52 protein-coding genes and 1 pseudogene (1 of these 53 cut by a window edge) are annotated in these 57,321 nt (G+C 71.9%); 40 read left to right on the top strand and 13 right to left on the bottom strand.

All coding sequences use genetic code 11. The features are described from left to right. Positions 1-43 precede the first annotated feature (43 nt). The 4 genes from leuC to IE260_RS32265 all read left to right on the top strand — a co-directional run bounded on the left by leuC (position 44) and on the right by IE260_RS32265 (position 3,356). Positions 44-1,474, top strand: coding sequence for a 3-isopropylmalate dehydratase large subunit (gene leuC, locus IE260_RS32280; RefSeq protein WP_189878361.1), 1,431 nt, complete (start codon positions 44-46; stop codon positions 1,472-1,474). A gap of 6 nt (positions 1,475-1,480) precedes the next feature. Further along, positions 1,481-2,074, top strand: coding sequence for a 3-isopropylmalate dehydratase small subunit (leuD, locus tag IE260_RS32275; protein ID WP_189878359.1), 594 nt, complete (start codon positions 1,481-1,483; stop codon positions 2,072-2,074). Between the two features lie 276 nt (positions 2,075-2,350). Continuing rightward, positions 2,351-2,581, top strand: coding sequence for an SCO5555 family protein (locus IE260_RS32270; protein ID WP_189878357.1), 231 nt, complete (start codon positions 2,351-2,353; stop codon positions 2,579-2,581). A 136-nt stretch (positions 2,582-2,717) separates the two neighbouring features. Then, the gene (locus IE260_RS32265) at positions 2,718-3,356 is read left to right on the top strand and encodes an HU family DNA-binding protein (RefSeq protein ID WP_189878355.1); all 639 of its coding nucleotides are present in this window, start codon (positions 2,718-2,720) and stop codon (positions 3,354-3,356) included. A gap of 77 nt (positions 3,357-3,433) precedes the next feature. On the opposite strand, the gene IE260_RS32260 is transcribed toward IE260_RS32265, so the two are convergent. After that, positions 3,434-3,637 (bottom strand): hypothetical protein, encoded by a 204-nt coding sequence (locus IE260_RS32260; RefSeq protein WP_189878353.1) that lies wholly within the window; start codon positions 3,635-3,637, stop codon positions 3,434-3,436. Between the two features lie 95 nt (positions 3,638-3,732). Then, positions 3,733-4,401 (bottom strand): 2-phospho-L-lactate guanylyltransferase, encoded by a 669-nt coding sequence (cofC, locus tag IE260_RS32255; RefSeq protein ID WP_189878351.1) that lies wholly within the window; start codon positions 4,399-4,401, stop codon positions 3,733-3,735. Positions 4,402-4,544: 143 nt separating this feature from the next. Here cofC and IE260_RS32250 point away from each other — a divergent pair, with 143 nt between their 5' ends. From IE260_RS32250 to IE260_RS32240, 3 genes are all read left to right on the top strand, one after another. Beyond that, positions 4,545-5,336: a lysophospholipid acyltransferase family protein gene (locus tag IE260_RS32250; protein ID WP_189878349.1), complete on the top strand. Its 792-nt coding sequence runs from the start codon at positions 4,545-4,547 to the stop codon at positions 5,334-5,336. Between the two features lie 2 nt (positions 5,337-5,338). Next, positions 5,339-6,352, top strand: coding sequence for an NAD(P)H-dependent glycerol-3-phosphate dehydrogenase (locus IE260_RS32245; protein ID WP_189878347.1), 1,014 nt, complete (start codon positions 5,339-5,341; stop codon positions 6,350-6,352). Between the two features lie 182 nt (positions 6,353-6,534). Beyond that, the gene (locus IE260_RS32240; RefSeq protein WP_189878346.1) at positions 6,535-7,692 is read left to right on the top strand and encodes a D-alanine--D-alanine ligase family protein; all 1,158 of its coding nucleotides are present in this window, start codon (positions 6,535-6,537) and stop codon (positions 7,690-7,692) included. A 19-nt stretch (positions 7,693-7,711) separates the two neighbouring features. On the opposite strand, the gene IE260_RS32235 is transcribed toward IE260_RS32240, so the two are convergent. Both IE260_RS32235 and IE260_RS32230 read right to left on the bottom strand, forming a co-directional pair. Beyond that, on the bottom strand, positions 7,712-8,194 hold the full coding sequence (locus IE260_RS32235; protein ID WP_189878344.1) for a DUF3515 domain-containing protein: 483 nt from the start codon (positions 8,192-8,194) through the stop codon (positions 7,712-7,714). A 20-nt stretch (positions 8,195-8,214) separates the two neighbouring features. Then, on the bottom strand, positions 8,215-8,448 hold the full coding sequence (locus IE260_RS32230; RefSeq protein WP_189878342.1) for an Lrp/AsnC family transcriptional regulator: 234 nt from the start codon (positions 8,446-8,448) through the stop codon (positions 8,215-8,217). A gap of 229 nt (positions 8,449-8,677) precedes the next feature. Here IE260_RS32230 and IE260_RS32225 point away from each other — a divergent pair, with 229 nt between their 5' ends. Both IE260_RS32225 and thiD read left to right on the top strand, forming a co-directional pair. After that, positions 8,678-9,646: a thiamine-phosphate kinase gene (locus tag IE260_RS32225; protein ID WP_189878339.1), complete on the top strand. Its 969-nt coding sequence runs from the start codon at positions 8,678-8,680 to the stop codon at positions 9,644-9,646. Further along, positions 9,643-10,455 (top strand): bifunctional hydroxymethylpyrimidine kinase/phosphomethylpyrimidine kinase, encoded by an 813-nt coding sequence (gene thiD / locus IE260_RS32220; RefSeq protein ID WP_189878337.1) that lies wholly within the window; start codon positions 9,643-9,645, stop codon positions 10,453-10,455. Before IE260_RS32225 ends, thiD begins: the two co-directional genes overlap by 4 nt. Here thiD and IE260_RS32215 read toward each other — a convergent pair. The 3 genes from IE260_RS32215 to rpmB all read right to left on the bottom strand — a co-directional run bounded on the left by IE260_RS32215 (position 10,430) and on the right by rpmB (position 15,090). Then, positions 10,430-11,632, bottom strand: a complete 1,203-nt coding sequence (locus IE260_RS32215) for an FAD-dependent monooxygenase (RefSeq protein WP_189878335.1) — start codon at positions 11,630-11,632, stop codon at positions 10,430-10,432. The two genes, thiD and IE260_RS32215, sit on opposite strands and share 26 nt — an antisense overlap. Positions 11,633-11,678: 46 nt before the next feature. Beyond that, positions 11,679-14,744: an AfsR/SARP family transcriptional regulator gene (locus tag IE260_RS32210; RefSeq protein ID WP_189878333.1), complete on the bottom strand. Its 3,066-nt coding sequence runs from the start codon at positions 14,742-14,744 to the stop codon at positions 11,679-11,681. Positions 14,745-14,904: 160 nt separating this feature from the next. Continuing rightward, positions 14,905-15,090 carry a 50S ribosomal protein L28 gene (gene rpmB, locus IE260_RS32205; protein WP_003993230.1) on the bottom strand — a complete coding sequence of 62 codons (186 nt, stop codon included), beginning with the start codon at positions 15,088-15,090 and terminating at the stop codon, positions 14,905-14,907. Positions 15,091-15,358: 268 nt separating this feature from the next. Between rpmB and fakA the strand changes: the two genes are divergently transcribed. The 9 genes from fakA (at position 15,359) to mutM (ending at position 24,638) form a co-directional block, all read left to right on the top strand. After that, entirely contained in the window at positions 15,359-17,077 is a 1,719-nt protein-coding gene (gene fakA / locus IE260_RS32200; protein ID WP_189878331.1) for a DAK2 domain-containing protein, read from the top strand. A gap of 228 nt (positions 17,078-17,305) precedes the next feature. Then, positions 17,306-19,510, top strand: coding sequence for an ATP-dependent DNA helicase RecG (recG, locus tag IE260_RS32195; protein ID WP_189878330.1), 2,205 nt, complete (start codon positions 17,306-17,308; stop codon positions 19,508-19,510). Positions 19,511-19,557: 47 nt separating this feature from the next. Then, a complete protein-coding gene (gene rsmD / locus IE260_RS32190; RefSeq protein WP_189878328.1) occupies positions 19,558-20,145 on the top strand; it encodes a 16S rRNA (guanine(966)-N(2))-methyltransferase RsmD in 588 nt (195 codons plus the stop codon). Positions 20,146-20,171: 26 nt separating this feature from the next. Beyond that, positions 20,172-20,651, top strand: a complete 480-nt coding sequence (gene coaD, locus IE260_RS32185) for a pantetheine-phosphate adenylyltransferase (RefSeq protein WP_189878393.1) — start codon at positions 20,172-20,174, stop codon at positions 20,649-20,651. 143 nt (positions 20,652-20,794) lie between these two features. Then, entirely contained in the window at positions 20,795-21,883 is a 1,089-nt protein-coding gene (locus IE260_RS32180; RefSeq protein WP_189878326.1) for a F0F1 ATP synthase subunit B family protein, read from the top strand. Positions 21,884-22,014: 131 nt separating this feature from the next. Next, entirely contained in the window at positions 22,015-22,659 is a 645-nt protein-coding gene (locus IE260_RS32175) for a YceD family protein (RefSeq protein ID WP_189878324.1), read from the top strand. 2 nt (positions 22,660-22,661) lie between these two features. Further along, on the top strand, positions 22,662-22,835 hold the full coding sequence (rpmF, locus tag IE260_RS32170) for a 50S ribosomal protein L32 (protein WP_003951102.1): 174 nt from the start codon (positions 22,662-22,664) through the stop codon (positions 22,833-22,835). A 7-nt stretch (positions 22,836-22,842) separates the two neighbouring features. Further along, positions 22,843-23,679 (top strand): ribonuclease III, encoded by an 837-nt coding sequence (gene rnc, locus IE260_RS32165; protein WP_189878322.1) that lies wholly within the window; start codon positions 22,843-22,845, stop codon positions 23,677-23,679. A 98-nt stretch (positions 23,680-23,777) separates the two neighbouring features. Continuing rightward, positions 23,778-24,638: a bifunctional DNA-formamidopyrimidine glycosylase/DNA-(apurinic or apyrimidinic site) lyase gene (mutM, locus tag IE260_RS32160; RefSeq protein WP_189878320.1), complete on the top strand. Its 861-nt coding sequence runs from the start codon at positions 23,778-23,780 to the stop codon at positions 24,636-24,638. Here mutM and IE260_RS32155 read toward each other — a convergent pair. Continuing rightward, positions 24,628-25,026: a winged helix-turn-helix transcriptional regulator gene (locus IE260_RS32155; protein WP_189878318.1), complete on the bottom strand. Its 399-nt coding sequence runs from the start codon at positions 25,024-25,026 to the stop codon at positions 24,628-24,630. The genes mutM and IE260_RS32155 overlap by 11 nt on opposite strands. 74 nt (positions 25,027-25,100) lie before the next feature. Then, entirely contained in the window at positions 25,101-26,255 is a 1,155-nt protein-coding gene (locus tag IE260_RS32150; protein ID WP_189878315.1) for a CAP domain-containing protein, read from the bottom strand. A 161-nt stretch (positions 26,256-26,416) separates the two neighbouring features. Between IE260_RS32150 and IE260_RS32145 the strand changes: the two genes are divergently transcribed. The 4 genes from IE260_RS32145 to IE260_RS32130 all read left to right on the top strand — a co-directional run bounded on the left by IE260_RS32145 (position 26,417) and on the right by IE260_RS32130 (position 32,701). Beyond that, the gene (locus tag IE260_RS32145) at positions 26,417-26,698 is read left to right on the top strand and encodes an acylphosphatase (RefSeq protein WP_189878313.1); all 282 of its coding nucleotides are present in this window, start codon (positions 26,417-26,419) and stop codon (positions 26,696-26,698) included. Between the two features lie 379 nt (positions 26,699-27,077). Further along, positions 27,078-27,281 (top strand): hypothetical protein, encoded by a 204-nt coding sequence (locus IE260_RS32140; protein WP_189878311.1) that lies wholly within the window; start codon positions 27,078-27,080, stop codon positions 27,279-27,281. A 253-nt stretch (positions 27,282-27,534) separates the two neighbouring features. Further along, on the top strand, positions 27,535-31,089 hold the full coding sequence (smc, locus tag IE260_RS32135; protein WP_189878309.1) for a chromosome segregation protein SMC: 3,555 nt from the start codon (positions 27,535-27,537) through the stop codon (positions 31,087-31,089). Positions 31,090-31,282: 193 nt separating this feature from the next. Next, on the top strand, positions 31,283-32,701 hold the full coding sequence (locus IE260_RS32130) for a sugar porter family MFS transporter (RefSeq protein WP_189878307.1): 1,419 nt from the start codon (positions 31,283-31,285) through the stop codon (positions 32,699-32,701). 728 nt (positions 32,702-33,429) lie between these two features. Here the strand turns inward: IE260_RS32130 and IE260_RS32125 are convergent. Continuing rightward, entirely contained in the window at positions 33,430-34,881 is a 1,452-nt protein-coding gene (locus tag IE260_RS32125; protein ID WP_189878305.1) for a cytosine permease, read from the bottom strand. A gap of 174 nt (positions 34,882-35,055) precedes the next feature. Between IE260_RS32125 and ftsY the strand changes: the two genes are divergently transcribed. After that, entirely contained in the window at positions 35,056-36,264 is a 1,209-nt protein-coding gene (gene ftsY, locus IE260_RS32120) for a signal recognition particle-docking protein FtsY (RefSeq protein WP_189878390.1), read from the top strand. A gap of 526 nt (positions 36,265-36,790) precedes the next feature. On the opposite strand, the gene IE260_RS32115 is transcribed toward ftsY, so the two are convergent. Next, entirely contained in the window at positions 36,791-37,456 is a 666-nt protein-coding gene (locus IE260_RS32115) for a bifunctional DNA primase/polymerase (RefSeq protein WP_189878303.1), read from the bottom strand. Positions 37,457-37,902: 446 nt separating this feature from the next. Between IE260_RS32115 and nsdA the strand changes: the two genes are divergently transcribed. The 6 genes from nsdA to ftsH all read left to right on the top strand — a co-directional run bounded on the left by nsdA (position 37,903) and on the right by ftsH (position 47,666). Continuing rightward, positions 37,903-39,396, top strand: a complete 1,494-nt coding sequence (gene nsdA, locus IE260_RS32110) for a transcriptional repressor NsdA (RefSeq protein WP_189878301.1) — start codon at positions 37,903-37,905, stop codon at positions 39,394-39,396. 317 nt (positions 39,397-39,713) lie between these two features. Then, on the top strand, positions 39,714-41,054 hold the full coding sequence (locus IE260_RS32105; protein WP_189878300.1) for an ammonium transporter: 1,341 nt from the start codon (positions 39,714-39,716) through the stop codon (positions 41,052-41,054). Next, complete coding sequence (locus IE260_RS32100) at positions 41,051-41,389, top strand: P-II family nitrogen regulator (RefSeq protein WP_189878298.1); 339 nt, start codon at positions 41,051-41,053, stop codon at positions 41,387-41,389. The genes IE260_RS32105 and IE260_RS32100 overlap by 4 nt, the downstream gene beginning before the upstream one ends. Before the next feature lie 24 nt (positions 41,390-41,413). Then, complete coding sequence (locus tag IE260_RS32095; protein ID WP_189878296.1) at positions 41,414-43,861, top strand: [protein-PII] uridylyltransferase; 2,448 nt, start codon at positions 41,414-41,416, stop codon at positions 43,859-43,861. 208 nt (positions 43,862-44,069) lie between these two features. Continuing rightward, on the top strand, positions 44,070-45,620 hold the full coding sequence (ffh, locus tag IE260_RS32090; RefSeq protein ID WP_189878294.1) for a signal recognition particle protein: 1,551 nt from the start codon (positions 44,070-44,072) through the stop codon (positions 45,618-45,620). A gap of 99 nt (positions 45,621-45,719) precedes the next feature. Further along, complete coding sequence (ftsH, locus tag IE260_RS32085; RefSeq protein WP_189878292.1) at positions 45,720-47,666, top strand: ATP-dependent zinc metalloprotease FtsH; 1,947 nt, start codon at positions 45,720-45,722, stop codon at positions 47,664-47,666. A gap of 18 nt (positions 47,667-47,684) precedes the next feature. Here the strand turns inward: ftsH and IE260_RS32080 are convergent, their stop codons facing one another. Together IE260_RS32080 and IE260_RS32075 are read right to left on the bottom strand one after the other, a co-directional pair. Next, entirely contained in the window at positions 47,685-48,281 is a 597-nt protein-coding gene (locus IE260_RS32080; protein WP_189878284.1) for a hypothetical protein, read from the bottom strand. 138 nt (positions 48,282-48,419) lie between these two features. Further along, positions 48,420-49,274: a class I SAM-dependent methyltransferase gene (locus IE260_RS32075; protein ID WP_189878282.1), complete on the bottom strand. Its 855-nt coding sequence runs from the start codon at positions 49,272-49,274 to the stop codon at positions 48,420-48,422. A gap of 729 nt (positions 49,275-50,003) precedes the next feature. On the opposite strand from IE260_RS32075, the gene IE260_RS32070 reads away from it, so the two are divergent. The 11 genes and pseudogenes from IE260_RS32070 to IE260_RS32020 form a co-directional block, all read left to right on the top strand. Next, the gene (locus IE260_RS32070; protein ID WP_189878280.1) at positions 50,004-50,600 is read left to right on the top strand and encodes a hypothetical protein; all 597 of its coding nucleotides are present in this window, start codon (positions 50,004-50,006) and stop codon (positions 50,598-50,600) included. Between the two features lie 290 nt (positions 50,601-50,890). Continuing rightward, positions 50,891-51,310 carry a 30S ribosomal protein S16 gene (gene rpsP / locus IE260_RS32065; protein ID WP_161164628.1) on the top strand — a complete coding sequence of 140 codons (420 nt, stop codon included), beginning with the start codon at positions 50,891-50,893 and terminating at the stop codon, positions 51,308-51,310. A gap of 2 nt (positions 51,311-51,312) precedes the next feature. Further along, positions 51,313-51,552 (top strand): RNA-binding protein, encoded by a 240-nt coding sequence (locus IE260_RS32060; protein WP_003973401.1) that lies wholly within the window; start codon positions 51,313-51,315, stop codon positions 51,550-51,552. Positions 51,553-51,651: 99 nt separating this feature from the next. Further along, positions 51,652-52,203, top strand: a complete 552-nt coding sequence (rimM, locus tag IE260_RS32055; RefSeq protein WP_189878277.1) for a ribosome maturation factor RimM — start codon at positions 51,652-51,654, stop codon at positions 52,201-52,203. Beyond that, positions 52,200-53,033: a tRNA (guanosine(37)-N1)-methyltransferase TrmD gene (trmD, locus tag IE260_RS32050; RefSeq protein ID WP_189878276.1), complete on the top strand. Its 834-nt coding sequence runs from the start codon at positions 52,200-52,202 to the stop codon at positions 53,031-53,033. Before rimM ends, trmD begins: the two co-directional genes overlap by 4 nt. 135 nt (positions 53,034-53,168) lie before the next feature. Further along, entirely contained in the window at positions 53,169-53,519 is a 351-nt protein-coding gene (gene rplS / locus IE260_RS32045) for a 50S ribosomal protein L19 (RefSeq protein ID WP_189878273.1), read from the top strand. Positions 53,520-53,564: 45 nt separating this feature from the next. Continuing rightward, positions 53,565-54,305, top strand: a complete 741-nt coding sequence (lepB, locus tag IE260_RS32040) for a signal peptidase I (protein WP_189878271.1) — start codon at positions 53,565-53,567, stop codon at positions 54,303-54,305. Further along, positions 54,298-55,365: pseudogene (gene lepB / locus IE260_RS32035) on the top strand (signal peptidase I); the annotation flags it as partial. The gene lepB (IE260_RS32040) and the pseudogene lepB (IE260_RS32035), both read left to right, overlap by 8 nt. Beyond that, positions 55,271-56,245, top strand: a complete 975-nt coding sequence (lepB, locus tag IE260_RS32030) for a signal peptidase I (protein ID WP_229881500.1) — start codon at positions 55,271-55,273, stop codon at positions 56,243-56,245. The pseudogene lepB (IE260_RS32035) and the gene lepB (IE260_RS32030), both read left to right, overlap by 95 nt. A 90-nt stretch (positions 56,246-56,335) precedes the next feature. Beyond that, positions 56,336-57,112 (top strand): signal peptidase I, encoded by a 777-nt coding sequence (gene lepB / locus IE260_RS32025; RefSeq protein WP_189878264.1) that lies wholly within the window; start codon positions 56,336-56,338, stop codon positions 57,110-57,112. Continuing rightward, positions 57,102-57,321 carry the beginning of an NUDIX hydrolase gene (locus IE260_RS32020; protein WP_189878262.1) on the top strand. The gene runs 305 nt beyond the window's last position, so the window shows 220 of its 525 coding nt (coding positions 1-220); the start codon lies at positions 57,102-57,104; the stop codon falls past the right edge of the window. Before lepB (IE260_RS32025) ends, IE260_RS32020 begins: the two co-directional genes overlap by 11 nt.

Below are 57,321 nucleotides of genomic sequence, written 5' to 3'. Positions count from 1 at the left end.
CTCTAGTTGGGTCGGCGCACGTTCGCCGACCGGAGGGAAAGCGATGGGTAGGACACTCGCGGAGAAGGTCTGGGACGACCACGTCGTCCGGCGCGCCGAGGGCGAGCCCGACCTCCTCTTCATCGATCTGCACCTGCTGCACGAGGTGACCAGCCCGCAGGCCTTCGACGGCCTCCGCAAGAGCGGCCGCCCCGTGCGCCGGCTCGACCTGACCATCGCCACCGAGGACCACAACACCCCGACGCTCGACATCGACAAGCCCATCGCGGACCCGGTCTCCCGGGCCCAGCTGGAGACGCTGCGCAAGAACTGCGCCGAGTTCGGCGTCCGGCTGCACCCGCTGGGCGACGTCGAGCAGGGCGTCGTGCACGTCGTCGGCCCGCAGCTGGGTCTGACCCAGCCGGGCACCACCGTGGTCTGCGGCGACTCGCACACCTCCACGCACGGAGCCTTCGGCGCGCTGGCGTTCGGCATCGGCACCTCCCAGGTCGAGCACGTGCTGGCCACCCAGACGCTGCCCATGGCCCGCCCGAAGACCATGGCGATCACTGTCAACGGCGAACTGCCCGAGGGCGTCACGGCCAAGGACCTGATCCTCGCGATCATCGCGAAGATCGGCACCGGTGGCGGTCAGGGCTACATCCTGGAGTACCGGGGCGAGGCCATCGAGAAGCTCTCGATGGAGGCCCGGATGACCATCTGCAACATGTCCATCGAGGCCGGCGCCCGCGCGGGCATGATCGCCCCCGACGAGACCACGTTCGCCTACCTCGAGGGCCGCCCGCACGCCCCCGAGGGCGCGGACTGGGACGCGGCGGTGGAGTACTGGAAGACGCTGCGCACCGACGACGACGCCGAGTTCGACGCCGAGGTCGTGATCGAGGCCGCCGAACTGTCGCCGTTCGTCACCTGGGGCACCAACCCCGGCCAGGGCGCGCCGCTTTCGGCCGCCGTCCCCGACCCGGCTTCGTACGAGGACGCTTCGGAGCGCTTCGCCGCCGAAAAGGCCCTGGAATACATGGGGTTGGAGGCCGGGCAGCCGCTGCGCTCCATCAAGGTGGACACCGTCTTCGTAGGCTCCTGCACCAACGGCCGCATCGAGGACCTGCGTGCCGCCGCGGACATCCTCCGGAGCCGCAAAGTCGCCGACGGCGTACGGATGCTGGTCGTCCCGGGCTCCGCGCGGGTCGGTCTGCAGGCCGTCTCCGAGGGCCTGGACGTGGTCTTCAAGGAGGCCGGCGCCGAGTGGCGGCACGCGGGCTGCTCGATGTGCCTGGGCATGAACCCCGACCAGCTGGCTCCGGGCGAGCGCTCCGCCTCCACCTCCAACCGCAACTTCGAGGGCCGGCAGGGCAAGGGCGGCCGGACCCACCTGGTGTCTCCGCAGGTCGCGGCCGCGACGGCGGTCCTGGGGCACCTGGCCTCCCCGGCCGACCTGTCCGCCGCCGACGTTCCCACGCCCGCTGGAGTCTGATCAGTCATGGAAGCATTCACCACGCACACCGGCCGGGCCGTCCCGCTGCGCCGCAGCAACGTCGACACCGACCAGATCATCCCCGCCCACTGGCTCAAGAAGGTGACCCGGGACGGGTTCGAGGACGGGTTGTTCGAGGCCTGGCGCAAGGACGCGTCCTTCGTCCTCAACCAGCCGGAGCGGCAGGGCGCCACGGTCCTGGTCGCCGGCCCCGACTTCGGCACGGGCTCCTCGCGCGAGCACGCCGTCTGGGCGCTGCAGAACTACGGCTTCAAGGCCGTGATCTCCTCCCGGTTCGCCGACATCTTCCGCGGCAACTCGCTGAAGAACGGCCTGCTCACGGTGGTTCTCGACCAGAAGATCGTGGACGCGCTGTGGGAGCTCACGGAGAAGGACCCCGAGGCCGAGATCACCGTCGACCTCGAGGCCCGCGAGGTGCGCGCCGAGGGCATCACCGCCCCCTTCGAGCTGGACGAGAACTCCCGCTGGCGGCTGCTCAACGGGCTGGACGACATCTCGATCACCCTCCAGAACGAGGCCGACATCGCCGCTTACGAGGCCAAGCGCCCGGCCTTCAAGCCGCAGACCCTCCAGGTCTGATCCCGAGGCCCGCTCCGGGCCCGGTCAAGGTCGACTTTCGGCCACCGCAACACCCCCGCCGTACCCCCGATCGGACCGATCGGGGGTACGGCCGTGTCCGGGCCCGGTCGCGTGTCCGCGTGGCCGCCGGGACCCTCAACTTCCCACGTTACGGCCGTGGTTGCCGGGGTAAATGAATCCTGCGGGCGCGTCCGCCGAAGGCGCTCGGACGGCCGTTTGAGGCGGCAGTTACCCCCTGCGCAGGCGACAACTCGCCCCAGATGGCACAATCTGTGCATGGAACACGACGGCCAACTCGAGCTCTATACGGCGGTCGCGGTCCGGCTCAAGGAAGCGCACACAAGAGTGCGCGCACTGCAAGTCCCGGAGGGCGTACGGATGGCGCTGACCCGGAAGCTGCTGGTCATTACGGCCGCGGCCAAGCACGATCTCGCCGATGCGGCACGGCGTCTGGAGCGGTTCATCGCGGACCTCGACGAGGGTCGATTCCCCGACGAGGAACGCTGAACAGGCCGAGGCTGTCGAGTCTGGTGCGGCACAAGGGTGATTAGCCCGTTTCGTGTTTGATTTGCGGTATATATCTGCCTAACGTGCGAAAAAGCTTGAACAGTTTCGTTCTGGCGATGTCTCCGAAGGGGAAGACGTGAACAAGGCGCAGCTCGTAGAAGCGATTGCCGACAAGATGGGCGGTCGCCAGCAGGCCGCCGATGCTGTCGACGCGGTCCTGGACGCCATCGTCCGTGCCGTGGTCGCGGGTGACCGGGTCTCGGTCACCGGCTTCGGTTCCTTCGAGAAGGTCGACCGTCCGGCCCGCTACGCCCGCAACCCCCAGACGGGCGAGCGGGTTCGGGTCAAGAAGACCTCCGTGCCGCGATTCCGCGCGGGCCAGGGCTTCAAGGACCTGGTGAGCGGCTCGAAGAAGCTTCCGAAGAACGACATCGCGGTCAAGAAGGCTCCCAAGGGCAGCCTGTCCGGCCCGCCGGCCACCATTTCGAAGGCTGTGGGCAAGAAGGCTGCCGCGAAGAAGGCCACGGCCAAGAAGGCCACGGGCGCGGCCAAGAAGACCACTGCCAAGAAGACCACTGCGAAGAAGACCACCGGCGCCGCGAAGACGGCGGCGGCGAAGAAGGCTCCCGCCACGAAGGCCACCACCAAGGCCGCGGCGGCGAAGACCACGGCCAAGAAGGCCCCGGCGAAGAAGGCGACGGCCAAGAAGGCCCCCGCCAAGAAGTCGACCGCGCGCAAGACCACCGCCAAGAAGGCCACCGCCCGCAAGAAGTAGCAGGCGGCAGGGCACAGGGGCACTCACGCGCAGGGCCGGACTCCCTCTCGGAGTCCGGCCCGCGGTGTGTTCGCCGGTCAGAGCGTCTGCAGCGTCACCAGGGTGATCCGGCGCTCCGCGCCCTCCCCGTCGGTCTCGATGCGCACCCGCTGCCCGGGACGCAGCAGCCTCAGCCCCCCGGCGTCGAACGCCGCCGCGTCGAAGGGCACGGGCGTGCCGTCGTCGAGGAGCACCTGCCCGCTGCGGCTCACGGGGTCGTACGTGTATGCGGTCGCCTGCATGCCCGCAGCCTACTGCCCGGGCGCCCGGGTCCGCCCGGCGGAGCACGTCGCGGCGGCCGGGGACCGGCGAACCGGACCTCGCTGCCCCGCGCCGGTCAGGCGCCGCGGCGTCCCGCGGGCCCGAGCGGCGGCACCGGCCCCAGCAGACGCGCCGCCGCCCCGGCCGTGTGCGGACCCACTCCCAGGGCCAGCGCCGCCCGCAGATCGTCGCCGGTGTCGACGTCCTGCCGTACGGAATCCACCGCGTCGAGGTGCAGTTCCACCGCCCCGGAAGCGCGATGGCGAGCCCGGGAATCCGTACCGAAAGCCGGATTCAATTCACGGTTTCCCGCGACGGCCAACAAGGTCGTTCCGATACCGGCCGCATCCGGCAGAAAAGCGCGCGGGAATTGTGCTGCTGCTTTCAGAACCCGTGTCAATTCCATCGGTCGCAGCGCGGGAAGATCGGCATTGAGTGCGGCCACCGGACTTTCGGGACGCGAGGCCCGTACGGCCGCCGCCGCGTGCGCCAGGGCGGCGTTCAGGCCGCCGCCCGGCTCGTCGGGCACGACCCCGGCGCCGAGGGCCGCCAGCTCCCGGCCGGCCCGCGGATCGTCCGTGACGACTGCCACATCCGCAACCGCCGGGCAGGCCAGCGCCGCGGCAACGGTGTCCTGCGCGAACGCGAGCGCGAGGCCCGGCCGGACCCGTTCGTCCGCGGTGTCCGACAGCCTGCTCTTGGCCCGGGCCAGGGGCTTCACGGGTACGACCAAGGTCCACAGCACGAGCGTTCCGTCCTTCTCTTGTCGCCGTCATTGTCGCCTGGGGTATCTGGTGCTTCCCTCGTCGGGGCGTACGGTGTTCTCGACAGACGGGCGGCCCGGGGCGACACTTGTCCGGCCCCAGGCCCTGGAGGAAAGGTGTCCGCGTGCCCCGCCGCAGAATCGGCTTCTGGTACCGCTTCGCCGCGGTGATCTGCAAACCGCCGCTGGTGGTTCTGATCAAGCGGGACTGGCGGGGGATGGAGAACATTCCGGCCGACGGCGGATTCATCACCGCCGTGAACCACAATTCGCACGTCGACCCCTTCGCGTACGCGCACTACCAGTACAACACCGGGCGCGTGCCGCGATTCCTGGCCAAGAGCGGCCTTTTCAAGAAGGGGTTCGTCGGCGCCGCGATGCGCGGCACCGGGCAGATCCCCGTCTACCGGGAGAGCACCGACGCGCTCAGCGCCTTCCGGGCCGCGATCGACGCCGTGGAGCGCGGCGAGTGCGTCGCCTTCTACCCCGAGGGCACCCTCACCCGCGACCCGAACGGCTGGCCCATGACCGCCAAGACGGGTGCCGCGCGCGTGGCCCTGCAGACCAAGTGCCCCGTCATCCCGGTCGCGCAGTGGGGCTGCAACGAACTGCTGCCGCCCTACACCAAGAAGCCCAGGATCCTCCCGCGCAAGACCCACCACGTCCTCGCGGGGCCCCCGGTCGACCTGTCGCGTTTCTACGACAAGGAGATGACCGCGGAGCTGCTGAAGGAGGCCACCGAGGTCATCATGGCCGCCATCACCCGCCAGCTGGAGGAGATCCGCGGCGAGAAGGCGCCGGAGACCCCCTACGACCCGCGCCGCGAGCGGATCGAGCAGCGCCGCCGGACGCAGGCGGCGAGTGAGCCGGCACCGGTGCGGACGCAGGGGAAGCAGGCGGAAGGACAGGGCACGTGAGCATGACCGGCAACCCCGTCAAGGCGGCGGTGTTCGGCACCGGGTCGTGGGGCACCGCCTTCGGCACGGTCCTCGCCGACGCGGGCTGCGAGGTCACCCTCTGGGCGCGCCGCGCCTCACTCGCCGAGGCCGTCAACTCCACGCGGACCAACCCGGACTACCTGCCCGGCGTCGAGCTTCCCGAGAACCTGTGGGCCACCACGGACGCCGCCGAGGCCGCGCGGGGCGCCGACTTCACCGTCCTCGCGGTGCCCTCCCAGACGCTGCGCGACAACCTCGCCGACTGGACGCCGCTGCTGGCGCCCGGCACCGTGCTGGTCTCGCTGATGAAGGGCGTCGAACTCGGCTCCGCGATGCGGATGAGCGAGGTGATCGCGGACGTCGCCAAGGTCGGCGACGACCGGATCGCCGTGGTCACCGGGCCGAACCTGGCCCGGGAGATCGCCGCCCGCATGCCGGCCGCCGCCGTGGTCGCGTGCACCGACGAGGCCGTCGCCCAACGGCTCCAGACCGCCTGCCACACGCCGTACTTCCGCCCCTACACCAACACCGACGTCATCGGCTGCGAACTCGGCGGCGCCGTGAAGAACGTGATCGGCCTGGCCGTCGGCATCGCGGACGGCATGGGCCTCGGCGACAACGCCAAGGGCTCCCTGATCACCCGCGGACTCGCCGAGACCACCCGGCTCGGCGTCGCGCTGGGCGCCGACCCGCTGACCTTCTCCGGACTCGCCGGTCTGGGCGACCTGGTGGCGACCTGCTCCTCGCCGCTGTCCCGCAACCACACCTTCGGCACCAACCTCGGCAAGGGCATGACCCTGGAGGAGACCATCGCGGTCACCAAGCAGACCGCGGAGGGCGTCAAGTCCTGTGAGTCGGTGCTGGATCTGGCCCGGCGGCACGGCGTCGACATGCCGATCACCGAGACGGTCGTCGGCATCGTGCACGAGGGCAAGCCGCCGGTGGTCGCCCTCAAGGAGCTGATGTCGCGCAGCGCGAAACCCGAACGACGCTGAGCGCTCCCCGGGGCGTGTCGCGCAGGAGGTGCCGCGTGGTGCCGTCGGTCGTCCACGGCGCCGTCGCGGCCGGCCGCGCAGTTCCCGGCGCCCCTTCGGGGCGCTGCCGAACCGCCGCCGGCCCCGCCCCACCCCGGGAGACGCTAGGTCGGCGCCCTACCAACGGGTACTCTCAACCCGATATGAGCACCGAGAACCTCCCCCAGAGCCCCGAGCAGCCGGCCCGCAAACCGCGTGTGGCCGTCGTGTTCGGCGGGCGCAGCTCCGAACACGGGATCTCCGTGGTCACCGCCGGCGCCGTCCTCGCGGCCATCGACCGGACGAAGTACGACGTCCTGCCGATCGGCATCACCCGGGACGGCCGCTGGGCCCTCACGGTCGACGAACCGGAACGCATGGCGATCACCAACCGCCGCACGCCCGACGTCGAGGAACTGGCCGAGTCGAGCGAGGGCGGCGTGGTGCTGCCCGTCGACCCCGGCAACCGCGAAGTCGTCTACAGCGAGCCCGGGTCGGTGCCCAAGGCCCTCGGCGAGGTCGACGTGGTCTTCCCGGTGCTGCACGGCCCGTACGGCGAGGACGGCACTCTCCAGGGCCTGCTCGAGCTGTCCGGTGTGCCGTACGTCGGCTCGGGCGTGCTCGCCTCGGCCGTAGGCCAGGACAAGGAGTACATGAAGCGCGTCTTCACCTCCTTCGGGCTCAAGGTCGGCCCCTATGTGGTGATCCGGCCGCGCGAGTGGGAGCAGGACCGTTCCGCCGCCCGCAAGAAGATCGTCGACCTCGCAGGCGAGCACGGCTGGCCGCTGTTCGTGAAGCCCGCGCGCGCGGGTTCCTCGATCGGCATCACCAAGGTCGACGACCTCTCGGGGCTCGACGAGGCGATCGAGGAGGCACGGCGCCACGACCCGAAGATCCTCGTGGAGGCGGCGCTGCGCGGCCGCGAGATCGAGTGCGGGGTGCTGGAGTTCGAGGAGGGCCCCCGGGCCTCCGTACCGGCCGAGATCCCGCCGCCCACGGAGCACGCGTACTACGACTTCGAGGCCAAGTACATCGACTCCACGCCCGGCATCGTGCCCGCCCCGCTCACGGCCGGGGAGACCGCCGAGGTGCAGCGGCTCGCCGTGGAGGCGTTCGAGGCGGCCTCCTGCGAGGGGCTGGTGCGCGCGGACTTCTTCCTCACCGAGGACGGCGAGTTCGTGATCAACGAGATCAACACGATGCCCGGCTTCACGCCCATCTCGATGTATCCGCAGATGTGGCAGGCGAGCGGCATCTCCTACCCGGAGCTGGTGGACCGGCTGGTCCAGGCGGCGCTGCGGCGGTCCACGGGCCTGCGCTGAGCCCTGTAGGCCGGCCCGATCAGGAGGCGATCCCCTCGGGGATCGCCTTCTTCACGGCGGGGGCCAGATCGACCAGCGGCGCCATGCCGTCCTCGGCACGCTCCTTGGGGATCGTCACCTCGACGTACGCCTTCCGCAGCACGGTGGTGAACCGGAAGGAGCCGTCGTCCTGCTTCTGCACCTGCCAGCCCACGCCGTCCACCTCGACGCCGTCCGCCTGCGGATCGTCCATCTCGGCGGGTCGCTGCACCCCGCAGCGCAGTATGATCAGCGGGTTTCCCCAGCCCGCCGTCAGCGCGGAGGCGGGCTCGGGATCCTCACGGCTCAGGCCGTCCACCTTCGAGGGCAGTGCCTTGTCCAGGTTCTGGCACAGCTCGGTGACCTTCGCGTCCGGGCTGGGAACCGCCGCCGACGCGCTGTCGTCTGCTGAGGAGCAGCCCGCGGCGGCGATCAGCAGGGCGAGAGCGGGCAGGCGGCGGAGCCGGTGACGGATGGAGTTCACCGGCACAGCGTAGACGGGGGCTAGAGATGGACGACCGGGCAGGTCAGGGTGCGGGTGATGCCCTCCACTTGCTGGACCTTGGCGACCACCATGCGGCCGAGGTCGTCGACGGTTTCGGACTGGGCGCGCACGATGACGTCGTAGGGTCCCGTCACGTCCTCGGCCTGGATCACTCCAGGGATCTTGCTGATCGTCTCGGCGACGGTCGACGCCTTGCCGACCTCCGTCTGGATCAGGATGTACGCCTGTACCACGGAACCTCCAGGGCGGCCACGAGGATCATGTGGGGAAAAGGAACGCCACGGTATCGCGTCGCCGCTCGCCGCGGGGAGACCCGCGGGGCGCGGGAGTCGCGCGCCCGGGGTGCGGGAACGGCACGGAGTTGACGATCACGCCGACCGTGAAGAACGGTCATTTAGACCGTAACGAGGACAGAGATGACGCGCGACCGGGCACGGACAGGGACAGAAGGGGCGTAAGGCAATGAAGGGCACTGTTGGTGAGCTCGGGGAGTTCGGGCTCATCAGGGAGCTCACCTCCCGTCTCACCACCACTCCCGCGGTCCGGGTCGGCCCCGGCGACGACGCCGCGGTGGTGGCCGCGCCCGACCGCCGGGTGGTGGCCAGCACCGACATCCTCGTGGAGGGGCGGCACTTCCGCCGTGACTGGTCCACCGCGTACGACGTGGGCCGCAAGGCCGCGGCGCAGAACCTCGCCGACATCGCCGCCATGGGCGCCGTGCCGACCGCGCTGCTGCTCGGCCTGGTCGTCCCCGCCGAGCTGCCGGTGACCTGGCCGACCGAGCTGATGGACGGGCTGCGCGACGAGTGCCAGGTCGCGGGCGCCTCCGTGGTCGGCGGCGACGTCGTGCGCGGTGACACGATCACCGTGTCCATCACCGCCCTCGGTGATCTGCGCAACCAGGAGCCCGTGACCCGGGCCGGCGCCCAGCCCGGCGACCTCGTCGCGGTGACCGGCTGGCTCGGCTGGTCCGCGGCCGGGTTCGCCGTGCTGTCCCGCGGTTTCCGCTCGCCGCGTGCCTTCGTCGAGGCCCACCGGCGCCCCGAGCCCCCCTACCACGCGGGGCCGGCCGCCGCCGCCCTCGGGGCCACCGCGATGTGCGACGTGAGCGACGGGCTGATCGCCGACCTCGGGCACATCGCCGAGGCCAGCAAGGTGCGCATCGACATCCGCTCCGGGCAGATCGACATCCCGTCCCAGATGAACGACATCGGGCAGGCCGTCGGCGTCGACCCCATGCAGTGGGTGCTCACCGGCGGGGAGGACCACGCGATCGTGGCGACCTTCCCGCCGGACGTGAAGCTGCCCGCCCGCTGGAAGGTCATCGGCGAGGTCCTCAACCCGTCGGCGCTGCCCCAGGTGACCGTCGACGGGGCGCCCTGGACCAGCAAGGGCGGCTGGGACCACTTCGGAGGGGACGTCGAGTCATGAGCCGCCCGCACTCGCCGAACGTCCTCACCGTGGCCGGCTCCGACTCCGGCGGCGGCGCCGGCATCCAGGCCGACCTGAAGACGATGCTCGCCCTCGGCACGCACGGCATGAGCGTGCTCACCGCGGTGACCGCGCAGAACTCCCTGGGCGTGCAGGGCGCCTGGGAGCTGCCCGTCGAGGCGGTCAGGGCGCAGTACCGCAGCGTCGTCGACGACATCGGCGTGCAGGCGGTCAAGACCGGGATGCTCTCCTCCGCCGAACTCGTCGAGACCGTCGCCGAGTTGATCGGCGGCACGGACGCCCCGGCCGTGATCGACCCGGTCGGCGTCTCCAAGCACGGGGACGCGCTGCTCGCCGCCTCCGCCCTGGACTCCGTACGGACCAAGCTGCTGCCCGTGGCGACCGTGGCGACGCCCAACCTCGACGAGGTCGCCCAACTGACCGGCGTGCGGGTGGAGTCGGAGGCCGGGATGCGCCGGGCCGCCGCCGCGCTGCTGGAGTTCGGGCCGCGCTGGGCGCTGATCAAGGGCGGTCATCTGCCCGGCGAGGCCGTGGACCTGCTCACCGACGGTGCCGAGGAGCACTGGCTGCGTGCCCCGCGCCTCGACAACCGGCACACCCACGGCACGGGCTGCACCCTCGCGTCCGCCATCGCCTGCGGGCTGGCGAAGGGCCGGTCGGTGCCGGAGGCCGTGACGGCGGCCAAGGAGTACGTCACCGGGGCGATCGCCGCCGGGTTCGCGCTCGGCGGTGGCATCGGGCCGGTGGACCACGGCTGGGCCCTCAGGCGGGATACTCCCGGAGCTTGATCCTGGTGGCCGCCCTCTCCGTCAGCCGCTTGAAGAAGCCGGCCATCATCCGGGAGCCGAGCAGCCGGTACATGCGGTCCCGGCTGCGGATGCGCCGCTCGGTGGGCGGGGCGAAGAACGGGCCCGCGTTGCCGGAGATCTTCTGGCAACCTCTGGCGAAGTCACGGATCCGGCTCTCGTACTGCGCGAACGCGGTCCGGTGGTCGCCGCCGGCCAGGGCGAGTTCGCCGGCCAGGACGTAGGCGCCCACGACGGCCACGCCCGTGCCCATACCGCCCATCGTGGCGCCGTACCCGGCGTCCCCGAGCAGCGCCACGCGACCCCGGGTGAGGCGGTCCACGTGGACCTGGGCGATGGCGTCGAAGTACAGGTCGTCGGCGTCCTCCAGCGCCTTCAGCACGGCCGGCGCCTCCCAGCCCATCCCGGTGAAGCGCTCCCGCAGGATGCGCTTCTGGGCGGCCACGTCCTCGCGGTCGTACGTCAACCGCTCGGAGCGGAAGACCAGCAGCGCGCCCGCGCGCTCCGGGTCGCCGTCGTAGTTGCCGACACAGACCGCGCGGCCGGGCTCGCTGTACAGCCGGCCGGTGCGGTCCAGGCCGAGGTGGTTGGGAATGCCGAAGCCGGCCACGTAGTGGCCGAGGAAGCGCAGGTACCGGGACTCGTCGCCGAAGACCAGGCGGCGGGTGCGCGAGTGCAGGCCGTCGGCGCCGACGACGAGGTCGAAGCGGCGGGGCGCTCCGCGCTCGAAGATGACGTCCACGCCGTCCGGGGTCTCGGTGAGCGTGGCGATCGAGTCGCCGAAGACGTACTCGGCCGTGTCCCTGGTGCGTTCGTGAAGGATCTTCGCCAGTTCGCCGCGGAAGATCTCGACGTCCCCGCTCATCATCTCGGCGGGCAGGTCCACGCGCGGGGTGCCGTCGGCGTCGACGACGGTCTGCCGGCCCATGTGGGTCTGGCGTGCGTGGACCTCGTCCCGGATGCCCATCGCGGTCAGCACCGTCCGGTGGACATGGCCGCGGAAGTCGACGGCGAAGCCGTCCCCGCGCAGGGCGGGGGCCTTCTCCACGACGGTGACGCGGGCGCCGTACCGGACGAGGTTCAGGGCGAGGGCGGGACCGGCCACGCCGGCGCCGGAGACCAGGACGTGCAGACGGCCGAGGCGGTGTGTGTTCGTCATGGGCACGAGCCTGGAGGAGGGCGCTGACCACCGGCCTACCGTCCGCCTACCGTTCGCCGACGGCCGCCGACTTCAGGCGCCGGCCCCGCTCGAAGGCCCTGTCGTACGCCTCGGGAACGAGCCGGGCACGCACGTCCCGCTCCGTGCGTACGACATCCAGGTCGCCGGGGGACGGGGCGCCCCGCAGACCGGTGGCGGCCCCCAGCAGCCCGGCCGCCCGTTCCGGGTCCGGGGCCAGGGCGGCCAGGGCGTCGGCGACGTCCGCCAGGGCGAGCACGTCGGGGGAGTCCAGGGCGAGCGCGCGGGCCTGCGCCAGCCGGTCGCCGGCCGCCTGCGCGTCCCCCTCCGCGGCGGCCGTGCGGCCCAGGCCCACCAGGATGCGGACGGTCTCCCCGACGCTGAACCAGTTCGCGGCACACCTCTGGAGGGCCTTCTCGTACCGCACGCGCGCGCGTGCCGTGTCACCGGACAACCGGGCCACGTCCCCGAGACCCCGCAGCGCGCTCGCCACCTTGTCACCGGCTCCGGCGGTGCGCGCGAGGGCGGCGGAGCGCGTGAAGTGCCGGGCGGCCTCCTCGGCGTCGCCCCGGTGCAGCAGCACGGTCGCGCGGGTGCGCAGCAGGTCGGCGGTCTCCTCGGGCGCCTCCAGCTCCCGCACGTGGGCCAGGCCCTCGTCCAGCAGCCGCAGGGCGCGCGCGTACTCGCCGTGCCGGCCGGCGAAGCCGCCCAGGGCGTCCAGGCAGTTGGCCATGCCCCAGCGGTCGCCGGTGGCCCGGAAACCGGCGAGGGAGCGGGTGAAGGCGGCCTCCGCGTCGGCCGCGCGGCCCGCGAACAGCTCCTGGTAGCCGACCCCCATGTCGAGCAGTGCCAGACCCCACGGCTCCGTGCCGACCTGGACCCGGGCCCGGCCTGCGGCCCCCAGCCGCGGGCCGCAGGCGAGGGACCACTCGACCACGGTGAACGGCAGCCGCAGCGCGTGGTCCAGGGACTCCATCACGGCCGTCACGCGCGCGATGCGGTCGGGTTCGGCCGGGTCGTCCTCGCGTCCGGCGATCGTGTTCATCGCGCACAGCGCGTACTCCTCGGCCAGCCCCTCGGGCGGCTCGTCGCCCACGGCCGCGAGCAGCGCGCGGGCCTGCGGGAGCTGCTCGCCGTGCAGGCCGCGCAGCCGCCGGAACCAGGTCAGGGCCGCCATCAGGCGCAGGGCCACGCCGGGGTCGGTGCGCGTGAGGTGACGCTGGGCCGCGCCCAGATTGCCCTGCTCGGCGGTGAGCCGGGCCAGCCAGGGCAGTTGCCCGCCGGTGCGCAGATGCGGTTCCGCCCGCTCGGCCAGCTCGAGGAAGTACCCGGCGTGGGCGTCGCGGAGCCGGTCCCCGCCGGTCAGCTCCTCGGCGGCGAAGGCGCGGATGGTCTCCAGCATCCGGTAGCGGCCCTCGGCCCTCGCCGCGGGGAGCGCGCCCGGGTGCGCGGGCGGGTCCGGGTACGCGGGGAACTCCAGGAACGACTTCTCGACCAGGGAGGCCAGCAGTTCCTCCGGACGGGGTACGCCGCACACCGCCTCGACCGCGTCCAGCGTGGCGCCGCCGTTGAACACGGTCAGCCGCCGGGCCAGCTCCCGTTCGTCGTCGTCCAGCAGCTCCCAGCTCCACTCGACGACGGCACGCAGGGTGCGGTGGCGGGGCGCCTTGGAACGGTCGCCCCGGGACAGGAGCCGGAACCGGTCGTCCAGCCGGTCGGCCAGCTCGTCCGGGTCCAGGGTGCGCAGCCGGGCCGCCGCCAGTTCGATCGCCAGGGGCAGCCCGTCGAGCGCCGCGCAGATGTCCGCCACGCGCGCGTGGCCCTCGAAACCGGGGCGCACCGCGCGGGCCCGGTCCACGAAGAGCCGGACGGCGGGCTCAGGCGGCAACGGTGGCACCGGGACCAGGACCTCGCCGGTGATGCCGAGTGCCTCCCGGCTGGTGGCGAGGACCGATACGCCGGGGCAGGCCCCGAGCAGCAGCGCCGCGGTCCTGGCCGCGTCCTCGACGAGGTGCTCGCAGTTGTCCAGCACGAGCAGCACCTCCCGGTGCTCCAGCGCGGTCAGCAGCCGGTCGGTGATGTCGCCCGCGGCGCCGCGGAAGCCGTCGCGCACGCCGAGGGCGGTGAGGACGGCGTACGGGATCTGCGTGCCGTCGGTGAGCGGGGCCAGCTCGACGAAACAGACGTCCGCCCCGGTGCCGCCCGTGCCCGCCGCCTCGATCGCGAGCCGGGTCTTGCCGGTGCCGCCGGGGCCGGTGAGCGTCACCAGGCGGGAGCCCTCGAACTCGGTGGCGATCCGGGCCAGCTCGGCGGCGCGGCCGACGAAACGGGTCAGCTGGGCGGGGAGGCGGGCCCGGCGCGGGGGAGCCGCCCGTCCCCGGAGCAGTTCCTGGTGCATCCCGGACAGCTCGGGCGACGGGTCGGTGCCGAGCTGCTCCGCGAGCGTGCGCCGCGCCTCCTCGTAGACGGTGAGCGCCTCGGCCGGACGCCCGGCCGTGTGCAGGGCGCGCATCAGCTGCCCGTACAGCCGTTCGCTCAGCGGGTGCGCGGACGGCATCGCTCGCAGCTCGGGCACGAGATCGGGGCCGCCGCCGAGCGCCAGGTCCGCCTCGATCCGGTCCTGTACGGCGGCCAGCCGCAGTTCCGTGAGCCGGGCCGCCTCCGCGGGTGCCCCGGGCAGGTCGGGCAGGGCCGGGCCCCGCCACAGGTCCAGCGCCTCGCGCAGCCGGGCGGCTGCCCGGGCGGGGTCGCCGGCGGTGAGGGCGGCACGGCCCTCGGCGCACAGGCGCTCGAAAGTGTGACTGTCGACGCTCTCGGGCGGCGTCACGACCCGGTAGCCGACGGGAGTCCCCTCGATCTGCGCGTGCGGGGCGAGCCGCCGACGGAGACGGGAGATCTGGGACTGGAGGGCACCCGCCGCCCCGGCGGGCGGCTCGTCGCCGTACACACCGTCGATCAGGCGCCGTACGGGGACCGGGCGGCCGGCGTCGAGGAGCAGCAGGGTCAGCAGCGCGCGGGGGCGGGGGCCGCCGGGGTCGACGGGGACGCCGTCGTCGGTATGGATCGCCAGGGAGCCCAGGATGCCGAAGCGCATTCGCACGATTCTGGCAGCCCGTCCCGAGTTGGCCGCGTCCGGGCACGGCAAAAAGCCGGTCCACCTGAGGTGGACCGGCTCAGTGCAGCGAACCAGACAGTGGCCGCGCGCGGATGGGGGTCCCCCCGCTCGAGCGAAGTCGAGAGTGGGGGATGACGCGTCAGCGCGAGACCTTGCCGGCCTTGATGCACGAGGTGCAAGCGTTCACGCGCTTCGGCGTCCCGCCGACCACGGTACGCACACGCTGGATGTTCGGGTTCCAGCGACGGGACGTACGGCGGTGCGAGTGCGAGATGTTGTTGCCGAAGCCCGGCCCCTTGCCGCAGACGTCGCAGTTGGCAGCCACGGGTCACTCCAAAGACTTCAGATGCACTTACGGTTGATCCCGGCATGCCGGGATCGAATCTCGAGCTCCGCGAGCGGTCCGAGATCTTCAGTGGCGTTGCCAGGGGAAGAGCCCGATCTGGATCGGGCAACCGGAGCAGCATACAACGGCTGCTCCCGTACAACGAAACTACCATGGCAGCTCAGCGGCCCGTCCCCGGCCCTCTTCCGGTGGGCACCCTCTCACGGTCTACGCTGCCTGCCACGTCCAGCAGCTCAAGGAGGCGCAGGTGGCGCAGGTGCCGCAGAGGTTCTTCGACGCTCTGTCGGTGCGCACCTGGTGCGGTCTGTCGTTGCGCGCGCTGGGAAGAGCGCGCGAGGAGATCGACGCGATCAATGTCTACCCCGTCGCGGACGGGGACACCGGCACGAACCTGTACCTGACCGTCGAGTCGGCCGTGGCTGCGGTGGAGGCGGTGTTCGCGGCGCACGAGGTGAGCGCGGCGGGGGCCGGTGCGGGCCAGGCGCGTCCGGGGGACGCGGGCGGCCCGTCGCTGGCCGACGCAGTCCGGGCGATGGCGCACGGCGCGCTGATCGGGGCGCGCGGCAACTCCGGGACCATCCTGGCGCAGCTGCTGCGCGGGATGACCCAGGTGCTCGCGGCCGGCGGTGAGCCCGCTGGGACCGACGGTCCGGGGCTGCGGCTGGCCCTGCGGCACGCGGCCGACTCCGCCCGGCAGGCCGTGGCCCACCCCGTGGAGGGCACCGTCCTGTCGGTGGCCTCGGCCGCCGCCGACGCGGCAGACGCCGCCGCCGACGACTGCGGATCGGTGGCCCGCGCGGCCTACGAGGGCGCCCGCGCGGCGCTCGCCGCCACCCCCGGCCAGCTGCCCGTCCTGGAGCGCGCCGGAGTGGTGGACGCCGGAGGACAGGGGCTCGTGACGCTGCTCGCCGCCCTGGTGGAGACGCTCACGGGGGAGGCGCCGGGAGCGGCGGCGCCGGTGCGGGTGCCCCACGCGCGCGTGGGCCACGTCGACCGGCTCGTCGCCGAGCGGGAATGCGCCGCGGAGGGGAGCGGCACGGGCGGCCCCGCCTTCGAGGTGATCTACCTCCTGGAGGCCGAGGACGCCGCCGTGGCGCGGCTGCGGCACCGCCTCGACGCCCTCGGGAACTCCCTCGTCGTGGTCGGCGGCGACGGGCTGTGGAACGTCCACGTGCACGTCGACGACGCGGGCGCCGCCGTGGAGGCGGGCGTCGAGGCCGGGCGGCCGTACCGGATCCGGATCACCCACTTCGGGCACGGCGACGCGCGCACCGCCGGCGCCGACCGCCCGCCGCGGGAGCGGACCCAGCGCGCCGTGGTGGCCGTCGTGCCCGGCGAGGGCCTGGCCGGGCTGTACACGGAGGCGGGGGCGACCACCGTGCTCGCGCGCCCGGGCGAGCCGCCCGCGAGCGGTGAGCTGGTCCAGGCCGTACGGCGGGCACACGCGCGCGAGGTCGTCCTGCTGCCGAACGACGCCGAACTGCGCCACACGGCCGCCGCGGCGGCCGAACAGGCCCGTACGGAGGGCATCCGGGTCGCCCTCATCCCGACCCGCTCCGCCGTCCAGGGCATCGCTGCGCTGGCCGTGCACGAGCCGGAGCGCCGCTTCGACGAGGACGTCGTGGCGATGACCTCGGCGGCGGGCGCCACCCGCTACGGCGAGGTCACCGTGGCCGAACGCCAGTCCTGGACCACGGCCGGCATCTGCCAGGCCGGTGACGTCCTCGGCCTCATCGACGGCGACGTGGCCGTGATCGGTTCGGACGTCACCGCCACCGCCGTGACCGTCCTGGACCGCATGCTCGCGGCCGGCGGCGAACTGGTCACCCTGGTGCTCGGTGACGAGGCCCCCGAGGCCGTGGCCGAGCACCTCCAGGCCCGCGTCCGCGAGGCGTACCTCGCCGTCGACACGGTGGTGTACCGGGGCGGCAGGCAGGGGGCGCCGCTGCTCATCGGCGTCGAGTAGCGCCCCGGCAGGCTCGGTCCGTCACTGCCCGACGGGCCGCGGCGGTCCCGCCCCGGCCCGCGCCGTGCGAACGGCCCCCGCGCAGGCGCCACGTTCCCGTGTCGGGCCGTAGGCAGGTCCCCGGACCGGCGGCGGGCGCGGCCCGGCCTCCGCCGCGACCGATCAGGGCCGCCCGTCTGACCAGGGCTTTCCGGCACGTCTACGGCTTTGTCAGTGGTGTGGTGTGCAATGGATCTCGTGCCCGCACTGGAAGAACCACTGAAGAAGGTGCTCGGCCCCGCCACCGCGAAGGTGATGGCCGAGCACCTCGGCCTGCACACCGTCGGCGACCTTCTCCACCACTACCCGCGCAGATACGAGGAGCGCGGGCAGCTCACGCACCTCGCCGACCTCCCCATGGACGAGCACGTCACGGTGGTCGCCCAGGTGGCCGACGCCCGCCTGCACACCTTCGCCTCGTCCAAGGCGCCGCGGGGCAAGGGACAGCGCCTCGAAGTGACCATCACGGACGGCAGCGGCCGACTCCAGCTGGTCTTCTTCGGCAACGGCGTCCACAAACCCCACAAGGAACTCCTGCCGGGCACGCGCGCGATGTTCGCGGGCAAGGTCTCCGTCTTCAACCGCCGTCTGCAACTGGCCCATCCCGCCTACGAGTTGCTGCACAGCGACGGCGACGGGGCCGAGACCGTCGAGTCCTGGGCGGGGGCCCTCATCCCCCTCTACCCCGCCACCGCCAAGCTGGAGTCCTGGAAGATCGGCAAGGCGATCCAGACGGTCCTGCCCAGCGCCCAGGAGGCCCTCGATCCGCTGCCGGGCTCCCTGCGCGAGGGCCGCGGTCTGGTCTCCCTGCCCGAGGCACTGCTCAAGATCCACCGCCCCCACACCAAGGCGGACATCGCCGACGCCCGCGCCCGCCTGAAGTGGGACGAGGCGTTCGTCCTCCAGGTCGCCCTCGCCCGCAGGCGGCACGCCGAGACCCAACTCCCCGCCGTCCCCAGGAAACCGAGGCCGGACGGCCTGCTGTCGGCCTTCGACGACCGCCTCCCCTTCACCCTCACCGACGGTCAGCAGAAGGTCTCCCGCGAGATCTTCGACGACCTCGCCACCGACCACCCGATGCACCGGCTGCTGCAGGGGGAAGTGGGTTCGGGCAAGACGATGGTCGCGCTGCGCGCCATGCTCGCCGTCGTCGACGCCGGCGGGCAGGCCGCGATGCTCGCGCCCACCGAGGTGCTCGCCCAGCAGCACCACCGGTCGGTCGTGGAGATGATGGGCGAGCTGGCCGAGGGCGGCATGCTCGGGGGCGCCGAGCACGCCACGAAGGTGGTGCTGCTCACCGGGTCCATGGGGGCCGCCGCCCGCCGCCAGGCCCTGCTCGACCTGGCCACCGGCGAGGCCGGCATCGTGATCGGCACGCACGCGCTGATCGAGGACAAGGTGCAGTTCCACGACCTCGGCCTCGTGGTCGTCGACGAACAGCACCGCTTCGGCGTCGAGCAGCGCGACGCCCTGCGCGGCAAGGGCAAGCAGCCCCCGCACCTGCTCGTCATGACCGCCACGCCCATTCCGCGCACCGTCGCCATGACCGTCTTCGGCGACCTGGAGACCTCCGTCCTGGACCAGCTGCCGGCGGGGCGCTCGCCGATCGCCAGCCATGTCGTCCCCGCCGCCGACAAGCCGCACTTCCTCGCCCGCGCCTGGGAGCGGGTCCGCGAGGAGGTGGCGGGCGGCCACCAGGCGTACGTCGTCTGCCCGCGCATCGGAGACGAGGAGGAGAACCCCAAACAGCGCAAGCCGACGGAGGACGACGCCGAGAAGCGGCCCCCGCTCGCCGTCCTCGACGTCGCCGAGCAGCTCGCCAAGGGCCCGTTGCAGGGGCTCCGGGTCGAGGTCCTGCACGGGCGCATGCAGCCCGACGACAAGGACGCGGTCATGCGCCGGTTCGCCGCCGGGGAGACCGACGTCCTGGTCGCCACCACCGTCATCGAGGTCGGCGTCAACGTCCCCAACGCCACCGCGATGGTGATCATGGACGCGGACCGCTTCGGTGTCTCCCAGCTCCACCAGCTGCGCGGCCGGGTCGGCCGTGGCTCGGCGCCGGGCCTGTGCCTGCTGGTGACCGAGATGCCGGAGGCGAGCGCGGCCCGCCAGCGGCTCAACGCCGTCGCGGCCACCCTCGACGGCTTCGAGCTCTCCCGCATCGACCTCGAACAGCGGCGCGAGGGCGACGTCCTGGGCCAGGCCCAGTCCGGTGCCCGGTCCTCCCTGCGGGTCCTCGCCGTCATCGAGGACGAGGAGATCATCGCCGAGGCCCGCGAGGAGGCGGCGGCGGTCGTGGCCGCCGACCCGGAGCTGACCCGCCTGCCCGGCCTGCGCACGGCGCTGGACGCACTGCTGGACGAGGAACGGGAGCAGTACCTGGAGAAGGGCTGACAGACTGGGACGGTCACCGACCCGAGCACACGGACAAGGACGAAGAGATGACCCGCGTGATCGCCGGCGCAGCCGGCGGACGCCGCCTGGCCGTCCCACCGGGGACCGGCACCCGCCCCACATCCGACCGCGCGCGCGAGGGCCTCTTCTCCACCTGGCAGTCCCTGCTCGGCGGCCCCCTGGAGGGCGAGCGGGTCCTGGACCTGTACGCCGGTTCCGGTGCCGTCGGCCTGGAGGCGCTCTCCCGCGGGGCGGGCCACACCCTGCTCGTGGAGGCCGACGCCCGCGCCGCACGCACGGTCCGGGAGAACGTCAGGGCCGTGGGCCTGCCCGGCGCCGAGGTCCGGTCGGGCAAAGCGGAGCAGATCATCCGCACCGCGCCACCGGCCGGGCCGTACGACATCGTCTTCCTGGACCCGCCCTACGCCGTGACGGACGACGATCTTCGGGAGATTCTGCTCACACTCCGCACGGAGGGCTGGCTCGCGAAGGATGCGCTCGTCACCGTGGAGCGCAGCACCAGAGGCGGCGAATTCAGCTGGCCGGACGGCTTCGAAGCGATCCGGGCCCGTCGCTACGGCGAGGGAACGTTTTGGTACGGTCGCGCCGCCTCTACGTGCGAAGACGCACGATGACCGGACCGGAGAGCGAGGGATCACAAGTGCGCCGCGCCGTCTGTCCCGGGTCGTTCGACCCCATCACCAACGGACACCTCGACATCATCGCCCGTGCCTCCAGTCTGTACGACGAGGTCTACGTCGCGGTGATGATCAACCAGGCCAAGAAGGGCCTGTTCGAGATCGAGGAGCGGATCGAACTCATCCGCCAGGTCACCGCCGAGTACGGCAACGTCCGCGTCGAGTCCTTCCACGGCCTCCTCGTCGACTTCTGCAAGCAGCGCGACATCCCGGCCATCGTCAAAGGCCTGCGCGCGGTCAGCGACTTCGACTACGAGCTGCAGATGGCCCAGATGAACAACGGCCTCTCGGGCGTGGAGACCCTCTTCATCCCCACCAACCCCACCTACAGCTTCCTGTCGTCCTCCTTGGTCAAGGAGGTGGCGACCTGGGGCGGCGACGTCTCCCACCTGGTGCCGCCGCTGGTCCTCGAAGCCCTCTCGGAGCGTCTGAAGAAGCACTGAGGAGGGGCGGAAGAGCAGCCGGGCGCCCCCTCTCGAGGCTCCCGGCAGCCGGCACTGCGTCACCCGGTGTCCCCCAGGCGCCCCAGGGCCGTACAGTCGTCCCGTCCGTCTCCAACACAGCTGTAGAGAGTGGCGAGCACACGGTGGACGTGCAGAAGAAGCTCGACGAGATCACCGCGATGGTCTCCGGCGCCCGCGCCATGCCCATGTCGGCCTCGTGCGTGATCAACCGCGCCGAACTGCTCTCGATGCTGGAGGAGCTGCGGTCCGCCCTGCCCGACTCCCTCGCCCAGGCCCAGGAACTCATCGGCGGCCGGGAGCAGATGGTCGCGCAGGCCCGCGAGGAGGCCGAGCGGATCATCGAGAGCGCGCACGCCGAACGGGGCTCGCTGATCTCCGACACGGAGGTCGCCCGCCGCTCCCAGGCCGAGGCCGACCGCATCCTCGCCGAGGCCCGCCAGGAGGCCGAGGAGGTCCGTGCCGAGGCCGACGAGTACGTCGACTCCAAGCTCGCCAACTTCGAGGTCGTCCTCACCAAGACCCTCGGTTCCGTCGGCCGCGGCCGAGAGAAGCTGCTCGGCACCGGCCCCGGCCTCGACGAGCAGGGCTACGAGGACGAGGACGCCCCGGAGCGCAGCCACGACCCGGAGACCCTGCGCCGCGACGCGGACGCCTACGTCGACGCCAAGCTGGGCGCCTTCGAGGCGGTACTGGCCAAGACCCTGGACGCCGTGGGCCGGGGCCGTCAGAAGCTGCACGGCCGGATCGCCACCGACGACCTCGGCGCCCTCGCCGACGACCTCACCACCGTCCAGCACTCCAGCGACGCCGACTACCTCGCCGACCTCGCGGCCCTCGCGGACACCCCCGCCGAACCCCGGCAGCGGGACTACGCCGGTCCGCAGCCGGCCGCGGCCCAGGCGGCGCCGGAGCCTCAGACGGCGTACGGCTATTCCCAGCAGGCCGATCCGTACACCGGCTACCAGCAGACCTACGGCGGCCGGCCGGACGCCTACGGCTACCAGCAGGCCGATCCGTACGGATACCCGGGTTACGACGCCCAGCAGCCGGGCTACGACCCGCAGCAGGGCTACGTCCAGCCCCAGCAGCACCCCCAGCCCCCGGCCCAGCAGCCCCCGCAGCCGCAGGCCCTCGACGAGACCAGCCTCTTCGACACGAGCATGATCAGCGCCGAGCAGCTGAGGGCCTACGAACAGGGCCGCGGCCTCTAGGGTGCCTCTGGATTGGGCTGAGAGCGAAAGGTCCAGTATCCTGGCTCTTCGGTCGCGCGTACGTCCGCGATCACCGCTGCCCGGGGACACCGCAGGGCGGCGGCCCCGAGCTCAGAAGATCGAAAGCAGGAATGGCTCTGAACGCCCGCCTCGACCACCGCAACCCTCTCGTGTTCGATACGCACGAGCTGGGCCGGCGGCCCGGTGCGCTGCAGCGCCTGACCCGTACGGTCGACGCTCCCAAGGACTTCGGTATCAAGGAGGTCATCGGAGTGCCGGAAGGCGCCCCGGTGGAGCTCGAACTCCGGCTCGAGTCGGTCATGGAAGGGGTGCTCGTCACAGGCACCGCCCGTGCAACGGCCGAGGGGGAGTGCGTAAGGTGTCTGGAGCCGGTCGAGCAGCAGCTCGAAGCGGACTTCCAGGAGATGTTCTCGTACCCTGACGCCGACGACCGGGGCCGCCCTGTGGCGGAACCCGGCGACGACGCCGAGGACGACGAGGACAGGCTCTTCGTCGAGGACGGCCTGATCGACCTCGAACCCGTGCTGCGCGATGCGGTGGTGCTCGCACTGCCGATGCAGCCGGTGTGCCGGGAAGACTGCCCGGGTCTGTGCGCCGAGTGCGGAGCACGCCTGGCGGACGACCCGGACCACCACCACGACGCCGTCGACATCCGTTGGGCGGCATTGCAGGGACTCGCCGACTCACTCGGAGACGGCGAGAAGGACGAGATGAGCGGCGCCGATGCGGGCGTCGACGAGAAGCAGGAGAAGTAGCCGTGGCTGTTCCGAAGCGGAAGATGTCGCGCAGCAACACGCGCCACCGCCGGTCGCAGTGGAAGGCTGCGGTCCCCACCCTGGTTGCGTGCGAGCGCTGCCACGAGCCCAAGCAGCAGCACATCGCGTGCCCGTCTTGCGGCACCTACAACAAGCGCCAGGTCCTCGAGGTCTGAGCGGCTGGTGAGAGGCACTGTGTCAGCCCCCAAGAAGGCGGATGACGCCAAGGCGGACCCATCCGCCAAAAAGAAGGCGGACAACCAGGCCTCGTCCCACACGCTTCTGGAAGGGCGGCTCGGCTACCAGGTCGAGTCCGCCCTTCTGGTGCGCGCACTGACCCACCGTTCCTACGCGTACGAGAACGGCGGTCTGCCGACGAACGAGCGGCTGGAGTTCCTCGGGGACTCCGTGCTCGGCCTCGTCGTCACCGACACGCTGTACCGCATCCACCCGGACCTGCCCGAAGGCCAGCTGGCCAAGCTGCGGGCCGCGGTGGTCAACTCGCGTGCGCTGGCGGAGGTGGGCCGCGGGCTCGACCTCGGCTCCTTCATCCGGCTCGGCCGCGGTGAAGAGGGCACGGGCGGCCGGGACAAGGCATCGATCCTCGCCGACACCCTCGAAGCGGTGATCGGCGCTGTCTACCTCGACCAGGGTCTGGAAGCGGCGGCGGAGTTGGTGCACCGCCTGTTCGACCCTCTGATCGAGAAGTCCTCGAACCTCGGCGCCGGCCTGGACTGGAAGACGTCCCTCCAGGAGCTCACCGCGACCGAAGGACTCGGCGTGCCCGAGTACCTGGTCACGGAGACCGGCCCCGACCACGAGAAGACCTTCACTGCTGCCGCCCGCGTCGGAGGCGTCTCGTACGGCACCGGCACCGGCCGCAGCAAGAAGGAGGCGGAGCAGCAGGCCGCGGAATCCGCGTGGAGGTCCATCCGGGCCGCGGCGGACGAGCGCGCCAAGGCCGCGGCGGCCGCCGCAGCCGCTCAGCAGAGCGCCGACGCCCCGTCGGCCTCCGCCTGACGTACACCACGTACAGCACGGCTCCGAGCGCCCGCCCCCGTCCCGGGGCGGGCGCTCGGAGCGTAGAACAGTCCCACACGGCCCGTACGGGGGATCCCATGCCCGAGTTGCCCGAGGTCGAGGTCGTCAGGCGCGGCCTGGAGCGCTGGGTCGCCCACCGGACCGTCGCCGACGCCGAAGTGCTGCACCCGCGCGCGGTCCGCCGGCACCTCGCCGGAGCCGACGACTTCGTCCAGCGCCTCAAGGGGCACCGCATCGGCGTCCCCAGCCGTCGCGGCAAGTATCTGTGGCTCCCCCTGGCGGACACCGACCAGGCGGTTCTGGCGCACCTCGGCATGAGCGGACAGCTGCTGGTGCAGCCGCACGAGGCACCGGCCGAGAAGCACCTGCGGATCCGCGTCCGTTTCGCCGACGCCCTCGGCACCGAACTCCGTTTCGTCGACCAGCGCACCTTCGGCGGTCTGTCGCTGCACGACACCGGCGCGGACGGACTGCCCGACGTCATCGCGCACATCGCACGCGACCCGCTCGACCCGCTCTTCGACGACGAGGCGTTCCATCTCGCGCTGCGCCGCAAGCGCACCACGATCAAACGGGCCCTGCTGGACCAGTCACTGATCAGCGGCGTCGGCAACATCTATGCGGACGAGGCCCTGTGGCGCTCCCGCCTGCACTACGAACGCCCGACCGCGACCTTCACCCGCCCGCGCACCCTCCAACTCCTCGGCCACGTGCGGGACGTGATGAACGAGGCCCTCGCGGTGGGCGGCACCAGCTTCGACAGCCTGTACGTCAACGTCAACGGCGAGTCCGGCTACTTCGACCGGTCCCTGGACGCCTACGGCCGCGAGGGTCTGCCCTGCCGGCGCTGCGCCACTCCCATGCGCCGCCGCCCGTGGATGAACCGGTCCAGCTACTACTGCCCGAAGTGCCAGCGGGCGCCCCGCGTCACGCCCTGACCCGGGCGTCGTACCGCTCGCGCGACGCCAGCACGTCGTCCATGCGGCCTTCCAGGCACTCGATGAGGGCGATCAGCCGCTCGGCCACCTCGCGGCCGAGCGCGGTGAGTTCGTAGTCCACGCGGGGCGGGTTGGTGGGCTGGGCCTCGCGGTGCACCAGGCCGTCGCGCTCCAGCGCGTGCAGCGTCTGGGACAGCATCTTCTCGCTGACGCCGTCGACGCGGCGGCGCAACTCGTTGAAGCGGAAGGACCCCTCGTGCAGGGCGCCGAGCGTCAGCGCGCCCCAGCGTCCCGTGACGTGTTCCAGGGTGCCGCGCGAGGGACAGGCCCTGGAGAACACGTCGTACGGGAGGTCCTGCTCCTCCGTGCGCTCCTGCGTCGTCGACATGCGTCCAGCCTACGCGAGCACAGCGCTGACCGGTGGGTTGCGCCGACCCCGAGACAGCGCACCGGAGCTGCGCTCTAGTAGCCGAAGTTCTGGGTCCACCAGGGGCCGCCCGACCCGAAGTGCACCCCTACGCCCAGGGTCTTGAAGTCGCAGTTGAGGATGTTGGCCCGGTGTCCCGGGCTGTCCATCCAGGCGTCCATCACCGCCTGGGCGTCGGCCTGGCCCCGGGCTATGTTCTCCCCGCCCAGGTTGCTGATCCCCGCCTTCTCGGCGCGGTCCCACGGGGTCGCCCCGCTGGGGTCGGTGTGGTCGAAGAAGCCCTGCTCGGCCATGGCCTCGCTGAAGTCCTCGGCGAGTTCCCGCAGGGCACCGTCGGCGGCCACCGGGCTGCATCCGGCCTTGGCCCGCTCGTCGTTGACCAGCGCCAGCACCTGGGCCTCGGCGGCGGCCTGCCCGGACCCGGCCGCGGGCGCGCCGGGGTTCGACGGCTTCTTGGAACCCGGGGCCGCCTGTGACGGCTGGGGCTTCGGCTTCTTGCTCGGCGGCGCCTGCGGTTCCTCCGGCTTCGTGGGCGTCTCGGCCGGCGCGGCCGAGGCCGACGCCGAGGGGGCGGCCGAGGGTGAGGAGGAGGAAGAGGACGAGGGCGAGGACGAGCGGCCGGTGCCACGGTCGCCGGACTCGTTGCCGTCGTCGCCGGCGGCGCTGCCGGAGGTGCCGGAGGTGCCGCCCTGCTCGGCCGGGGCGTTGGTCGGGGAGTCCGCCGACTGCACCTGGTCGCCGGCGCCGTTGCCGCCGCCGAGCCTGTAGTTGTCGATGCCCGGCACCACGCCGGTGGCCACCGCGACCGTGCCGATGGCGACGGCGGCGGACACACCGAGCAGACCGGTGCGGACCGGCGCGACGGCCCTCTTCTTGCGGCGGCGGTGCGATCCCGTGCGCCGCGGACCGTCGTCGGGGGTGAACCCGTCACTCGGGAAGGCGACGGTGCGCCCGGCCAGGGCATGGTCGTCGGCCGGGTCGTCCGGCGCGAACAGATAGGCCTCGCTCTTCGCGCGGGCCGCGGCGTACGCCTCGGGGTTCAGGTAGGGCGCGATCCCCATCGAGGGGCGGTCGCCCGTGTTCGAGTACAGCGGGTCCTGGACCGTGTCCCCGGAGCCGTCCGTCCGGCTGACCCCTGTGGCGCGGCCGGTGGCGGCGCGGCCGGCGGCGGAGCGTCGGTGGCGTCCCATGTACTGGCCTTCCTCGTCCTCGCGGTCGGTGTGTCCTCACGATCATCACCGAACTCACACGATCGAGTGAGTTTCATATGAGATTCATTGGGTGGGGACGGTACCGCATGGCACCAGGGGAGGAAGTGTCCACTGAGACATTGACTGGTTAGGTTGCACTCATGAGCGAGGATGTACGACTGGTCGCCTGGGTGCGCGGACAGGTCCAAGGTGTGGGTTTCCGCTGGTTCACTCGGGCCAGGGCGCTGGAGCTCGGTGGCGTGAGTGGCTTTGCTCTCAATCTGGCCGACGGGCGTGTCCAGGTGGTCGCGGAGGGCCCGCGCGAGAACTGCGAGGGGCTGCTCGACTGGCTGCGCGGTGACGACACGCCCGGCCGCGTGGACGGCGTCACCGAGATCTGGGACACACCCCGCGGCGGCTACGACGGCTTCGCCATCCGCTGACCCCGACCCGTGCGGCGCCCCACCGAGCGCCGGAGCCCCGACCGTCGGCGGCCGTCCCGAACGGAAAACGAGCAGGTGGTTGCCAAGAAAGCCTTGTCGTGGCAGGCTCCGGACGGCAAGATGATCGCCACGCCCCGAGGGGCCCGCAGGAGTCGCAGCGCCGCCGTTTCCCGGCCGCGCGCCCCGGGCACCCGCCAATACGGGGCGTGATCGTGTTGACCGTCAAACTTTTTGGTGAGACGCTGAAAGCCCCGCGCACCTTAGCTGTTTGGCATGGTTGAACGGCAGCAAGAACTCAAAAGTGCCAAGCACCGCGGGTGCGAATCCCTCACGACCCACACCGCATCGGTCGGTCACTCATTGTGGAGGACCATCCATCATGGCAAAGGCGCTTCTCGGTTACGTCGGCGGCTCCGACCCTCGACTCCTCGCCGAGATGCGACGGCTGCAGCAGCGCGTCCAGGACCTGGAATCCGAGCTCGTACGGATCCAGGCGGAGAACGAGGCACTGTCGGCTGCCGCTTCTCACGACAGGATCATGGAGAGCGTTGACGCACACCAGGCGGAGCCTGCGCTCACCTGATCACTGCATCGCTCCGCGACGGCATCAGTGGTTGGGACCGTCCGTACAACCGCTCAGTTGTCAGAGTTGCAAGGGACGCCTCGGCGTCCCTTCTTTCTTGCCCGCCCTGTTGTCGCGTCCCGGCCCCGGTTGTTCCCCCACGCATCCTTTCAGCTTCTTTAACGTCTGATGTGCCCTGCACGTTCAGCGGTGAAACCGCGGGCGTCCAAGGGTTCACGGAGTGAGACAACCCCGGAAGGTAGAGTCCGACGGCGTGCACCTGAAGGCCCTGACCCTCCGCGGATTCAAGTCGTTCGCCTCGGCGACCACGCTCCGGTTCGAGCCGGGCATCACCTGCGTGGTCGGTCCGAACGGCTCGGGCAAGTCCAACGTCGTGGACGCGCTCAGCTGGGTCATGGGCGAACAGGGCGCCAAGTCGCTGCGCGGCGGCAAGATGGAGGACGTCATCTTCGCCGGCACCACCGGCCGCCCGCCGCTCGGCCGGGCCGAGGTGTCGCTGACCATCGACAACTCCGACGGGGCCCTGCCCATCGAGTACGCCGAGGTCACCATCACGCGGATCATGTTCCGCAACGGCGGTAGCGAGTACCAGATCAACGGCGACACCTGCCGCCTGCTCGACATCCAGGAACTGCTCTCCGACTCCGGCATCGGCCGCGAGATGCACGTCATCGTCGGCCAGGGTCAGCTGGACTCCGTCCTGCACGCCGACCCCACGGGACGCCGCGCCTTCATCGAGGAGGCCGCCGGCGTCCTCAAGCACCGCAAGCGCAAGGAGAAGGCGCTCAGGAAGCTGGACGCGATGCAGGCCAACCTCGCGCGCGTGCAGGACCTCACCGACGAGCTGCGCCGCCAGCTCAAGCCCCTGGGCCGCCAGGCGGCGGTGGCGAGGAGGGCCGCCGTCATCCAGGCCGACCTCCGGGACGCGCGGCTCCGGCTCCTCGCCGACGACCTCGTACGGCTGCGAGAGGCGCTCCAGGCCGAGATCGCCGACGAGGCCGCGCTCAAGGAGCGCAAGGAAGCCGCCGAGCAGGAGCTGGGCAGGGCGCTGCGCCGTGAGGCCGCCCTGGAGGACGAGGTGCGCCGGCTCACCCCGCGCCTCCAGCGCGCCCAGCAGACCTGGTACGAGCTGTCCCAGCTCGCCGAACGGGTGCGCGGCACGATCTCGCTGGCCGAGGCCCGGGTGAAGAGCGCCACCTCGGCGCCCCCCGAGGAGCGGCGCGGCCGCGACCCGGAGGAACTGGAACGTGAGGCGGCCCGCGTCCGCGAGCAGGAGGCGGAGCTCGAAGCCGCGCTGGAGGCCGCCCAGCGCGCCCTGGAGGACACGGTCGCCCACCGCGCCGAGCTGGAACGCGAACTGGCCCTGGAGGAACGCCGCCTCAAGGACGCCGCGCGCGCCATCGCCGACCGCCGGGAGGGGCTGGCCCGGCTCAGCGGTCAGGTGAGCGCCGCCCGCTCGCGCGCCGCCGCGGCCCAGGCCGAGATCGAGCGGCTGGCCGCCGCCCGGGACGAGTCCCAGGAGCGGGCCGCCGCCGCTCAGGAGGAGTACGAGGCTCTGCAGGCCGCGGTCGACGGCCTCGACGCAGGCGACCAGGAGCTGGCCGAGCGGCACGAGGCCGCCAAGCGGCAGCTGGCCGAGGCGGAGACCGGCCTGGGCGCCGCACGCGAGGCGGCCACCGCGGTGGAGCGCGCCCGGGCCGCCACCCGGGCACGCCACGAGGCGCTCGCCCTGGGCCTGCGCCGCAAGGACGGCACCGGGGCGCTGCTGGAGGCGAGGGACCGGCTCACCGGCGTGCTCGGCCCGGCCGCCGAGCTGCTCACCGTGGCGCCCGGCCACGAGGTGGCGCTGGCCGCCGCCTTCGGTGCCGCCGCGGACGCCCTCGCGGTGACATCCCCGTCGGCCGCCGCCGACGCCATCCGTCTGCTGCGCAAGCAGGACGCCGGCCGGGCCGCCCTGCTGCTCGCCGGTGCCGCCGACGACGTACCCGACGAGACCCGGGCCGACGGGCCGCCGTACGCCGCCGCTCTCGTCCGCGGACCCGCCGACCTCATGCCCGCCGTACGGCGGCTGCTGCGCGGGATCGTCGTCGTCGGCACGCTCGAGGACGCCGTGGACCTCGTCCACGCCCGGCCCGAACTGACCGCCGTCACAGCCGAGGGCGACCTGCTGGGCGCGCACTTCGCGCAGGGCGGGTCCGCCGGGGCGCCGAGCCTGCTGGAGGTGCAGGCCTCCGTGGACGAGGCCGCCGCCGAGCTTCAGGAGCTGGCCGGGCGGTGCGAGGAACTGGCCGCCGCGCAGCATGCCGCCGAGGAACGCCGCCGGGAGTGTGCGGCCCTCGTCGAGGAGCTGGGGGAGCGGCGCAGGGCCGCCGACCGGGAGAAGTCGGCCGTCGCCCAGCAGCTCGGACGGCTGGCCGGACAGGCACGGGGCGCGGCCGGTGAGGCCGAGCGGTCGGCCGCAGCGGCGGCCCGGGCGCAGGAGGCGCTCGACAAGGCCCAGGCGGACGTCGAGGAACTGGCCGAGAGGCTGGCCGTGGCCGAGGAGCTGCCGGTCGAGGAGGAGCCCGACACCTCCGTGCGCGACCGGCTCGCCGCCGACGGGGCCAACGCCCGCCAGACCGAGATGGAGGCCCGTCTCCAGGTCCGTACGCACGAGGAGCGGGTCAAGGGGCTCGCCGGCCGGGCCGACTCCCTGGACCGGGCCGCCCGCGCGGAACGCGAGGCACGCGCGCGTGCCGAACAGCGCCGGGCCCGGCTGCGCCACGAGGCGGCCGTCGCGGAGGCCGTGGCCTCCGGTGCCCGCCAGCTGCTCGCGCACGTCGAGGTCTCCCTCGGCCGCGCCGACGAGGAGCGCACCGCCGCCGAGGCCGCGAAGGCCAGGCGCGAGCAGGAGCTGGCCGCCGCGCGCACCGCAGGGCGCGACCTCAAGGCCGAGCTGGACAAGTTGACGGATTCAGTTCACCGGGGCGAGGTACTCGGCGCCGAGAAACGGCTGCGCATCGAGCAGCTGGAGACCAAGGCGCTGGAGGAACTCGGTGTGGAACCGGCGGGGCTCGCGGCCGAATACGGCCCGCATCAACCGGTACCGCCCTCGCCCCCCGCCGAGGGCGAGGAACTGCCGGACGACCCGGAGCACCCGCGCAACCGCCCCCGGCCCTTCGTGCGAGCCGAGCAGGAGAAGCGGCTGAAGGCCGCCGAACGGGCGTACCAGCAGCTGGGCAAGGTCAACCCGCTGGCCCTGGAGGAGTTCGCGGCCCTGGAGGAACGCCACCAGTTCCTCAGCGAGCAGCTCCAGGACCTGAAGAAGACCCGCGCCGACCTGCTCCAGGTCGTCAAGGAGGTCGACGAACGCGTCGAACAGGTCTTCACCGAGGCCTACCGGGACACGGCCCGGGAGTTCGAGGGCGTGTTCAGCCGTCTGTTCCCCGGCGGTGAGGGACGCCTCGTGCTGACCGACCCCGACAACATGCTCACCACGGGCGTGGACGTCGAGGCCAGGCCGCCGGGCAAGAAGGTCAAGCGGCTCTCGCTGCTCTCCGGCGGGGAGCGCTCGCTGACCGCCGTGGCGCTGCTCGTGTCGATCTTCAAGGCGAGGCCCAGTCCGTTCTACGTCATGGACGAGGTCGAGGCGGCGCTCGACGACACCAACCTGCAGCGGCTGATCCGGATCATGCAGGAGCTGCAGGAGGCGTCGCAGCTGATCGTGATCACGCACCAGAAGCGCACGATGGAGGTCGCCGACGCGCTCTACGGCGTGTCCATGCAGGGCGACGGCGTGTCCAAGGTCATCAGCCAGCGGCTGCGTTAGATCGTCACAACCGCTTCAAGTCTTGAACACACCCTTCCCTCACTACGTCTAATAACTCACAGGTCTTCTCCTATTGACTTCGAAACTTGAAGGCATAGTCTCTGCAACGTTGCTTTTACCTTCAGGTACCTTCAGGGGCACCTCGAAGGGGAGATCCACCCCGGCAGCGTTGCCGGTGGCCCGAGGAGTACACGTGACCAGCACTGCTGAGGCACCCAAGTCAGGAGCCAGAACGGCTCACCCCGATCATCTCGGGCACGTCATCTTCATCGCGGCGGCGGCCGCGATGGGCGGCTTCCTCTTCGGCTACGACAGTTCCGTCATCAACGGTGCCGTCGAGGCCATCCGGGACCGCTACGACATCGGCTCCGCGGCGCTGGCCCAGGTCATCGCCATCGCGCTGATCGGCTGCGCCATCGGCGCCGCGACCGCCGGCCGCATCGCCGACCGAATAGGCCGCATCCGCTGCATGCAGATCGCCGCGGTGCTCTTCACCATCAGCGCCGTCGGCTCCGCCCTGCCCTTCGCGCTGTGGGACCTCGCCTTCTGGCGCATCGTCGGCGGCTTCGCCATCGGCATGGCCTCCGTGATCGGCCCGGCCTACATCGCCGAGGTCGCCCCGCCCGCCTACCGCGGCCGGCTCGGCTCCTTCCAGCAGGCCGCGATCGTCGTCGGCATCGCGGTGTCGCAGCTGGTCAACTGGGGTCTGCTGAACGCCGCCGGTGGCGACCAGCGCGGCGAGATCATGGGCCTCGAGGCCTGGCAGGTCATGCTCGGCGTCATGGTGGTCCCGGCTGTCCTGTACGGCCTGCTCTCCTTCGCGATCCCCGAGTCCCCGCGCTTCCTCATCTCCGTCGGCAAGCACGAGCGCGCCCGGCAGATCCTCGAAGAGGTCGAGGGCAAGAGCGTCGATCTCGACGCCCGCGTCGGCGAGATCGAGTCGGCCATGAAGCGCGAGGAGAAGTCCTCCTTCAAGGACCTGCTCGGCGGCAGCTTCTTCTTCAAGCCGATCGTCTGGATCGGCATCGGCCTGTCGGTCTTCCAGCAGTTCGTCGGCATCAACGTCGCGTTCTACTACTCCTCGACGCTGTGGCAGTCGGTCGGCGTCGACCCGACGGACTCCTTCCTCTACTCGTTCACGACGTCGATCATCAACATCGTCGGCACCGTGATCGCGATGATCTTCGTGGACCGCATCGGCCGCAAGCCGCTGGCCATCATCGGCTCCGTCGGCATGGTGATCGGCCTCGCGCTGGAGGCCTGGGCGTTCTCCTTCGACCTGGTCGACGGCAAGCTGCCGGAGACCCAGGGCTGGGTCGCCCTGATCGCCGCCCACGTGTTCGTCCTCTTCTTCGCCCTGTCCTGGGGTGTGGTCGTCTGGGTCATGCTCGGCGAGATGTTCCCGAACCGGATCCGCGCCGCCGCCCTGGGCGTGGCCGCCTCCGCGCAGTGGATCGCCAACTGGGCCATCACCGCGAGCTTCCCGTCGCTGGCCGACTGGAACCTCTCCGTGACCTACGTGATCTACACCTTGTTCGCCGCGCTCTCCATCCCGTTCGTCCTGAAGTTCGTGAAGGAGACGAAGGGCAAGGCGCTGGAGGAGATGGGCTGACCGTCCCCGAGCTCGGGGAGAAGGGCCAAGTCCCCGCTGCCCTCTCCTCGTACCGTCCGCCGCCCCCGCCCGGTCACCGTCCGGACGGGGGCGGCGGTGTCGTACCCGCGGCCTGGCGGCAGCCGCCAGGGCCCCACAGGCCGCTGTCGGTCCGCGCGCCGGACCACGGGAAGCCGTTGCCCGGACCCGCGTAGGTGATCGAGGGCGGTCATGGCGTTCCGCCGCCCTCGCCGCTCCGCCGAGGGCGACGGGCGGCCGGGCGGAGCCAGAGCTTGCCGCTGCGCCCGTCTCGGCCGTGGAGGCCGGGCCGGCTGCCTCCGGTGAGGTCGCCGACGGCGGTGATCCCGCTCATGGCGTTCCGGCCGCCGGTGCCGGTCGGCCTCCGGGTGCCGGGGGGTGGTGCCGTGGCATGGCGGGGGCTTGCGGGTGGGCGCCTCGCGGGTGAGGCGTTCTTGCGGCCGTCGCGGGTGAAGGCGTCGTGCCGGGGCGGGGCGGTCATGGCGTTCCGGCCGTCCGCGCCGATGAGCCGGCCGGTGCCGTCGCCCGGGCTCGTCGCGGGCGACGACGTCGGCCCTGCGGTCGCCGTTCACGTCGCCGAAGCCCGCGCGCACCCGGCGCCCGACGGCGATCCGCCCGCTCACCTGGGTGCGCCGGGCTCCGGACACGCCGACGCCCCCTCCACCGGGCGGCGGCGAAGGGGGCGTGGAGTCGGCCTCGTCAGGTGTACGTCAGACGGTCACGGTCTCGGGCTGCTCGACCCGCTCGGCGGGCGCCGCCGGGACGACCACCGCCGGCTTCGGCAGCACGACGTACAGCAGGCCGGAGATCACCACCGTGGCGACCCAGCCGAGGCCGTACTCGCCGATGACGTTGTTGGTGGCGAGCGGGCCGGTGAACCAGTCGGACGTGGTGAACATCAGCCCCGCGACCAGGCCCACCGCCCAGGAGGCGACCGCGGCGGGGGAGAAGCCGCCCCGGTACCAGTAGGCGCTGGTGCGGCCGGTGTCGGCCATGGCCTCGCCGTCGTACTCCTTCCGGCGCAGCATGTCCGCGCCGAAGACGCCGACCCAGGCGGAGAAGGCGACCGCGAGCAGCGACAGGAAGGCGATGAACGAGCCCATGAAGCTGGTGGCCACCAGCATCAGCACACCACCGAAGATCAGCGAGATGACGGCGTTGACCGAGACCGCCCAGTGACGCGGGATCTTGAAGCCCAGGGTCTGCGCGGTGAAGCCCGCCGAGTACATCGACATGGAGTTGATCAGGAGCATGCCGATCAGCGCGATCAGCAGGTACGGCACCGCGATCCAGGTCGGCAGGATCTCGCCGAGGAAGGAGACGGGGTCGGCCGCCGAGGCCAGGTCCGGCGTGGAGACCGCCATGACCACGCCCATCAGGACCATGGGCAGGACGACGATGCCGGCGCCGCCGACCGTCACGCCCACGATGCCCTTCGAGGAAGCGGTACGCGGGAGGTACCGGGTGAAGTCGGGCGCGGACGGGATCCAGCTGACGCCGCCCGCCGCGATCAGCCCGACGCCGGTGATCACCGCGGCCACGGACCCCGCGGAGCGGTCGAACACCGCGGACCAGTCGGTGTCGACCACCAGGTAGCCCAGCACCAGCACGGAGAAGACACCGAAGAGGTACGTCGCGTACTTGTTGCACTTCTGCACCGCGCTGATGCCGAGCCCGGAGATCGCGAACGTCGCCACGACGAAGGCGAGCAGCATCACCATGTCCAGCACGCTGTTCGCCTCGATGCCGAAGACGATGTCCAGCACGGTGAGCATGGCGTAGGCGCCGGTCACCGCGTTGATCGTCTCCCAGCCCCAGCGGGCGACCCAGATCAGCGAACCGGGCAGCAGATTGCCCCGCTGTCCGAAGACCGCCCGGGACAGCGCCATCCCCGGCGCGCCGCCGCGCTTGCCGGCGATGCCGATCAGCCCCACCAGGCCGTACGACACGACGGGCGCGGCACCCGCGACGACGAGCGCCTGCCAGAAGTTGAGCCGGTACGCCACGACGAGGCTCGCGCCCATCGTGAGCAGCAGCACGCTGATGTTCGCGCCGACCCAGGTCGGGAACAGCTCGCGGGTGCGGGCCGTGCGCTCGTGGTCGGGCACCTGCTCGATGCCGCGTGTTTCCAGTGCGCCTTCGGTCTCGGCGGTCTTGCTCATGTGGGGGGTCCGTGCCTCGATCGTGGGAAGAGGGGCCGGTCGGGACTCTACGCGCGTTGACGCGGCATCTACCATCGTACTTTGATCCGACTCCTTCCTTCCAGGGGCCTTTGTCCTTTGGAGGAAGTCACAAGCGGGGTGTCCGAGGGGCCCATGACTGATACTGGACGGGTTATGGACATCGTCATCCTTGCTGTAGTCATCGCCGTGGTCGTGATCGGCGCGCTCGGCGGGCTGGTCATCGGCAGTCGCCGCAAGAAGCAACTGCCTCCGCCCCCTCCCTCGGCGCCCGACATCACCGCCCCTCCGGCCGAGCCGCACGTCGGCGACGAGGCCGAGACGCCCCGCGACGAACCGCGCCGGACGATAGAGGAGGTAGACCTCCCCGACGGCGGCACCACCACCGTCGAGGAACCGCCCGTCGTCGAAGAGCTCGAGATCCCGCAGATCGAGGTTCCCGAGCCCACCGCCGGCCGTCTGGTCCGGCTCCGTACCCGCCTCTCCCGTTCGCAGAACGCCCTCGGCAAGGGCCTGCTGACGCTGCTCTCCCGCGAGCACCTCGACGAGGACACGTGGGAGGAGATCGAGGACACGCTGCTCACCGCCGATGTCGGTGTGCAGCCCACCCAGGAACTGGTCGAGCGCCTGCGTGAGCGTGTGAAGGTCCTCGGCACGCGCACGCCGGAAGAGCTGCGCGGGCTGCTCCGCGAAGAGCTGGTCACCCTGGTCGGCGCGGACATGGACCGCGAGGTCAAGACCGAGCCCGCCATCAGCAAGCCCGGCATCGTCATGGTCGTCGGTGTCAACGGCACCGGCAAGACCACCACCACCGGCAAGCTCGCCCGGGTCCTGGTCGCCGACGGCCGCAGTGTCGTGCTCGGCGCCGCCGACACCTTCCGCGCCGCCGCCGCCGACCAGCTCCAGACCTGGGGCGAGCGGGTCGGCGCCCACACCGTGCGTGGTCCGGAGGGCGGCGACCCGGCCTCCGTCGCCTTCGACGCGGTCAAGGAGGGCAAGGAGATCGGCGCCGACGTCGTGCTCATCGACACCGCCGGCCGCCTGCACAACAAGGCCGGCCTGATGGACGAGCTGGGCAAGGTCAAGCGCGTCGTGGAGAAGCACGCCCCGCTGGACGAGGTGCTGCTCGTGCTCGACGCCACCACTGGCCAGAACGGCCTGATCCAGGCCCGGGTCTTCGCCGAGGTCGTCGACATCACCGGCATCGTGCTGACCAAGCTGGACGGCACCGCCAAGGGCGGCATCGTGGTCGCGGTGCAGCGCGAGCTGGGCGTGCCGGTCAAGCTGGTCGGACTGGGCGAGGGCGCCGACGACCTGGCGCCGTTCGAGCCGGAGGCGTTCGTGGATGCGCTTATCGGCGACTGACACCGCCGCGCGCCGGCGCGCACACGAGGAAGCGCCCGTCCCCCAGCTACAGCCGGGGGCGGGCGCTTCGTCGTGCCGGGCGCGGGCCCGATGGCCTGTCGGGCCGGGTGGGTCGGTCTTGGCAGGCGTGCCGAGGGGGTCCGGAGCGGCCCGCCGGACTTGCGGGGACCGCTACGGTTCCGGACCCGCCCGTCGGGCTTGGGGCCGGTGCCGGTGGGGTTTCCGGGTCGGCTGTCGATCTTGGGGTCGCTGTCGGCCGAGTTTGGGGCCGGTCCGTCGGTTTCGGGGGCTAGGGGGTTTCGGGTCGGCTGTCGGTTTTGGGCCGATGTCGGCGGGGTTTCGGGCCGGCCTGGCGGTCCCGGGGGTCGGTGTCGTTGCCCGCGCCGGGGGCGGTGGTCTGGTCGCCGGGTTCCGGGTCGGTCGCGGTCCGCGGCCGTTGCGGTGCGCGCCCGGGTCCTGGGAGCGAAGCCGATGCCGCGGGGGACCGCCGGCTCAGGGCCGGCACCCGAACCTCAGGGACCGATCCCTAGGCCCGTGACCGGTGGGCGACGTACGCCAGCGTCCCCAGCAGCAGTCGTGCCGTCGGCGGTTTCGTGGCCGAGTCGAGGGCCGGCGGGCGCAGCCAGCGCACCGGGCCCCGGCCGCCGCGGTCCGAGGGCGGCGCCGTGACGTACGTACCGGGGCCGAGGCCGCGCAGGTCCAGAGCGGACGGGTCGTCCCAGCCCATGCGGTACAGCAGCCGGGGCAGCTCGGCGGCGGCGCCCGGGGCGACGAAGAACTGGGCGCGGCCCTGCGGGGTCGCCGTGACCGGGCCGAGGGGGAGGCCCATGCGTTCCAGCCGCGCCAGCGCCCGGTGTCCGGCGGCCTCGGCCACCTCGATCACGTCGAAGGTCCGTCCGACCGGCAGCATCACCGCGGCGCCCGGGAACTCGGACCAGGCGTCGGTCGCCGCGTCCAGGGTCGACCCGGCGGGGACCTCCGGCGCGAAGTCCAGAGGGTGCGCGCCGGGCGCCCGGCAGCCGCGCCGGCCGCAGGAGCAGGCGCCCGCGGCGGCCCGTGCCCCCGGCACCACGTCCCACCCCCACAGGCCGGTGAACTCGGCCACGGCGGTGCACTCCGACGCGCGGCCGCGACGGCGCGAACCGGACCGGATGTCGCGCATGCCTCGACTGCTGCCGATCGTGAAGCCCATACCCCCTCCAACGGGTCCGACGCACCGGCGGTTACGCAGCGGACGCGAAACGTGACTCTCTGTTTCCAACTCCCCAGTGCCGCGCGATTCAGACGGCGCGTGGAAGCGGCGAGGGTGGTGCACTCTTCGGTGCACGCCCCGGGGTGCACCGCTGCACCCGCCTGCGGTTGTCCTATGTCAAGTGAATCGCGCGGCGGCCGACGTGAGTTCATTCGAAGGGGTGGCGAATGGTGGCGTTTCAGGGATCGCCATGGCTGGACGGGTGATCGTAGGATTACTTTGTGTGCACGAAGCCTCGGGGCACATGCCCGGACGGGTATGCCGGAGGCAACAGGGCTTCCCGTTCGAAGGGTGGCATCCGCCGGACGAGCGGCCGTCCGCACCGGCATTCTGATAAGGCTTGGCGCACTCGGCGACAGGTGGTCTGTAGGGATGGGGGCGTTCCAGTGAGCGGCAACGGCGAAAGCGGAACGGGCGCTGCGAACGAGACGCACGCCGACAAGCGCCCCAACGAGCTGCTCACCTCCTGGTTCGCCCGCAGCGGCTGGTCCAAGGGCGAGCTGGCCCGGCAGGTCAACCGCCGGGCCCGCCAGCTCGGCGCCAACCACATCTCCACGGACACCTCGCGCGTGCGCCGCTGGCTCGACGGCGAGAATCCGCGCGAGCCGATCCCCCGCATCCTGTCCGAGCTGTTCTCCGAGCGTTTCGGCGTCGTCGTCTCCGTCGAGGACCTGGGTCTGCGCGCCACCCGCCCCTCACCGTCCACGACCGGCGTCGACCTCCCCTGGACGGGCCCGCAGACCGTGGCCCTGCTCAGCGAGTTCTCGCGCAGCGACCTGATGCTGGCGCGGCGCGGCTTCCTCGGAACCTCGCTGGCCCTCTCCGCGGGCCCGTCCCTCATCGAGCCCATGCAGCGCTGGCTCGTGCCCACGCCGCCGGCCCCCCGGTCCGAGCGCGAGCCCGTGCCCGCCTCTCGCGCGCGTGGGCGCCTGTCCAAGCCGGAGCTGGACCTGCTGGAGTCCACCACGGTGATGTTCCGGCGCTGGGACGCCCAGTGCGGCGGCGGGCTGCGCCGCAAGGCGGTGGTCGGCCAGCTGCACGAGGTGACCGACCTGCTGCAGGAACCCCAGACGGAGGAGACCCGGACCAGGCTGTTCAAGGTCGCCGCCGAGCTCGCCGAACTGGCCGGCTGGATGTCGTACGACGTCGGGCTGCAGCCCACCGCGCAGAAGTACTTCGTGCTCGCCCTGCACGCCGCCAAGGAGGCGGGCGACCGGCCGCTCGGTTCCTACATCCTCTCCAGCATGAGCCGCCAGATGATCCACCTCGGCCGGCCCGACGACGCCCTGGAGCTGATCCACCTCGCGCAGTACGGCAGCCGGGACTGCGCGAGCCCGCGCACCCAGTCGATGCTGTATGCGATGGAGGCCCGCGCCTACGCCAACATGGGACAGCCGGGCCGGTGCAAGCGCGCGGTACGCATGGCCGAGGACACCTTCGCCGAGGCCGACGAGTGGGACGAGCCGGACCCCGACTGGATCCGCTTCTTCTCCGAGGCCGAGCTGTACGGCGAGAACTCCCACTCCTTCCGTGACCTCGCCTACGTCGCAGGCCGCAGCCCCGCGTACGCCTCCCTCGCCGAGCCGCTGATGCGCCGGGCCGTCGAGCTGTTCGCCGCCGACGCCGAACACCAGCGGTCGTACGCGCTGAACCTGATCGGCATGGCCACCGTGCACCTGCTGCGCCGCGAGCCCGAGGAGAGCACGGTGCTCGCCGCCGACGCCATGAAAATCGCCAAGAAGGTCCGTTCCGAACGCGTCAACACCCGTATCCGCAAGACCGTCGACACGGCCGTACGCGACTTCGGCGACCTCGGTGAGGTCGTCGACCTCACCGAGCGGCTCGCCGCCGAACTGCCGGAGACCGCCGAAGCGGTCTGAAACCCCGATGAGCCCCGGCCGCGGCCGGCCCTCCCGAACTGCCCGACTCGGCTCCCCCATGCCAGTCATTTCGGAGGCCGTCCGCGGCCGGTCTGCGTCCCGTCGCGGAACGTTGCGTCACGATAACGATCGCGCGGTCCGACATCAGGCAGTTCATCGACGCGTAACACGTACGGCGCCTTCGTCACGGCGGTGAAACAACGAGGGGCGTCCACCGAAACCGCGCTGCGCCAATCTCGTGGCGCATAACCGGCCCACCCCTCATTCCCGCTGAGGCTTCGCCCGCACGGGGCCGTACCGACGACGAGGAGACGCCGATGGCTCCAGCCATCACGCTTGCCGCAGAGACGGAGCTCTCTGCCGCCAACACAGGCTTCATGCTCATCTGCTCCGCCCTGGTGATGCTCATGACCCCGGCCCTGGCCTTCTTCTACGGAGGCATGGTCCGCGTCAAGAGCACCCTGAACATGCTGATGATGAGTTTCATCAGCCTCGGGATCGTCACCGTCCTGTGGGTGCTGTACGGCTTCTCCATGGCGTTCGGCACCGACTCCGGCAGCCTCATCGGCTGGAACTCCGACTGGGTCGGCCTCAGCAACATCGGCCTGACCGAGCTGTGGGACGGCTACACCATCCCCGTCTTCGTGTTCCTGGTCTTCCAGCTGATGTTCGCGATCCTCACCCCCGCCCTGATCAGCGGAGCCCTCGCGGACCGCGTGAAGTTCACGGCCTGGGCGCTGTTCATCGCGCTGTGGGCCACGGTCGTCTACTTCCCCGTGGCCCACTGGGTCTGGGGCGCCGGCGGCTGGGCCTTCGAACTGGGCGTGATCGACTTCGCCGGCGGTACGGCCGTCCACATCAACGCGGGCGCCGCGGCGCTCGGCGTGATCCTCGTCATCGGCAAGCGGATCGGCTTCAAGAAGGACCCGATGCGTCCGCACAGCCTGCCGCTGGTCATGCTCGGCGCAGGGCTGCTGTGGTTCGGCTGGTTCGGCTTCAACGCCGGCTCGTGGCTCGGCAACGACGACGGCGTCGGCGCGCTGATGTTCGTCAACACGCAGGTCGCCACCGGTGCGGCCGTCCTCGGCTGGCTCGCCTACGAGAAGATCCGCCACGGCGCGTTCACCACGCTGGGCGCCGCCTCCGGCGCGGTCTCGGGCCTCGTCGCCATCACCCCGGCCGGCGGTGCGGTCTCCCCGCTCGGCGCCATCGCCGTCGGCGTCATCGCCGGTGTGCTGTGCGCCATGGCCGTCGGCCTGAAGTACCGGTTCGGCTACGACGACTCCCTCGACGTCGTAGGCGTCCACCTCGTCGGCGGCATCCTCGGCTCCCTGCTCATCGGCTTCTTCGCCACCGGCAAGGGCCAGTCCGACGTCGCGGGTCTCTTCTACGGCGGTGGCCTCGACCAGTTCTGGAAGCAGTGCGCCGGTGTCTTCGGCGTCCTCGCCTACTCCCTGGTCGTCTCCGCCCTCCTCGCCCTCGTCCTGCACAAGACGATCGGCATGCGAGTGTCGGAGGACGAGGAGGTGGCCGGCATCGACCAGGCCGAGCACGCCGAGACCGCATACGACTTCAGCGGCGCCGGCGGCGGTGCTGCCCGGACGACCGCCGTGCCCGCCCACGCGGGCCAGGCCGAGAGCAAGAAGGTGGACGCATGAAGCTCATCACCGCCGTCGTGAAGCCGCACCGGCTCGACGAGATCAAGGAGGCCCTCCAGGCCTTCGGAGTCCAGGGACTCACGGTCACGGAGGCCAGCGGCTACGGCCGCCAGCGCGGCCACACCGAGGTCTACCGGGGTGCCGAGTACACGGTCGACCTGGTGCCCAAGATCCGCATCGAGGTGCTGGTCGAGGACGACGACGCCGAACAGCTCATCGAGGTCGTCGTCAAGGCGGCCCGTACCGGCAAGATCGGTGACGGCAAGGTCTGGTCGGTCCCGGTCGACACGGCCGTCCGGGTCCGCACCGGCGAGCGCGGCCCCGACGCGCTCTGACCACCACAGAACAGGAGTCGCCGGGTGACGAGTACGGACGTGACGAAAGAAGCAGTGGACTCGGGACCCAGCGGCTACGCGGCGGCCCGGCTGCGCCTCCTCACCGAGGGGGCGCGGTCCGGGCCGCCGCGCCGTACGGCCCTCGCCGAACTGACGGACGACTGGCTGTCCGGCCTCTTCGACGCGGCGGCCGCGGGGCTCCGCGGCGCATCGCTCGTCGCGGTCGGCGGCTACGGCCGCGGCGAGCTGTCCCCGCGCAGCGACCTGGACCTGCTCCTGCTGCACGACGGCAGTGACGACAAGGCGGTCGCCGCCCTCGCCGACCGACTCTGGTACCCCGTGTGGGACCTCGGCCTCGCCCTCGACCACTCAGTCCGCACACCGGCCGAGGCCCGGAAGACGGCCGGGGACGACCTCAAGGTCCAGCTCGGACTGCTGGACGCCCGCCACCTCGCCGGCGACCTGGGACTGACCGCCGGCCTGCGCACGGCCGTGCTCGCCGACTGGCGCAACCAGGCCCCCCGGCGCCTCCCCGAACTCCAGGAGCTGTGCGCCGACCGCGCCGAGCGCCAGGGCGAGCTGCAGTACCTGCTGGAACCCGACCTCAAGGAGGCCCGGGGCGGTCTGCGCGACGCCACCGCCCTGCGTGCCGTCGCCGCCTCCTGGCTGGCGGACGCCCCGCGCGAGGGCCTCGCCGACGCCCGGCGCCGGCTGCTCGACGTACGGGACGCGCTCCACCTGGCGACCGGCCGGGCGACCGACCGGCTGGCCCTGCAGGAACAGGACCAGGTGGCGGCCGAGCTGGGCCTGCTGGACGCCGACGTGCTGCTGCGCCAGGTGTACGAGGCGGCGCGGGTCATCTCCTACGCCAGTGACGTCACCTGGCGGGAAGTGGGGCGCGTGCTGCGGTCGCGCTCCGTGCGTCCCCGCCTGCGCGCCATGCTGGGCGGCGGCAAACCGGTCGCCGAGCGCACCCCGCTCGCGGAGGGCGTCGTCGAGCAGGACGGCGAGGTGGTGCTCGCCCGCACCGCACGCCCCGAACGCGATCCGGTGCTCCCCTTGCGTGCCGCGGCCGCCGCCGCACAGGCCGGCCTTCCGCTCTCGCTGCACGCCGTACGACGGCTGGCGGCCACCGCACGCCCCCTGCCCACCCCCTGGCCGGCCGAGGCGCGCGAACAGCTGGTGACCCTGCTGGGCTCCGGCCGACCCACCGTGCAGGTCTGGGAGGCGCTGGAGGCGGAAGGGCTGATCACGCGACTCCTCCCGGACTGGGAGCGGGTCCGCTGCCGCCCGCAGCGCAACGCCGTGCACATCTGGACCGTCGACCGGCACCTGATCGAGACGGCCGTGCGCGCCGCCGAGTTCGCCCGCCGCGTGCACCGCCCCGACCTGCTCCTGGTCGCCGCGCTGCTGCACGACATCGGCAAGGGCTGGCCCGGCGACCACTCCGTGGCGGGCGAGACCATCGCCCGGGACGTGGCCGCGCGCATCGGCTTCGACCGCGCCGACGTGGCCGTTCTCGCCACGCTGGTCCGTCACCACCTGCTCCTCGTCGAGACCGCCACCCGGCGTGACCTCGACGACCCGGCCACCGTGCGCTCCGTCGCCGAGGCGGTCGGCACGCCGAGCACCCTGGAACTGCTGCACGCCCTGACCGAGGCGGACGCCCTGGCCACCGGGCCGGCCGCCTGGTCCTCCTGGCGCGGCTCCCTGGTGGCCGACCTGGTCAAGCGGGTCTCGGCGGTACTCGCCGGTGACGTCCCGGCCGACCCCGAGGCCGCCGCGCCCACCGCCGAGCATGAACGGCTCGCCCTGGAGGCGTTCCGCACGGGCGGCCCCGTGCTGGCACTGCGGGCCCAGACCGAGCCGCCGGCGGAGCGCGAGGCGGCCGGCGGACCGGAGCCCCTCGGCGTGGAGCTGCTGATCGCCGTACCGGACCAGCCCGGCGTGCTCCCGGCGGCCGCCGGCGTCCTGGCCCTGCACCGGCTGACCGTGCGCACGGCCGAGCTGCGCGCCCTCCCGCTGCCGGACGGCGTCGAAGGCTCCGTCCTGCTGCTGCAGTGGCGGGTCGCCGCCGAGTACGGTTCCCTGCCCCAGGCCGCCCGGCTGCGCGCCGACCTCGTCCGGGCCCTGGACGGCTCCCTGGACGTCGCCGCCCGCCTCGCCGAGCGGGACGCCGCCTACCCCCGGCGGCGGGGCGTGGTCGCGCCGCCGCCGCGTGTGACGGTCGCCTCGGCCGCCTCGCGCCTGGCCACGGTGATCGAGGTCCGCGCCCAGGACGCGCCGGGGCTGCTGTTCCGGATCGGCCGGGCCCTGGAGGGGGCGGGGGTGCGGGTGCGCAGCGCGCACGTGTCGACCCTGGGCTCCAACGCGGTCGACGCCTTCTACGTGACCGGTCCGGAGGGAGCGCCGCTGCCGGGGGAGGAGGCGGCTGCGGTGACAGGGGAACTGGAGGAGACGCTGCGGCCGTGACCGTGCCGGCAGGTCGTGCGTTCACGGGATGTGCTCCGCCGTCGCCGCGGGGGCGATACGGGGCGGTTCGTGGACGCGACCTGCTCCCCGCCGATACGGGGTTTCCGTCCCTGTCCGCTCTCCGCGGCGGGCAGGGACGATTTGCTTGCCGGGCCGGATACCCTGGAGGGCGACCCACACCACCGCCGACGCGAGGACCTACGCCGCCGTGTTCGATACTCTCTCCGATCGCTTGTCAGCCACGTTCAAGTCCCTTCGGGGTAAGGGCAGGCTGTCCGAAGCGGACATCGACGCCACGGCCCGCGAGATCCGCATCGCGCTCCTCGAGGCCGACGTGGCCCTGCCGGTGGTCCGCGCGTTCATCAAGAACGTCAAGGAGCGGGCCCTCGGCGCCGAGGTCTCCAAGGCGCTGAACCCCGCCCAGCAGGTCCTCAAGATCGTCAACGAGGAACTGGTCACCATCCTCGGCGGCGAGACCCGCCGCCTGCGCTTCGCCAAGCAGCCGCCCACGGTGATCATGCTGGCGGGTCTGCAGGGTGCCGGTAAGACCACCCTCGCGGGCAAGCTCGGCAAGTGGCTCAAGGAGCAGGGCCACTCGCCGCTGCTCGTGGCCTGTGACCTCCAGCGCCCGAACGCCGTGAACCAGCTCAGCGTCGTCGCCGAGCGCGCCGGGGTCGCGGTCTACGCCCCCGAGCCGGGCAACGGCGTCGGCGACCCGGTCAAGGTCGCCAAGGACTCGATCGAGTTCGCGAAGGCCAAGGTCCACGACCTGGTCATCGTGGACACCGCCGGCCGTCTCGGCATCGACCAGGAGATGATGCAGCAGGCCGCGGACATCCGTGACGCCGTCTCGCCGGACGAGATCCTCTTCGTCGTCGACGCGATGATCGGCCAGGACGCCGTCAACACCGCCGAGGCGTTCCGCGACGGCGTCGGCTTCGACGGCGTGGTGCTGTCCAAGCTGGACGGCGACGCCCGCGGTGGTGCGGCCCTGTCGATCCGCCAGATCACCGGCAAGCCGATCATGTTCGCGTCGAACGGCGAGAAGCTCGACGACTTCGACGCCTTCCACCCGGACCGGATGGCCTCCCGCATCCTCGACATGGGTGACCTGCTCACCCTGATCGAGCAGGCGGAGAAGACGTTCAGCCAGGAAGAGGCCGAGAAGATGGCCTCCAAGCTGGCGTCCAAGAAGGGCCAGGACTTCACCCTGGACGACTTCCTGGCCCAGATGGAGCAGGTCCGGAAGATGGGCTCCATCTCCAAGCTGCTCGGCATGCTCCCGGGCATGGGCCAGATCAAGGACCAGATCAACAGCCTCGACGAGCGGGACGTCGACCGCACCGCCGCGATCATCAAGTCGATGACGCCGGGCGAGCGTCAGGACCCGACGATCATCAACGGCTCGCGCCGCGCCCGTATCGCCAAGGGCTCCGGTGTCGAGGTCAGCGCCGTGAAGAACCTGGTCGAGCGGTTCTTCGAGGCCCGCAAGATGATGTCCCGCATGGCCCAGGGCGGCGGGATGCCGGGCATGCCGGGGATGCCGGGCATGGGTGGCGGGCCCGGCCGGCAGAAGAAGCAGCAGAAGAAGGCCAAGGGCAAGCAGCGCTCCGGCAACCCGATGAAGCGCAAGCAGCAGGAGCAGGAGGAGGCCGCCCGCCGGGCCGCCGCCGCCCAGGGCGGCAACGCCCTCGGGCTGCCGCAACAGGGCGGCAAGGACTTCGAGCTGCCGGACGAGTTCAAGAAGTTCATGGGCTGACGTCCACGTCGTACATCATCGGGGCACCTCTCGCCGGAGGGGTGCCCCGATGACGTATATGCGCATGCCTGTGTGGCATTCCTGTCGTACCGTCCGGATATGACCGATCCCTCCCCGCCACGCAAGGCCGCCGAGCGGCCCTGGCGCACCGAGGGCACTCCTGAGGAGCCGCCGGGGCCGCCGCCCGGCGGGCGGCGGATGCGCGGCGGCTGGTGGAACCTGGTCCTCGCCGCGCTGGTCGTCTACCTGATCGCCAACCTCGTCCTGTCCTTCTTCAACGGGGGCGACGAGCCGACCATCTCGTACACCGAGTTCAGCAAGCAGGTCGACGCGGGCAACGTCAGCAAGATCTACGCCAAGGGCGACGCGATCCAGGGCCAGCTGAAGAAGGCCCGGGACAACCCCGAGGGCGACGGGACCTACACCAAGTTCAGGACCGAACGGCCGACCTTCGCCGACGACCGGCTCTGGGACGAGCTGACCGAGCACAACGTCACCGTCACGGCCGAACCGGTCGTCCAGCACCGCAGCTTCCTGTCCAACCTGCTGATCTCGCTCGCCCCGATGCTGCTCCTGGTCGCGCTGTGGGTCTTCGTCGCGCGGCGGATGAGCCGGGCGATGGGCGGCGGCGCGGGCGGCATGCTCGGCCGCAAGGCACCGCCCAAGCCGGTCGAGCTGGAGCCGGGCACCGGACGCACGACGTTCGCGGACGTGGCCGGCATCGACGAGGTGGAGGGCGAGCTCAGTGATGTCGTCGACTTCCTGAAGAACCCCGACGCCTACCGCCGGATGGGCGCCAAGATGCCCCGGGGCGTGCTCCTCGCGGGCCCGCCCGGCACGGGCAAGACGCTCCTCGCGCGCGCGGTCGCCGGGGAGGCGGGCGTGCCGTTCTTCTCGGCGTCAGCGTCCGAGTTCATCGAGATGATCGTGGGTGTGGGCGCCTCCCGGGTGCGGGAGCTGTTCGCCGAGGCCCGGAAGGTGGCGCCGTCGATCATCTTCATCGACGAGATCGACACGATCGGCCGGGCCCGCGGCGGCGGCTCCGGCATGGGCGGTCACGACGAGCGCGAGCAGACGCTGAACCAGATCCTCACGGAGATGGACGGCTTCTCGGGCTCGGAGGGCGTGGTCGTCATCGCCGCCACCAACCGCGCGGACGTCCTCGACCCCGCGCTGACCCGCCCCGGCCGCTTCGACCGGGTGGTCCACGTCTCGCCGCCCGACCGGGACGGCCGGCAGGCCATCCTCGACATCCACACCCGCGAGATCCCCCTCGCCCCGGACGTCGACCTCGCGCAGGTCGCGCGCACGACCCCGGGGATGACCGGCGCCGAGCTCGCCAACCTCGCCAACGAGGCCGCGCTCCTCGCGGTCAAGCGGAAACAGAACCGGGTGACGCAGGGAGACTTCTCCGAGGCGCTGGAGAAGGTCCAGCTGGGTGCCGAACGCTCCCTGGTGATGCCCGAGGAGGAACGCCGCCGCACCGCCTACCACGAGAGCGGGCACGCCCTGCTGGGCATGCTGCAGCCGGGCGCCGACCCCGTCCGCAAGATCACCATCGTGCCCCGGGGGCGGGCGCTGGGCGTGACGCTGTCGACCCCGGACTCGGACAAGTACGCGTACACGGAGGAGTACCTGCGCGGCCGGATCATCGGTGCGCTCGGCGGCATGGCGGCGGAGCACGTCGTGTACGGCGTGATCACGACCGGCTCGGAGAACGACCTGGAACAGGTCACCCGGATCGCGCGCGGCATGGTCGCCCGCTGGGGCATGAGCGAACAGGTCGGGCGGCTGTCCGCCCTGCCGGACGATGCCCAGCAGGCCTACGGCCTGGCCGCCGCCCCGCAGACCCTCGATGCCATCGACGGGGAGATGCGGCGGGTGGTCGACGAGTGCTACGAGGAGGCGTGCCGCAAGCTGCGCGACCACCGGGGACAGCTCGACGCGCTGGCCCGGGCGCTGCTGGAGAACGAGACGCTGGAGGAGGCGGACGCGTACCGGATCGCGGGCATCACCCGGCTGACGAAGGACGGCCCGCAGGCGTAGCCGCGGCCGCGCCGCGGCTCAGGTGCGGGGGAACTTCCAGACGTAGGGTTCGCCGTCCTCCTGCGACCAGTGGACCTCCACGCCGGTGGCGTCCGCGGGGATCACGTACGCCTCGCAGAAGACGTGGCTCTCGCCCTTCTTCCAGCTGTCGACGTCGTACGGGTCCTCGCACCCGGGGACGTCCTCGAAGGCGCCGACGAGTACGCCGCCGCGCCGACCGTCGGCGAAGACCGCGGTGCCCTCGTGCACGTCGGAACCGTGGGTGAGGGCCGGTCCGCCCCTGTGCGTGTACTTGACGTGCGCGACGGCCGGCACCCTGCCCTCGGCGTCCGCCGCGTCCGCCACCGCCTTCGCGGCCTGCGCCTCCGTGCCGACGTCGACCTTCTGCGCCACGACCTCGTAGGTGACCTCGCCGGGGTCCTCGTCGACCTTCCCCGTGACGCTCTCGCCCCGGGCCACGTCGCCGCCCGAGACGACCGACGGGGAGGGCGAGGCGGACATCCGCGGGCCCGCCGGGTCCCCGGCGTCGGCGTCGTCGGCCCCGCCCGCGCACGCGGTGAGGGCGAGGGCGGCGACGGGCGCGGCGAGGCGCAGCGCGGTCCTGTGGTGCGGCACTACAGCTCCTGTACGCAGTTCCTTGTCCCCCGAACGGTGGATCAGGGTAAGGGGCGCTGATCCACCAGGAGGAACGGGAGCAGCCGCACGCAGCCCGACGGAACCGGCGGTCACGGAATCCGGATGATCAGGCAGTCGTCAGGGAGTGCGGGCGATCAGGTAGCGGAACACGTTCGGCATCCAGACCGTCCCGTCCTGCCGCCGGTGCGGATGCAGGGCCTCCGCCAGCTCCTTGTCCACCTGCTCCGGGTCGGTCGCGGCGATCGCCGCGTCGAACAGCCCGGTCGACAGCAGACCGCGTACCGCACTGTCGATGCCGGCGTACCCGAAGGGGCACGCCACCCGCCCGGACCCGTCCGGCCTGAGCCCGGCCCGCTGGGCGACCTCCTCCAGGTCGTCGCGCAGGGCGGGGCGCCAGCTGCCGGCGCTGCGCAGCGGGTCCGCCAGCTTGGTGGCCACCCGCAGCACGGACGTCGTGGCGCACCGCTCCGGCGGTCCCCACCCCGCCAGCACCACGGCCGCCCCCCGCTCGGCGAGCGGCGTGGCCTCGGCGAGCAGCTCGCCCAGCCCCTCCGCGTCGCCCGCCAGGCAGCCGATGGGCTCGAAGGCGGTCACCAGGGTGAACCCCGCCGCCGGGTCCCGCGCCTCGCGCGGCGCGCCCTCGACGACCCGGGCGTCCGCACGGGCACGGGTGTCCCACGCCTCGGGCAGCAACCGCTGCCGGGCGAGGCCCAGACGCTCCGGGGAACCGGAGTCGACGCCGGTCACCGAGGCGCCGCGCGAGGCGGCCATCAGCAGGGCCAGCCCGGAACCGCAGCCCAGCCCCAGCATCCGTGTGCCGCCGTCCACGTCCAGTCGCTCGTAGACGGCCTCGTAGAGCGGCACGAGCATGCGCTCCTGTATCTCGGACCAGTCACGCGCGCGTGCACGCAGGTCCACGCGGGGTGTCGCCCCGGCGTGAGGCAGGTGCTGCCGCACGAGCGTAGGTGTCATAGGAAAGCGCCCCAATCGCCGAGTCTTGCCGCCGTCCCCGTTTCCATGGCCCCCGTGAGTCGCGCTCGCACTCCCCCCGTATGCCAGGAAACTCCGGGCTCGCCGTGGCGTCCAGTGGTAGTGGGGGCCGGGTTGTCCGATCCCCGGGCGAGTGGCGAGATTTCACATCCCGGCAACCTGGGCCACGGCGGCGCGGCACGGAGGGTCACCGTGCCGGGGTCCGCCGCGTCCGGCGGCAAGGGTGGCCGGATCCTGTCGTCCGGCGATGACTGGCGGTCGCGACGGCCGCCGAGGCCCTCCCGCCCGGGTGCTGACGAGGCGGTTCCGGCCACGGTCCGCAGCGCGGCGTGCGGTCCCGGCCGCGGCCGGATCGGCGGCCGCTTCCCCGGTACGGCCCCGGCGGGCGGGCCGGTGCAGGACGCCGGAAGCGCACCCGGTAACCTCGCGCCCGCCGGTGCGCCTTCCGGGGTAGCGTCCCTGTGGCGCCGATGGCGACCGAAACGCCCCTTGCGCACTCGTGCACCCCATGCCCCCCGGCGCGTGGACGGGGCGTACGCGCCGGCGCGTACGTCGGACTACGCACCAGCTTGGTACGAGCTGTGAGGCTTCTCCGCAGATCAGCGCACCCGCCCTCGTCGGGACGCATCAAGGGCAACTGACGGGTACGAGCAAATTATTTGGGATGCCCCGGAATAGGAACACAGCGGCACCCAGGCTCGTTGTCATTACGTGAGCACGACACCACCTGTTCTCGCCGCAGAGCTGGCGCAGGCGTGGGCCGACATTCAGCGGCACCACCCCGAGCTGCCCGATCTTGCCGCGCCCGAGTCCCTGATCGGAGAGTCGTCGTCCGCGTGCGGTCACGAACTCTCCTTCGAGCGACTGCTCCATGAGGCAGTCCACGGCATCGCCGCCGCGCGAGGAGTGCGTGACACCTCCCGCGCCGGCCGGTACCACAACCGCAGATTCCTCTCGATCGCCGAGGAGCTGGGCCTGGACCACCCCGAGGAACCGCACCCCAGCAGCGGCTTCTCACTGGTCACGCTCACCCCCGAGGCGAAGCGCCGCTACCGCCCGACGATCGAGCGGCTGCAGCGCGCGCTGAAGGCCCACACCGCGGCGACCGCGGCCGACTCGGCCCGCACCTTCCGCGGTCCGGCCGCCCGGCACGGCTCCTCCGGCGGCGGAGTGCGCGTGAAGGCGGTCTGCGACTGCGGCCGCAACGTACGGGTCGTCCCGTCGGTCCTGGCCCAGGCCCCGATCATGTGCGGCGGCTGCGGGAAGCCGTTCCGGATCCCGGAGGTGGTGGGCGCGGCGGCGAGCTGACGGCTCCCCCCGGCATCTCGTGGGTGCCGGACGAGCTCATGACGCCGGCCTGCGGGGTGCCGCCGGGGCCTCGGCACCCCGCAGGCGCCGGGTGTCCGCGGAGCGTGCCCGCGCTCACCCCTCGTCCGTGGGCGATCCGCGGGGTATGGCACAATGGCTAGCTGTACTCGACAGCCGCACAGGACCCCTCTCTCCTCCGGCTGACGCGTCCATCGGGCACTCGGGTACCGCAACCCCACGCGGCATTCTCGCCGTGCCCAACCACGTCAAATCCAGGAGAACCCACTCCCGTGGCAGTCAAGATCAAGCTGAAGCGTCTGGGCAAGATCCGTTCGCCTCACTACCGCATCGTCGTCGCCGACTCCCGTACCCGTCGTGACGGTCGTGCGATCGAGGAGATCGGCAAGTACCACCCGACGTACAACCCGTCGGTCATGGAGGTCGACGCCGAGCGTGTGGCGTACTGGCTGGGTGTCGGCGCGCAGCCGACCGAGCCCGTGCTCGCCATCCTGAAGAAGACCGGCGACTGGCAGAAGTTCAAGGGCGAGCCCGCCCCGGCGCCGCTGCTGCAGCCGGCCGAGAAGTCGGCCCGCCCGTCCTTCGAGGCGCTCGGCGGCGACGACGAGGGCAAGGGTGAGGCGATCACCCAGAAGAAGAAGGCCGACAAGAAGGACGAGGCCGCCGCCGAGTCCGAGTCGACCGAGGCCTGAGCATGCTCGAGGAGGCTCTCGAGCACCTCGTGAAGGGCATCGTCGACAACCCTGACGATGTGCAGGTGGCCTCGCGCAACCTGCGCCGCGGACGCGTGCTCGAGGTCCGGGTGCACCCGGACGACCTCGGCAAGGTGATCGGCCGCAACGGCCGCACCGCGCGTGCTCTGCGCACCGTCGTGGGCGCCATCGGCGGCCGCGGTGTCCGTGTCGACCTCGTCGACGTGGACCACGTCCGCTGACGCTTCGCAACGCAGCACCGGCTCGGGCCGGGGAGGGCCACTGGGCCGTCCCCGGCCCGACGTCGTACCGGCCGGTCGTATGACAGGAGATCAAGCACAGTGCAGCTGGTAGTCGCACGGATCGGCCGCGCCCACGGCATCAAGGGCGAGGTCACCGTGGAGGTCCGCACGGACGAGCCCGAACTCAGGCTCGCCCCCGGCGCCGTACTCACCACCGATCCCGCCTCCGCGGGACCGCTCACCATCGAGACGGGCCGCGTCCACAGCGGCCGTCTCCTCCTGCGCTTCGAGGGCGTGCGCGACCGCACCGCCGCCGAGGCGCTGCGCAACATCCTCCTGATCGCCGAGGTGGACCCGGACGAGCTCCCCGAGGAAGAGGACGAGTACTACGACCACCAGCTGATCGACCTCGACGTGGTGACCGCGGACGGCACCGAGGTCGGCCGGATCACCGAGATCTCGCACCTGCCCACGCAGGACCTGTTCGTGGTGGAGCGCCCCGACGGCAGCGAGGTGTACGTGCCGTTCGTGTCGGAGATCGTCACCGAGGTCGATCTGGAGGAGCAGCGCGCGGTCATCGATCCGCCCCCCGGCCTGATCGACGACCGCGCGGAGATCGCCTCCTCCCGTGACGAGGACGCCGGCGCATGAGGCTCGACGTCGTCACGATCTTCCCCGAGTACCTGGAACCGCTGAACGTCTCCCTCGTCGGCAAGGCACGCGCGCGTGGACAGCTCGACGTGCACGTGCACGACCTGCGGTCCTGGACCTACGACCGGCACAACACCGTCGACGACACCCCGTACGGGGGCGGCCCCGGCATGGTCATGAAGACGGAGCCGTGGGGCGACGCCCTGGACTCCGTCCTGGCCGACGGCTACGAGGCCGGTGTCGGCGAGCCCGCCCTCATCGTCCCCACGCCCAGCGGCCGGCCCTTCACCCAGGAACTCGCCGTGCACCTCTCCGAGCGGCCATGGCTGATCTTCACGCCCGCCCGCTACGAGGGCATCGACCGCCGCGTCGTCGACGAGTACGCCACCCGGATGCCCGTGTACGAGGTCTCCATCGGCGACTACGTCCTCGCCGGCGGCGAGGCGGCCGTACTCGTCGTCACCGAGGCCGTGGCGCGGCTGCTGCCCGGCGTCCTGGGCAACGCCGAGTCGCACCGGGACGACTCCTTCGCCCCCGGAGCCATGGCCAACCTCCTGGAGGGTCCGGTCCACACCAAGCCGCCCCGGTGGCGCGGGCGCGAGATCCCGGAGGTGCTGCTCAGCGGCCACCACGGGAAGATCGCCCGCTGGCGCCGCGACGAGGCCCTGCGGCGCACGACGGCCAACCGGCCCGACCTGATCGAGCGGTGCGACCCCAAGGCCTTCGACAAGAAGGACCGCGAGATGCTCTCCATCCTGGGCTGGGAACCCGACCCGGAGGGCGCGCCGTACGGCCGATTTTGGCGCAGGACCGACGGCGTGGAAGAATAGGCCGCTGTTGTGTTGCCGGTCCGGCGTGCGCCCCTGCCACAGGGGGAGACGACGTCCGCCCCGACCCGCACAGCCCTGATCCGAACATCTAGTTCCCGTTGATGACCTGTGGCATCAGCGAAGAAAGCAGACGAAATGTCTCACCTGCTCGACACCGTCGACGCCGCGTCGCTGCGCAGCGACGTCCCGGCCTTCCGCCCCGGCGACACCGTCAACGTCCACGTCCGCGTCATCGAGGGCAACCGCTCCCGTGTGCAGCAGTTCAAGGGCGTGGTGATCCGCCGCCAGGGTTCCGGCGTGCGCGAGACCTTCACGGTCCGCAAGGTCTCCTTCTCCGTCGGCGTCGAGCGCACCCTCCCGGTGCACACCCCGATCGTGGAGAAGATCGAGCTCGTCACCCGCGGTGACGTCCGCCGCGCCAAGCTGTACTACCTGCGCGACCTGCGCGGCAAGGCCGCGAAGATCAAGGAGAAGCGCGAGAGCTGAGCGCGCCGACGGGTTCATGGCGGGGCCGGATAGCATCTGGCCCCGATGGACACCGAAGCACAGCCCACGGAGCGCGACCGCTCCTCCCGCCCTTCCGACGCCGAGCAGAGCTCGGACCCGGAGGGTCCGGAGGAGCGGTCGCGTTCCGCGTTGTCGGCGCGGATCTCGGACTGGGTGCCCGGCGGGCGGATCACCGTCACCGGCCTGGTCCTGTTGCTGTTCCTGCTGCTGATCAGCACGTTCGTGCTGCAGCCGTTCCAGATCCCCAGCGGTTCCATGGAGCGCGGATTGAGGATCGGCGACCGTGTTCTCGTAAACAAGGTGGCGTACCGTTTCGGTGACCAGCCGCAGCGGGGCGACATCGTCGTGTTCGACGGCACGGGACTCTTCGGGCACGGCGACTACATCAAACGCGTTGTCGGTGTGGGCGGGGACCACGTGGTCTGCTGCGACAGGGAGGGGAGGGTCCAGGTGAACGGTCAGTCGGTCGACGAGTCGGCGTTCCTCCACCCCGGCGACCGCCCGTCCACGGTGCGCTTCGACGTCGTCGTGCCCGACGGCACCCTTTTCGTCATGGGCGACCACCGCAGCGACTCCAGCGACTCCCGCGACCACCTGGGTTCGCCGGGCGGCGGCATGGTGCCGGTGGACGACGTGATCGGCCGCGCCGACTGGATCGTCTGGCCCTTCGGCCACGCCACCCACCTGGACCGCCCCGGCGCCTACGCGCGCGTGCCGGCGACGGAGGCGAGCGAGCCGGACGGAGCCGGGAACACCCATGGGTAACCGCGGCAAACCACGCGGGGCGCCCAGCAGCCCCGCGGAGAACCTGCTGCCCACCGGCTCCCGGCGCGCCACCGGCCCGTCCGGCGGCCGTACCCGCGCCGAACGGCGCAAACTGCAGCGCAAGGTGAAGCGGCGCCGCAGGCGCAGTGCCGTGAAGGAGATACCTCTTCTCGTCGGCGTCGCCGTCCTCATAGCGCTGGTCCTGAAGACCTTCCTCGTCCAGGCCTTCGTGATCCCGTCGGGCTCCATGGAGCAGACGATCCAGATCGGCGACCGGGTCCTGGTCGACAAGCTCACCCCCTGGTTCGGCTCCGAGCCGCAGCGCGGGGACGTCGTGGTATTCCGGGACCCCGGCGGCTGGCTCCAGGGCGAGGAGACCGCCAAGAAGGACGACCCCTTCGTCGTCAAACAGGTCAAGGAGGGCCTCGCCTTCATCGGCCTGCTGCCGTCCGACGACGAGAAGGACCTCATCAAGCGGGTCGTCGGCGTCGGCGGCGACCGGGTCAAGTGCTGCGACACCCAGGGGCGTGTCACCGTCAACGGCGTTCCCCTGAACGAGGACTACCTCTATCCGGGGGACGTTCCTTCCAAGCAGCCGTTCGACGTCACCGTCCCCGAGGGGCGGCTGTGGGTGATGGGCGACCACCGCTCCAACTCCGCCGACTCCCGCGAGCACCAGGACACCGACTACGGCACGGTTTCCGAGGACGAGGTGGTGGGCCGGGCCATGGTGATCGCCTGGCCGCTCGGCCACTGGAGCACCCTGGACGAGCCGAAAACCTACGCGTCCGTGTCCGACGCGGCCGCCGGGTCGACCGCTGGTCCCGCGCTGTCGCATAGGGTTGCCCCCGACGATCCGAACGGAATGACGCAACTCCCGACCCCTGCGGAACTCCCGCTCGTTATGGGAGTGGTGGGCCTGCGCCGCGCATGGGGCAGGCGGCGGCACAGAGTAAGGAGTTGGCGTGGGGGATGTGGCGGTTGGCGCACGGTCCGGACACGACGGCGAAGAGGACCGCGGACGCCCCGTGGGAGCGGCTGCCCCGGCCGCGAACGACGCAGCACCGGCGTCCGGGAACGGCTCCGGTACGACGGAGGACGGCGCGGTGAAGGACGAACGGAGCGGTACCGAGGACCAGGGAGCGGACGGGACGCCCGCGGCCAAGAAGCAGCGGTCGTTCTGGAAGGAACTGCCGATCCTGATCGGCATCGCGCTGGTGCTCGCGCTGCTGATCAAGACGTTTCTGGTGCAGGCGTTCTCGATCCCGTCCGCCTCGATGCAGAACACCCTCACGGAGGGTGACCGCGTCCTGGTCGACAAGCTCACGCCCTGGTTCGGCTCGGAACCCGATCGTGGCGAGGTCGTCGTCTTCCACGACCCCGACCAGTGGCTGGCGGGCGAGCCGACGCCCGAGCCGAACGCGCTGCAGGTCTTCCTCAGCTGGATCGGCCTGATGCCCTCGGCGGACGAGAAGGACCTCATCAAGCGCGTCATCGGCGTCGGCGGCGACACCGTCGAGTGCAAGGGCACCGGCCCGCTGAAGGTCAACGGCAAGGCGCTGAACGAGCCGTACGTCTACCCCGGCAACACGCCGTGCAGCGTCGACGACCAGGGCGGCCAGTTCAAGGTGAAGGTGCCGGAGGGCTACGTCTGGGTCATGGGCGATCACCGGCAGAACTCCCGGGACTCGCGCTACAACCAGTCGGACAAGAACCGCGGCATGGTCCCGGTGAAGGAGGTCATCGGCCGAGCCGTCGTCGTCGCCTGGCCGATCAACCACTGGGACACCCTGCCGGTCCCCGACACCTTCGACCAGGACGGCCTGAAGAACCAGCCGGCCGCCGCCCTGTCGGTCGCGCCCCAGGGTCTGGCGCTCGCCGGGGTCGTCCCGGTCGCCCTGTGGCGCCGTCGGCGGATCGCGCCCGCCGAGACCCGCTGAGCCGTCCCGTGGCCGTACGTCCGTCGCCGTTGATCCCGGTCACCGGCAAGGGCTGACCCGTTCGGGTACCGCCGGGTAGGGTGCGAACCCATGGGTGGCGAGAGTACGACGCGTACGGCCCCGCGAGGCGGTGGCGCGAGCACGGGCCCGGTGGGCAGCCGTACCGGGCAGCGGCTGTCCGGCCTGGCCGTGGCGCTGGGCATGGTGCTGTTCCTCGGGGGTTTCGCCTGGGGGGCGGTGGTGTACCTGCCGTACACGGTGCCCACCAGTTCGATGACGCCGACGATCGACGCCGGTGACAGGGTGCTGGCGCAGCGCATCGACGGCGCCGACGTCCGGCGCGGCGACGTCGTCGTCTTCAAGGACGCCACCTGGGCCAACGCCCCGATGATCAAGCGCGTGGTCGCGGTCGGCGGCGACACCGTCTCCTGCTGCCAGAACGGCAAGCTCAAGGTCAACGGCAAGGTGATCGACGAGCCGTACCTGCCCACGGGTACCCCGGCGGAGTTCAGCAACTTCCCGACCGTGACCGTGCCCGAGGGGCGCCTGTTCCTGCTCGGCGACGAGCGCGACAACTCCGTGGACTCCACGGCCCACCTCACCGACGCGGCCGGCGGCACGGTCTCGCGCGGGGCCGTCGACGCCCGGGTCGACGCCGTCGTCTGGCCCATGAACGGCATGCTGGAGCGGCCCACCGGCTTCGAGACCCTCGGCGGTCTCTCCTCGCCCGGGCCGCTGCGAACGGTCGTCGCGCTGGTGATCGCCGGGGCCGTGCTGATCCTCGGCGGCGCCGCGTACGGCCCCGTCGCCAAACGGGCCGCCGCCTCCCGGGCCCGGACCGGGACGGAGCCGGCCGGTGCCCGCTGAGACGACGCGGACGGGGCAGGACTCCTACGAGGGCGGGCTGCGCAGGGTCGCCCGGGTGGTCCTGCTCGACCCGGAGGACCGCATCCTGCTGCTGCACGGCCACGAACCGGACGATCCGGCCGACGACTGGTGGTTCACGCCGGGCGGCGGGGTGGAGGGCGACGAGACCCGTGAGGAGGCCGCCCTGCGGGAACTCGTGGAGGAGACCG

Origin of the sequence: Streptomyces viridiviolaceus, from assembly GCF_014650995.1 — a bacterium.
Taxonomy (GTDB): Bacteria; Actinomycetota; Actinomycetes; order Streptomycetales; family Streptomycetaceae; genus Streptomyces; species Streptomyces viridiviolaceus.
Note: the sequence above shows the minus strand (reverse complement) of the source record. Positions and strands in the feature narration are given on the sequence as shown.

Coding starts and splice junctions, on each gene's coding strand:
- IE260_RS32240 (WP_189878346.1), top strand. CDS start 6,535: ATGAGCACCGAGAACCTCCCCCAGAGCCCCGAGCAGCCGGCCCGCAAA.
- lepB (WP_189878271.1), top strand. CDS start 53,565: ATGGACACCGAAGCACAGCCCACGGAGCGCGACCGCTCCTCCCGCCCT.
- IE260_RS32140 (WP_189878311.1), top strand. CDS start 27,078: ATGGCAAAGGCGCTTCTCGGTTACGTCGGCGGCTCCGACCCTCGACTC.
- IE260_RS32225 (WP_189878339.1), top strand. CDS start 8,678: ATGAAGGGCACTGTTGGTGAGCTCGGGGAGTTCGGGCTCATCAGGGAG.
- IE260_RS32075 (WP_189878282.1), bottom strand. CDS start 49,274: ATGACACCTACGCTCGTGCGGCAGCACCTGCCTCACGCCGGGGCGACA.
- ftsH (WP_189878292.1), top strand. CDS start 45,720: ATGACCGATCCCTCCCCGCCACGCAAGGCCGCCGAGCGGCCCTGGCGC.
- IE260_RS32100 (WP_189878298.1), top strand. CDS start 41,051: ATGAAGCTCATCACCGCCGTCGTGAAGCCGCACCGGCTCGACGAGATC.
- IE260_RS32060 (WP_003973401.1), top strand. CDS start 51,313: ATGCTCGAGGAGGCTCTCGAGCACCTCGTGAAGGGCATCGTCGACAAC.
- recG (WP_189878330.1), top strand. CDS start 17,306: ATGGATCTCGTGCCCGCACTGGAAGAACCACTGAAGAAGGTGCTCGGC.
- IE260_RS32150 (WP_189878315.1), bottom strand. CDS start 26,255: ATGGGACGCCACCGACGCTCCGCCGCCGGCCGCGCCGCCACCGGCCGC.
- IE260_RS32115 (WP_189878303.1), bottom strand. CDS start 37,456: ATGGGCTTCACGATCGGCAGCAGTCGAGGCATGCGCGACATCCGGTCC.
- IE260_RS32105 (WP_189878300.1), top strand. CDS start 39,714: ATGGCTCCAGCCATCACGCTTGCCGCAGAGACGGAGCTCTCTGCCGCC.
- IE260_RS32270 (WP_189878357.1), top strand. CDS start 2,351: ATGGAACACGACGGCCAACTCGAGCTCTATACGGCGGTCGCGGTCCGG.
- leuC (WP_189878361.1), top strand. CDS start 44: ATGGGTAGGACACTCGCGGAGAAGGTCTGGGACGACCACGTCGTCCGG.
- IE260_RS32175 (WP_189878324.1), top strand. CDS start 22,015: ATGGCTCTGAACGCCCGCCTCGACCACCGCAACCCTCTCGTGTTCGAT.
- IE260_RS32145 (WP_189878313.1), top strand. CDS start 26,417: ATGAGCGAGGATGTACGACTGGTCGCCTGGGTGCGCGGACAGGTCCAA.
- leuD (WP_189878359.1), top strand. CDS start 1,481: ATGGAAGCATTCACCACGCACACCGGCCGGGCCGTCCCGCTGCGCCGC.
- lepB (WP_189878264.1), top strand. CDS start 56,336: ATGGGTGGCGAGAGTACGACGCGTACGGCCCCGCGAGGCGGTGGCGCG.
- rplS (WP_189878273.1), top strand. CDS start 53,169: ATGTCTCACCTGCTCGACACCGTCGACGCCGCGTCGCTGCGCAGCGAC.
- IE260_RS32210 (WP_189878333.1), bottom strand. CDS start 14,744: ATGCGCTTCGGCATCCTGGGCTCCCTGGCGATCCATACCGACGACGGC.
- IE260_RS32245 (WP_189878347.1), top strand. CDS start 5,339: ATGACCGGCAACCCCGTCAAGGCGGCGGTGTTCGGCACCGGGTCGTGG.
- rsmD (WP_189878328.1), top strand. CDS start 19,558: ATGACCCGCGTGATCGCCGGCGCAGCCGGCGGACGCCGCCTGGCCGTC.
- IE260_RS32125 (WP_189878305.1), bottom strand. CDS start 34,881: ATGAGCAAGACCGCCGAGACCGAAGGCGCACTGGAAACACGCGGCATC.
- IE260_RS32260 (WP_189878353.1), bottom strand. CDS start 3,637: ATGCAGGCGACCGCATACACGTACGACCCCGTGAGCCGCAGCGGGCAG.
- mutM (WP_189878320.1), top strand. CDS start 23,778: ATGCCCGAGTTGCCCGAGGTCGAGGTCGTCAGGCGCGGCCTGGAGCGC.
- trmD (WP_189878276.1), top strand. CDS start 52,200: ATGAGGCTCGACGTCGTCACGATCTTCCCCGAGTACCTGGAACCGCTG.
- IE260_RS32215 (WP_189878335.1), bottom strand. CDS start 11,632: ATGACGAACACACACCGCCTCGGCCGTCTGCACGTCCTGGTCTCCGGC.
- thiD (WP_189878337.1), top strand. CDS start 9,643: ATGAGCCGCCCGCACTCGCCGAACGTCCTCACCGTGGCCGGCTCCGAC.
- IE260_RS32155 (WP_189878318.1), bottom strand. CDS start 25,026: ATGTCGACGACGCAGGAGCGCACGGAGGAGCAGGACCTCCCGTACGAC.
- ftsY (WP_189878390.1), top strand. CDS start 35,056: ATGGACATCGTCATCCTTGCTGTAGTCATCGCCGTGGTCGTGATCGGC.